Source organism: Streptomyces sp. NPDC029836 (genome assembly GCF_055574495.1).
In genome coordinates this window covers 337,672-395,342 of record NZ_JBVHZI010000006.1, presented here as the reverse complement: position 1 = coordinate 395,342, position 57,671 = coordinate 337,672, and the positions used below count along the sequence as shown (strand labels likewise).

Here is a 57,671-nt window from a genome sequence, read left to right as displayed (position 1 = left end):
CCGAAGGGGGAGTGAGAGTCGCTCATGGGGTTCCTGTCGAATGAGACCGATGAGGTGCTACGTGAGGTGTTAAGGGGAATCCTAGGCGCCAGGGCGGCGTGTCATCGAGTCAATCCGGGTTTGCCCTGGACAATGACACCCCTTTTGAGTGGCAAGGCGACAGATTGCTGGTCACTCGTCCGCCTGAACCTTCATCAGGAGCACACATCGGCAGCACACATCATGAGTGGCAACTACCCCTCTGATGCCTTGCCACCCGAACGAGTGGAACCCGCCGTCGCGCCGGCCTTCACGCCCCCCGCGCCCTGGCCGCCCAACAGGGGCTTTCCGCCACCCGAAGGTGCCTCGAATGATTCCAACGCCTCAAGAACGTCCTGGACACGGGAGATCTCCGCCTGAATGTCCTCGCGCCTGCGCACCAGGACCTCCAACTCCCGCCGGCCCTCGTCGACCAGCCGCTCCGCCTCGGCGCGGGCCTCCGCCAGCGCCGCCTCGGCGGTCCGCACCAGCTCGGCCTTCTTCGTCTCGGCCTCCTTGAGCAACGCCTCGGCCTTGCGCACCGCCGCGATCCGGACCTTCCCGGCCTCGCTGCTCGCGTCCGACACCAGGGCCTTGGCCTTCGTCTCGGCCTCGACGCTCTGCTCGGTGGCCGCCCGCACCAGCTTGTCCACGCGCTCGCCCGCGGACTTCATCTGCTCCGCCGACTCCCGACGGGCCCGCTCGTGCAGTTCCTCGACCTCGGACTCGACCCGGGAACGCAGCTCCTCCGCCCGCTCCCTTATGGCGGCCGCGTCCGTGCGCGCGCCGACCAGCAGCTCGTTGGCGTCCGTACGGGCCTTCTCCACCGTGGAGTTGCCCTCGACGGTCGCCTCCGCCGTGATCCGCTCGGCCTCCTTGCGCGCCGCGTCGACCATCGCGTCGGCCTGCTCCTCGGCCGCCGTGGTGGCGGCCAGGGCCTGCCGGCCCGCGTCGGCGGTGAGCTTGTCCGCCTCCGCCGAGGCCTCCGTGATGAGCCGGTCGACCTGCTCCGCGGCCTCGCTGCGCCGCTTGTTGGCGGCCTCCCGGGCCTCGTCCAGCAACCGCTCGGACTCCTGACGGGCCCGCGTGCGGATGCGCTCCGCCTCGGACGCCGCCTCCGCCTTGACCCGCTCGGCCTCCGACCGGGTACGGGTCGCGTGCTCCTGCGCCGAGGACAGCGACTCCGCCGCCTCCGCGCGCAACCGCTCGGCCTCGTCGCGGGCTTCCCCGATCGTGCGCTCGCTGTCCTTGCGGGTCTGCTCGGTGAGCTTCTCCGACTCCGAGACGGCCTCGGTGATGAGCCGGTCCGCCTGCTCGGCGGCCTCCGTACGCAGCCGGCCGGCCTCCGTACGGGCCTCGTCGAGCGTCTGCTCGGCGTCCCGCTCGGCCGCGGCCAGGGTCTCGTTCGCCGCGACCGTGACGCGGTCGGCCTCCGCCGTGGCCTCGCCGATGATCCGGCCGCCCTCGCTACGAGCCTCGTCCAGGGTGTTCGCCGCCTCGGCGAGCAGCCGCTCCGCCTCCGCCGCGGCCACGCCGACGGTCGCCTCGTTCGCCGCCCGGGTCTCCTCGACCAGCCGGTCGCCCTCGGTGCGCGCGTCGACCAGGATCCGCGTCGAGTCCCGCTCGGCCGCGGCCAGCGCCTGCGCCGCCTGCGCGGTGAGCCGCTCCGCCTTCGCGGTGGCCTCGCGGACGGTCGCCTCGCCGGCCGCCCGGGTCTCCGCCGTGAGGCGCTCGGCCTCGGCCGCCGCCCCCGTGACCAGTCGGTCCGCCTGCTCTGCGGCCTCCGTACGCAGCCGGCCGGCCTCCGTACGGGCCTCGTCCAGGGTGTTCGCCGCCTCGGCGCGGGTCGCGTCCGCCGCGGCCACCGCCTCCGCGGTCAGCCGCTCCGCCTCCGCCGCGGCCTCGCCGACGGTGAGGGCGTTCGCGGCCAGGGTCTCCGCGGTGATCCGCTCGGCCTCCGACGTCGCCGCGGCGACGATCAGGCCGCCCTCGGTGCGCGAGGTCTCCAGGGCCTCCGCGGCCTCGCCGCGGATCCGGTTCGCGTCGTCCCGGGCGTCCGCCCGGGTCCGCGCCGCGTCGCGCTCCGACGCCGCCAGGGCGTCCGTCGCCTCGGTGCGCACCCGCTGCGCGTACTCCGCGGTGTCGGCGCGCAGTTGCTCGGACTCGGCGATCGCGTCGCCGACGGTGCGTTCCGCCAGCGCCTTCGCCGCGTCCGTCTCGATCCGGGCCTGGTCGCGGACGCGGGCCGCGTCCTCGGCCGCGCGCTCGCGCTCGGCGCGGGCGTCGGCGCGGACCCGGTCCGACTCCTCCTCCGCCTCGGTGCGCGTACGCTCCGCCGCGTGCTCGGCGGCGCTGCGCAACCCGGCGATCTCCTCCTCGGCCTGCTCGTGCAGCCCGGCCACGGCGTCGCGCACCTGCTGGGCGGTGGCCTCGGCCGCCGCGACCACCTCGGACGCGCGCCGCTCGGCCTCCTCGGTCAGCCAGACCGCCTCGGCCGTGGCCTCCTCGGAGCGCTTGCGGGCCTGCGCGAGGAGTTCCTCGCTCTGCTCGCGGGCCTGCGCCCGCTCGTTGCCGGCGTCCGTCCGGGCCGCCGACAGGGTCTCCTCGGCCTCCCGGCGCCGCCGGGCGGCCTCCTCCTGGGCGGCCGACAGGGCCTCGGCGGCCTCCGCCGCGACCCGCTCGGCGGCCGCCTTGGCCTCGGCGCGCAGCCGGTCCGCGGTCTCCTGCGCCTCGGTGCGCAGCCGCTCCGCCTCGACCTCGGCCTCGCCGCGCAGCCGTACGGAGACCTGCTCGGCCTCCGCGCGGATCCGCCCGGCGTCGTCCGCCGCGTCGGTGCGCAGCTGGTCGGCCTCCGCCTGGGACTGGGCCTGGAGGGTACGGATCCGCTCCGCCGACTCGGCGCGCAGCCGGTCGTTCTCCTCGGTGGTCTCCTTGCGGACGGCCTCCGCCGCCGCGCGGGCGTCGCGCAGCGTCTGCTCGGCCGTCGTCAGGCGGGACTCGGCGTCCGTGTGGAGCCGCACGAGCTCCGCGTCGGCCTCCTCGCGCTTCGCGGCGAGGGCCTGCTCGGTCTCCTCGCGCCGGGCGCGGGCCGCCGCGTCCGCCTCGGCGGCCACGGCCTGTGCCTGCTCCTCGGCCTCGGCGCGCAGCCGCTCGGCCTCGGCGCGGGTGCGCTCCAGGGTCTCCTCGGCCTGCCGGCGCAGCGTGCCGGCGCGTTCCACGGCCTCCGCGCGGACCCGCTCGCTCTCGGCGGTGGCCCCGCCGCGCAGTTCGTCCGCGTCGGCCTTGGCCTTGCCGAGGAGCTCCTCGGCGGTGCGGGCCGCCTCCTCGATCTGCTGGACGGCCTCGCGGCGGGCCTCGCCGCGGATCCGCTCGCCCTCGGCGACGGCCTCCGCGCGCAGCTGTTCGGCCTCGCCGCGCAGCCGCCGGGCCTCCTCCTGGAGTTCGACCGTACGGGCCCGGTACTCCTCGGTGTCGTCCTTCGCGGCGCCCTTGAGCTCATCGGCCGTGGTCGCCGCCTGAAGGCGCAGCCGGTCCGCCTCGGCCTCCGCCTCGCGGCGGATCCGCTCGGCCTCCTCGGACGCGGCGCGGGTGGTGGCCCGGGCGTCCTCCGAGGCCTTGTTCAGTACGTCCTCCGCGGTGCGCGCGGCCTTCGCCAGCTGCGCCGCGGTGTCCTCGGCGGCGGCCGTCCGGGCCTGCTCGCCCGCCTCGGTGCGCAGCCGCTCCGCCTCGGCGCGGACGTCGGCCAGCGCCTGCTCGGCCTCCGCCTTGAGGGCCTCGGCCTCCTTGGTGGCCTCGCCGACCAGCCGGGCGACCTGCTCCTTGGCGGTCCGGGTGCGCTGCTCGTTGACGGACTCCACCGAGGCGAGCTGCCGGGCGGCGCTCTCCTTGGCGTCCGACAGGAGGGTCTCGGCCTCCGAGCGGGCCGCGCGCAGCGCCCCGTCGGCCTCCTGCACCCGGGCCTCGGCCACCCGGCCGAGGTCCATGGTCTGCTGGCGGGTCTGCTCGGCCTCGGCGGTGGTGGTGCTCCGCAGCCGCTCCGCGTGTTCGGTGGCCTCCTGGGCCTGGGCGGAGGCGGCGGCCAGCAGCCGCTCGGCCTCCTTGCGGGCGCGCAGCAGCGTGGACTCGGCCTCGCCGCGGGCGGTCTCGGTGTCGGCGGCGAGCCGGCGGCGGGCCTCCTCGACGGTCCGGGCGGCCTCGGCACGGGCGGCGTTCAGCGCCTGCTCGGCCTCGGCGCGGGACTCGTCCATGAGCCGGCGGGCCTGGGACTCCGTACGGGCGCGCAGCTGCTCGGCCCAGGCGACGTTCTCGTTGACGTGCGCCTCGACGGTCTGGCGGCGCTCGTTGAGTTCCTGGTCCAGCCGTTGGCGGCGGTTGACGGCCTCGGAGTGCAGCTCGGCCTGCAGGCGCGCCTGGTGCTCGGCGTGCTCCTGGAGGATGCGCTGGGTCTGCGCCCGGGCGTCGCGGAGCTCGCGCTCGGCGTCGGAGCGCATCTGGTCGGCCTGGATCTGGGCATTGCGGAGCAACTGCTCCGCCTGGTAACCCATGTCCGCGCCGTCGTAGGCAGGGCGGGACGCGAGATTGCGGCGTACCTCATGGAGCTTGGCGCGCAGCACCTCGACCTGGTAGCCCAGGTCTTCCGCGTGCTGGACGGCCTTCCCGCGCTCCTTCTTCAGCCGCTCCATCTCGGCCTCGAAGCGCGAGAGGTGGTCGGCCTCGGCCTGGTGGCTCTCCTGGCTTTCGTAGCCCCGCACAGCGCGGTCCCATCCGTCCCCTGGTCGCAAGCTCATTCCCAAATGAGCATCGCTCGCCCGCTGAACGACGCCCCCGGGGGAATGGTGTCAGATACCGGGGCAGGGGTCACAGGCCCCGACCTCGTCTCCGCACCGAACCCCGGCCGAGCCATGGCCACTCTACCGGCCGGGGAATCGGGACATCAGTGCGCTCTCCATGAGGTGCTCGCGTCCGGGCCCCGGGAGGATTCCCGCGGGCGGAGCCGAATGCGAGGTTCGCGGCGTTCGTCCGGGCTCGTGGGGTCAGTGGGAGGCGGTCGGGTCCTCGGGCTTGGAGGTGACGAGTTCGGTCAGGACCCCGTGACAGTCCTTCGGGTGCAGGAAGGTGATCCGGGAGCCCATGGAGCCGATGCGGGGCTCGTCGTACAGGACGCGGACGCCCTTGCCGCGGATGGCCTCGGCGTCGCCGTCGACGTCGGCGGTGCCGAAGGCGATGTGGTGGACGCCCTCGCCGTTCTTGGCGAGCCACTTGCCGACGGCCGAGTCCTCGCGGGTCGGCTCCAGCAGCTGGAGGTACGAGGCGCCGCCGTCGGAGGTCTCGTTGATCTTGAGCATGGCCTCGCGGACGCCCTGTTCCTCGTTCACCTCGGAGTGGAACACCTCGAAGCCGTACGTGGCACGGTAGAACTCGACGGTCTTGTCCAGGTCGAAGCAGGCGATCCCGATGTGGTCGATTCTTGTCAGCATGGGAACACTTCACCGCCGAGGAGGGTGGTCACGCAACGTGCCAGCGATCACACCTGCTGCCCGGTGACTGCGCGGGTACCGCTCAGTACATTCAGGTAAACCCTCGTTCACTCCTCAGCTTCCCTTGTTGAAAGGGGATCCGCCTCATGTCCGGATCGAACAGCACCACTTCCGTGATCGTCGCCGGGGCCCGCACGCCCATGGGGCGCCTGCTCGGCTCGCTGAAGTCCTTCTCGGGAGCCGACCTCGGCGGTTTCGCCATCAAGTCCGCGCTGGAGCGGGCCGGGATCTCCGGCGACCAGGTCCAGTACGTGATCATGGGCCAGGTGCTCCAGGCCGGCGCGGGCCAGATCCCCGCCCGCCAGGCCGCCGTCAAGGCGGGCATTCCGATGAACGTCCCGGCGCTCACCATCAACAAGGTCTGCCTCTCGGGCCTCGACGCCATCGCGCTCGCCGACCAGCTCATCCGCGCCGGTGAGTTCGACGTCGTGGTCGCCGGCGGCCAGGAGTCGATGACCAACGCCCCGCACCTGCTGCCGAAGTCCCGCGAGGGCTTCAAGTACGGCGCCATCGAGATGCTCGACGCGATGGCCTACGACGGCCTCACCGACGCCTTCGAGAACATCGCGATGGGCGAGTCCACCGAGAAGCACAACACCCGCCTGGGCATCGAGCGGGCCCCGCAGGACGAGTTCGCCGCCTCCTCGCACCAGCGGGCCGCCGCCGCGCAGAAGAACGGGATCTTCGAGGCCGAGATCACCCCGGTCGAGATCCCGCAGCGCAAGGGCGACCCGGTGCTGTTCTCCTCCGACGAGGGCATCCGCCCCGAGACCACGGCGGAGTCCCTCGGCAAGCTGCGCCCGGCCTTCGCGAAGGACGGCACCATCACCGCCGGCACCTCCTCGCAGATCAGCGACGGCGCCGCCGCCGTGGTCGTGATGAGCAAGGCGAAGGCGGAGGAGCTCGGCCTGGAGTGGATCGCCGAGATCGGTGCCCACGGCAACGTGGCCGGGCCGGACAACTCGCTCCAGTCGCAGCCCTCGAACGCGATCGCGCACGCCCTGAAGAAGGAGGGCCTGGAGGTCGCCGACCTGGACCTCATCGAGATCAACGAGGCCTTCGCGGCGGTCGCCGTGCAGTCGATGAAGGACCTCGGCGTGACCCCGGAAAAGGTGAACGTCAACGGCGGCGCCATTGCCCTGGGCCACCCGATCGGCATGTCCGGCGCCCGCGTCGTGCTGCACCTGGCCCTGGAGCTCAAGCGCCGCGGCGGCGGCGTCGGCGCGGCCGCGCTGTGCGGTGGCGGCGGCCAGGGCGACGCCCTCGTGATCCGCGTTCCGAAGGCGTAGGTGCCCGTATGACGACGGTGGACGTCCCCACGCTGGTCGCGCAGGCCCGCGAGGGCCGGCCGCGGGCGGTGGCCCGGCTGATCTCACTGGTCGAGGGGGCGTCGCCGCACCTGCGCGAGGTGATGGCCGCCCTGGCCCCGCTGACCGGCGGAGCGTACGTGGTCGGCCTGACCGGTTCGCCCGGCGTCGGCAAGTCGACGTCGACCTCGGCCCTCGTGTCGGCCTACCGCAAGGCCGGCAAGCGGGTCGGGGTGCTCGCCGTGGACCCGTCCTCGCCCTTCTCGGGCGGGGCGCTCCTCGGCGACCGGGTCAGGATGTCGGACCACGCCTCCGACCCCGGCGTGTACATCCGCTCCATGGCCACCCGGGGCCACCTGGGCGGCCTGGCCTGGGCCGCCCCGCAGGCGATCCGGGTGCTCGACGCGGCCGGCTGCGAGGTGATCCTGGTCGAGACGGTCGGGGTCGGGCAGTCGGAGGTGGAGATCGCCTCGCAGGCCGACACCTCGGTGGTGCTGCTGGCGCCCGGGATGGGCGACGGGATCCAGGCCGCGAAGGCCGGGATCCTGGAGATCGGCGACGTGTACGTGGTGAACAAGGCCGATCGGGACGGCGCGGACGCGACGGCCCGGGAGCTCAACCACATGCTGGGCCTGGGCGAGGCCCGCGGCCGGGACGACTGGCGGCCGCCGATCGTCAAGACGGTCGCGGCCCGCGGCCAGGGCATCGACGAGCTGGTCGAGGCGCTGGAGAAGCACCGGGCGTGGATGGACGAGCGCGGGGTGCTGGCCGAGCGTCGGGCCGCCCGCGCCGCCCGTGAGGTCGAGACGATCGCGATCACCGCGCTCCGCGCCCGGCTCGCCGACCTGCACGGCGACGCCCGGCTCGACGCGCTCGCGCGCCGGGTCGCGGAGGGCGAGCTGGACCCGTACGCGGCCGCCGACGCGCTGCTGGACAGCCTGACGGAGGGCTGAACGCCGGTCGGGGCGGGTCGGGGCGCGCGTGGCGCTCCGACCCGCCCCGCCGTTCGCGTACGGGTCGGACGGTCGTACGGGCCCTACGGCCTCGGGTGCGGCCGTCGACGGCCGTCAGTTGTTGTCGTTGTCGTTGTCGCTGCCGTCGTCGTCACCGTCGTCCGAGGACACCGTGACCTTGCCGTCCGTGGCGCTCACGTCGTAGTTCGACGTCTTGCCGTCGGCGGCCTTGACCTCGATGTTCCAGTGTGGGGCGGCGCCGTTCTCGTCATCGTCGTCCCAGTCGACGGACACGACCGTGCCCGGGTGCGCGGCCAGGGCCGCCTTCATCGCCGCGGCGGCGGTGATCTTCGCGCCGACCAGGCGGGCGTTCTCCGCCGCGTTGTCGTCGCGGTCCTTGTTGCGTTCCGTCACCGCGCCGGTCGTGGAGACCTCCAGCTCGGAGTTGGTGACGCCGTCCTTGCCGATCACGTTGACGTGCCAGATGGCGCCGTCCTGGTCGAGGGACTCGACGACACCGGGGAAGTGCTTGAGGGCTGCCGCCGCCGCTCCGCCCGCGTCCACGTCGACCCGCGCGACGGCGGAGGCGGGAGCGGTTCTCGCCGTGTCGGCGACGGTCGCGGCGGCGGCCACCGCCGTACCTCCGGCCAGCAGGACGACGGACACGGCGGCGGAAACGTACAGATTGCGCTTCATGGGCTGGACCTCCTCGGGCCGGCCTGGCGCCCGGGGTCACGCGGCGGACGGCCGGCTGTGAGCGATTACCGCTCATTGTCCGGCCGCCCGTCGAGGACGGCGCGTCGGAGCGGCCGCGGCTCAGATCTTGCCGCGGTTGCTCCGCAGGTGTTCCGCCACCGGTCCCAGGGACTCGCGCAGGGCCGCCAGGTTCGCCGGGGTGAGCAGGTCGATGAAGTGCTCCCGCACGGACGCCACGTGGTGCGGGGCCACCTTGCGCATGGTCTCCATGCCCTCGTCCGTCAGCACCGCGTACAGGCCCCGGCGGTCCGACTCGCAGTTCTCCCGGCGGACCAGCCCGGCCGCCTCCATTCGGGTGATCTGGTGCGAGAGCCGGCTCTTGGACTGGAGGGTCGCGGTGGCGAGGTCGCTCATCCGTAGCCGGTGGTTCTCCGACTCCGAGAGGTTCACGAGGATCTCGTAGTCGTTGTTGGTGAGTCCGAAGGGCTGGAGATCCTTTTCCAGCTGGTGCATCAGTAGTCGGCTGACGTCCAGGTGGGTGCGCCAGGCGCACTGTTCGGCATCGGTAAGCCAGCGGGTGGCCGTATCGGTCTCCATGGTCTCCATGAATGAACTCTACCTAAGAAGTTGAATTACGTACAAAAATGGGAGGATCTGCGGCTGCCCGGAGATCGGCGGAAGATCACAGTCCGAAGCGCCGTTGCAGATCACCCAGCTGTCCCGGCATGCGCGGCACGCCCACGGAACCCGGCGGAGCCTGGCCCGCGCCCGGCACGCCCCGCGCGTCGCCGGCGTGCGCGCCGGCGCCGACCGTGCCGACCGCCTGCTCCGCCATCAGCATCTCCGAGGACTGCAACAGCACCGTTCCGGCTCCCACGAACTCGAACTGGTGCTCCTCGCCCGACGCGCCTCCGATGCCCGTCAGCGAGCGGAGCCCGCCCATCACGCCCGACATGTAGCCGTGGTCGTAGTGGTGGCACGGGGAGGGGCAGTCGGCCCAGCCCACCAGTGCCTGCGGGTCCACACGCAGCGGCGGCTCCATGAACACCACCGGTCCGTTGGACGCCGCCACGAACTTCCCGGTTCCGATCAGCGTCAGGAAACCCGGGACGATCGACTGCTTCAGCGCGAGGGTGGGCTGGTAGGCCAGCAGGTTCCCCGAGCGGATCGTCAGGTTGCCGTTCTCCAGGTCGAACGAGTTCACGTCGAAGGCCCGGTCGGCGAGCAGCATCTTGCCCTGCCCCTCGGCCACCACCCAGTCGCTCGCGTGCAGCGGCGAGTGGAAGCTGGTGCGCAGCAGCCGGTCGAAGCGACCGTGGCCGATGCCGTTGAACTCGATGCTCCCGTAGTACGAGATCATCTTGCCCTTCTGCAGGAACCACTGGCTCCCCTTGAGCTCCACGCAGAAGGTGTACGGGTTCACGTTGTCGTCGGAGGGCAGGGTGTACGGGTCGAAGACGGTGGGCCCGCCCGGCCCACCGGTCACGGGACCAAAGTTCACAGCTTCTCCTCCGAGGCCTGTACGTACACCGCGCCCTGGCCGGACAGCTCCAACTGGAACGCCTCGCCCGAGCCGCGCCCCACCATGTCGCGCCAGCCCAGCGCGGCGGAGAGCTTGTTCCTGACGTCCCCGTGGTGGGCGACGTACGCCTGCGGGTCGACGTGGATCGGGCGGTTGGGGGTGATGGGGAGTTCGATGACCCCGCCGTGGGCCATCACGGCGACCGCGCCGTGGCCCTTGAGGGTGGTGGTGAACAGGCCCTGGCCGCTGACCTGGCCGCGCACCATGCCCATGACGCCGCCCTGCGAGCCCATGAACATGGTGCTCTGCTGGAGCGTGCCGTCGAAGGCCAGGAGGCGGTCGGCCTCCACGTACAGCGTCTCGCCGGACAGGTTGATCACCTGGATGTGGTGGCCGCCGTGGCCGAACATCACGGTGCCGCTGCCCTCCACCTCCATCAGCGGGGTCTGCTCGTTCGCCACCCGGCGTCCGATCATGCCCATCACGCCGCCCTGACCGCCGGTCAGGCTGGGCGTGAAGGAGACCTCGCCGCGGTAGGCGAGCATCGCGCCGCGCTGGCTGTACATCTTCCGGCCCGGGACCACCTGGGCCTCGACCATCTTCGAGTTGATCTCGCGGAACGGCATCAGACGTCGCCCCCGACCGTGTTGCGCTCGCTGGGCTGCACGTAGACCAGGCCCTCGCCCTCGAAGCGGATCTGGAACGCCTCGCCCGAGCCCTCGCCGATCAGGGTGCGGAAGTTCACCCCGGACTGGAAGGACTGCCGGAGGTCGCCGGTGTGCGCCACGTACGCGCCCGGGTCCACCGAGAGCGGGTACTGGGCGCTGACGCGCAGCACCACCGCCGGGCCGTCGGACGTGATCGCCGCCCGGCCGGAGCCCTCGACGGTCGTGGTGAAGAGCCCGTTGCCCGTCGAGGCGCCCCGCAGGCCGGTGAAGGACGTACCGGTGCGCAGGCCGGCGTCGGCGCACAGCAGGTTGCTGGACTCCACCCAGAGCTTCTCGCCGCGCAGCTCGACGAGGTTGATCTCGCTCGCGCGGTCGGCGAAGAAGCAGGTGCCGTGTCCCTGCACCTCCATCACCGTCATCTGTTCGCCGGTCAACCGGCGGGTCACCATGCCGCGGAGGCCTTCGCCACCGCCGGTCATCTTCTTGAAGGCCATCTGGCCGTCGTACGCGACCATGGCGCCGTTCTTCGCTTTCACGGCGTCACCGGTCAGGTCGACGGCGAGCACCTTGCTGCCTTGGAGTCGGAACTGAGCCACGCAAAAGAAGGTATCCGCAGCGGGCGGGGCGGAACAGGGCCCGGTGGCCGATATGCGCCACACTCGGGCCCGGCCGGGACCCGGGGAAAGATCTCCCGGAGCGGCTGAGACACTGGGACGGACCCCCGGCCGTCACCCCCGAAGGTTCCACGTGGACATCAAGACCGCTTCCGCCCTGCACCGACTGCGGCTCATCTCCGTTCCGGAGGCCCTGTCGTTCCCGGCTCTGCTGATCTTCGGCTCGCTGCTGAGTCGGGTCTCGGACATCGACTACCTGATGATGCCGCTCGGCATCCTGCACGGCTTCCTGTTCACGATCTACGCGGTCTTCCTGCTCGACGTCTGGAACAAGGCGAAGTGGCCGGTCAAGAAGGTCGCCCTGTTCTTCCTGCTCGCGGTGCTGCCCTTCGGCGGCCTGTACGGCGACAAGCTGCTCAAGCGCGACGAGGCCGACAGCGTCGTGGCCGCCCGCGTCGCCCGCGAGGCGGCGCAGGCATGATCATCGCGTTCTCGGTGACCCCGTTGGGGGTCGGTGAAGAGGTCGGGGAGTACGTCGCCGACGCGGTCCGCGTCGTACGCGAGTCCGGACTGCCGAACCGCACCGACGCGATGTTCACGACCGTGGAAGGTGACTGGGACGAGGTCATGGACGTGGTGAAGCGCGCGGTGGCCGCCGTCGAGGCGCGGGCGCCCCGGGTGTCCTTCATCCTCAAGGCCGACATCCGGCCCGGGGTCAGTGACGGGATGACCTCCAAGGTGGAGACGGTGGAACGGCACCTCGCGCGGGGCTGACCGTGACCGACGGTCCGGGTACGACGTACGACGAAGTGCCCCCCGGCTCCGGCCGGGGGGCACTCGCGCGTCCGGGGGGCGTCGGCCGCCGGGTCAGTTCCGGGCGCGGCGGGCCAGGCCGAGCGCGTAGTCCGGCCACCAGCGGCCGGCCCGCGGGCCGCCGCGGCAGGCGCCGTCGGAGTCGCCGGGCCGCTTGACCCACAGGTACGCGTCCACCAACGGATGGCCCGTACGGTCGCTCGGCGGCGTGCCCAGGGCCCGGCCGGGCGGGTTGCACCAGGCGTCGTTCCGGTCGCCGGGCAGGGGGCCCGCGCCGTTGCGGCCGGTGTCGAGGACGAAGTGCTTGCCGCCGGTGGCCTTGGAGAGCCGGGCCCCGTACGCGCGGCTCGGGGCCTCGGCCTGGAAGCCGGAGACGTTCAGGGCGAAGCCGTCGGCGCGGGCGAGGCCCGACTTCTTCAGGGGTGCGACGAGGTCCGCCGGGTGCGGGATCCAGGCCGGGTTGCCGGCGTCCAGGTAGACCTTGGTGTTCTTGTTCCGCTTGAGCCGGTCGACGGCCTCGGCGAGCAGCCGGTGCCGCTCGTCGTGGTGTTCGGCGCGGGTGCAGCCGTCGATGAGGTGCGGGACGGCCTCCGGTTCCAGGACGACGAGGGCCTTCGCGTCCCCGAGGGCGTCGGCGATCGCGCCGGTCCAGGCGCGGTAGGCGCGGGCGTCCGCGGCGCCGCCGGTCGCGGTGGGGCCACAGCCGCGGTGCGGGATGTTGTGCGCGACGAGCACCAGGGTCCGCCCCGCCGCCTTCGCGCCGGCGCGGGCCCGGCGGACCTCCGGGACGGGGTTCCCGGTCGGCACCCACAGGGCCAGCGGTCGGTCGGAGATCCGGCGCAGGACCTGGGCGTCACTGTGGCGCCCCCGCGCCTCCCAGTCGGCGACCTGCCGGGCGGCGGCGCTGCGCGGGTCGACCCAGAACGCGGACTCGGCGACCGCGCCGGCCGCCCCGGGTCGCCCCTCGGCGGGCGCGGGTCCGGAGGCGCAGGCGGTGGCGGCCGAGAGGAACAGGGCGAGCCCGAGGGCGGTGACGGGGCGACGTCGTACGGCGACGGACATCCGGCTCCTCGGGGGAACGGGCGACAGGGGGACGGGCGACAGGGGAACGGGCGGTGGGGGGAGCGGGTGCTGGGGGAGCGGATGATGGGGGGAGCTGGTGGTGGAGGGCGCGGGCCGTTCGGGGCCGGGGGTGCGGAGGCCCCGGCGGACGGGGCGCCCCGCTGGACCGGTGGTCCCGGCGGACCGGGACATCGTGACATGACGGACATCCGTCCCCCCGTACGACACCGCGCACCGGATCCGGGCTACGGAGCGGTGCCGCCGGTCAGGGCTATCGCCAGGGGGGTGCGTTCGTACAGGACGTGGTGGCCGTGGCGGGACGGGATCAGCAGGCCCGCCGCCCGGAGGGCCTTGAGGTGTGCCGACACCGTCGAGGGGGCCAGCCCGAGCCGCAGCGCGAGGGCCCGCGTCGAGGCGGGCTCGTGCAGCGCGCACAGCACGTCCGCGCGGCCCCGCCCCAGCAGCCCGGCCAGCGCCTGCGGGGTCGGACCGTCCGAGGCCGTCCACAGTGCGCCGATGCCGCGCGCCGGATAGACCAGGGTCGGCTGCCAGGGCGGGTCGTAGCCACCCACCACGTCCGGCCACACGAACGCGCTCGGCATCAGCAGCAGCCCTTGACCGCCCGCCGCGCGGTCGTGGTGGCCGGGGCGCTCGATGGTCAGGGTGGAACGCCCGCCGTCCCACCGCAGGTCGGGGTGGAGGCCGTCGAACAGGGCCTCCAGCCCGCCCGCCGCCAGCCGCCGGGAGTGGAACAGGATGTCCGCCTCCAGCAGGGTCCGCAGCCGGGGCCAGTGCGGGGCGATGAGGGCCTGCCAGGCCGCCTCCGTCAGATCGGCGAGTTCCCGCACCGCCCGCGCGGGATCGGCGAGCATCCGCCGCCCGATGTCGCTCTCCCGCGCACCCGGGGTACAGGCCAGCGAGCGGCGCAGGTCCTCCCGGGCCACCTCCGGGTCGGCCGCCCGGACCCGGGCCATCTCCTCCTCGAACGTCACCGACGGGCCGAGCGGCGGCGGGCTCAGCACGTCCGGGTGGTGCCCGGCGCGCGGCATCAGCAGCCACAACGGCCGCAGGTCCAGCCCGGCCGCGGCGTCCCGGATCCGGCTCAGCCACGGCAGGTGGTACGCCTGGCGGCCCGGCCGCAGCAGGACCCGTACCGCCTCCTGGGTCTCCCAGCGCGGCGAGATCGCGAACCGGCAGCGCAGCAGGTCCGCCGCCCCGAAGCGGTAGTGGAACCCCATGGACGCACCCTCCGAAAGCCCCCGACGGCCCGACCGGTTGGCGACCGGGCAGTCGAACGTGGCCCCGCCCGCCCGTGGATTCGGCCGGGAACGAATCCCTGGGTCGCAGCGTAGGTTCCGGTCAGGGTGGCCGCCATGACAACCACGTCCCTCGACCCGGACGGGGCCGCGACCCCGGACCCGCCCGCCCCGCCGCCGGGCGCGGGCTACCGGGAGGTCTTCCGGGTCCGGGAGTTCCGTACGGTCTTCGCCGCGCACCTGCTGTCCCTGCTCGGCGTCGTCGTCGCCGAGATCGCCCTCACCGTCCTCGTCTACCGCGCCACCGGCTCACCCCTGATGAGCGCCCTCACCTTCGCCCTCGGGTTCCTGCCGTACGCCCTCGGCGGCACCCTCCTCGCCGGGCTCGCCGACCGGCTGCCCGCCCGCCGCCTGCTCGTCACCTGCGACCTGCTGTGCGCCGCCTGCGCCGCCGCCATGGTCCGGCCGGCGACCCCGGTCGCCGCGCTGCTCGTCCTGCGCTGCGCCATGGCCTTCGTCGCACCGCTCTTCCAGGGCGCCCGCAGCGCCTCCCTCGCCGACATCCTCGGCTCCGGCGAGGCCTTCGTCCTGGGCCGGTCCCTGCTGCGCATGGTCTCCCAGAGCGCCCAACTCGTCGGGTTCGGCCTCGGCGGGCTGCTGCTCACCGTCCTCGCCCCGCGCGGGGCGATAGCCCTGACCGCCGCCGGGTTCCTGGCCTCCGCGCTGCTGTTGCGCCTCGGTACGCGGGCCAGGCCCGCCCGGGCCCCGGCCGCCGGCGCCGCCCCGCCCGGCGGGCTGCGGGTGCTGTTCGGGGACCGCCGACTGCGCGCGCTCACCCTGCTGTTCTGGCTGCCGCCCGCCTTCGTCGTCGTACCGGAGGCGCTGCTGACCCCGTACGCCCACGACATCGGCGCCGGCACCGTCGCCCTCGGCATCCTCATGTGCGCGCTGCCCGTCGGCACCGTCGCGGGCGAGGTCTGGGCGGGCTCCGCGCTCACCGCCCGAACGCGTTCGCGGATCGTGGCGCCGCTGGCCGCCCTAGCCCCGCTGCCGCTCCTCCTCTACGCGGCGCGGCCCGCCTTACCCGTCGTCCTCGGGGCGCTGCTCCTGACCGGGCTGGCCCACGCCTACACCCTCGGCCTCGACCGGATGTTCGTCGACGCCGTTCCCGACGAGGTGCGCGGCCGGGCGATGACCCTGCTCTCCACCGGCATGATGACCTGCCAGGGCGTCGGCATGGCCCTGGCCGGCCTGGCGGCCGAGTTCCTCCCCGTGCACGCCGTCGTCACCGGCGCCGCGCTCCTCGGAACGGCCGTCGTCCTGCTCCTCCTCGGCGCGCTGCGCGCGGCCGGGCGGCCGAGGGGTGAGACGGGGCCGGCCACCAAATGACCGCCCGGTAGGGTCTGGTGGATGCCGAAGCCGCTCAGTCTCCCCTTCGACCCCATCGCCCGAGCCGACGAACTCTGGCAGCAGCGCTGGGGGCCGGTGCCGTCGATGGCCGCGATCACCTCCATCATGCGCGCGCACCAGATCCTGCTCGGCGAGGTCGACGCGGTGGTGAAGCCGTACGGACTGACCTTCGCGCGCTACGAGGCGCTGGTGCTCCTCACCTTCTCCCAGGCCGGCGAGCTGACGATGTCGAAGATCGGCGAGCGCCTGATGGTCCACCCGACCTCGGTGACCAACACCGTGGACCGGCTGGTGACGGCCGGACTGGTGGCCAAGCGCCCCAACCCGCACGACGGGCGCGGCACGCTCGCCTCCATCACGGAGAAGGGCCGCGAGGTCGTCGAGGCGGCGACGAAGGACCTGATGGAGATCGAGTTCGGGCTCGGCGCCTACGACGCGGAGGAGTGCGCGGAGATCTTCGCGCTGCTCCGCCCGCTGCGGGTGGCCGCCGCCGACTTCGACGAGGCATAGGCGGTCGCGAGAGCGGCCGGGGCACGGTCGGAGGCACGGCCGGGACCCGCTCCCGATCGTCGCGCCCGGAGCCGGGGCCCGCGTCAAGATCGAGCAAAACGGACGGTTAGGCTCGTCGGCATGAAACGAAGCGTGCTGACCCGCTACCGCGTCATGGCCTACGTGACCGCGGTCATGCTCCTGATCCTCTGCGCCTGCATGGTGGCCAAGTACGGCTTCGACACCGGTGCCGACCTGACCTTCGCGGTCTCCCAGGCACACGGCGTGCTCTTCATGATCTACCTGGTCTTCGCCTTCGACCTGGGCTCCAAGGCCCGGTGGCCCTTCGGCAAGCTGCTCTGGGTGCTGGTCAGCGGCACGATCCCGCTGGTCGCCTTCCTCGTCGAGCGCAAGGTCCGCGCCGAGGTCGAGCCGCTGCTCGTGGACGCGCCCGCCACCGCGAAGGCCTAGCGAAGGCCCGGCCCGCGGCCCGCTGCGGGCTCGAAGGAATCCGACCCCCGGGGACTCCCCGGGGGTTTCCCATCGACATTTACTAGGACGTCCTAGTAAATTCATGGGTATGGACGCTGACGTCATCGAGGAGGGCCGCCGTCGCTGGCAGGCCCGGTACGACAAGGCCCGCAAGCGCGAGGCCGATTTCACGACGCTCTCCGGAGACGACGTCGACCCCGTCTACGGGCCCCGTCCCGGCGACGCGTACGAGGGGTTCGAGCGGATCGGCTGGCCGGGGGAGTACCCCTTCACCCGCGGGCTGCACGCCACCGGCTACCGCGGCCGGACCTGGACCATCCGCCAGTTCGCCGGGTTCGGCAACGCCGAGCAGACCAACGAGCGCTACAAGATGATCCTGGCCGCCGGTGGCGGCGGGCTCTCCGTCGCCTTCGACATGCCCACCCTCATGGGCCGCGACTCGGACGACCCCCGGGCGCTGGGCGAGGTCGGGCACTGCGGCGTCGCCATCGACTCCGCCGCCGACATGGAGGTCCTGTTCAAGGACATCCCGCTCGGCGACGTCACCACCTCCATGACCATCAGCGGGCCGGCCGTCCCGGCCTTCTGCATGTACCTGGTCGCCGCCGAGCGCCAGGGCGTGGACCCGGCGGTGCTCAACGGCACGCTCCAGACGGACATCTTCAAGGAGTACATCGCCCAGAAGGAGTGGCTCTTCGAACCCGAGCCGCACCTGCGCCTCATCGGCGACCTCATGGAGTACTGCGCGAACGGCATCCCGGCCTACAAGCCGCTGTCCGTCTCCGGCTACCACATCCGCGAGGCCGGCGCGACGGCCGCCCAGGAGCTCGCGTACACCCTGGCCGACGGCTTCGGGTACGTGGAACTCGGCCTCTCCCGGGGCCTGGACGTCGACCACTTCGCCTCCGGCCTGTCCTTCTTCTTCGACGCGCACCTCGACTTCTTCGAGGAGATCGCCAAGTTCCGCGCGGCCCGCCGGATCTGGGCCCGTTGGATGAAGGAGGTCTACGGGGCCAAGTCCGACAAGACCATGTGGCTGCGCTTCCACACCCAGACGGCCGGGGTCTCCCTCACCGCGCAGCAGCCGTACAACAACGTCGTGCGCACCGCCGTCGAAGCCCTCGCGGCCGTGCTCGGCGGCACCAACTCCCTGCACACCAACGCCCTCGACGAGACCCTCGCGCTGCCGAGCGAGCAGGCCGCCGAGATCGCCCTGCGCACGCAGCAGGTGCTGATGGAGGAGACCGGCGTCGCCAACGTGGCCGACCCGCTGGGCGGTTCCTGGTACGTCGAGCAGCTCACCGACCGCATCGAGGCGGACGCCGAGAAGATCTTCGAGCAGATCAAGGAGCGCGGTCTGCGCGCCCACCCGAACGGGCAGCACCCCATCGGGCCGATCACCTCGGGCATCCTGCGCGGCATCGAGGACGGCTGGTTCACCGGGGAGATCGCCGAATCGGCCTTCCAGTACCAGCGGTCCCTGGAGAAGGGCGACAAGCGGGTCGTCGGCGTCAACGTGCACCACGGATCGGTCACCGGTGACCTGGAGATCCTCCGGGTCAGCCACGAGGTGGAGACCGTCCAGGTGCGCGAGTTGGCCGAGCGCAAGGCCGGCCGCGACGACGCCAAGGTGACGGCCTCGCTGGCCGCCATGCTGGACGCCGCCCGCGACGGCTCGAACATGATCCCGGCCATGCTGGACGCGGTGCGCGCGGAGGCGACGATGGGCGAGATCTGCAACGTCCTGCGCGACGAGTGGGGCACCTACACCGAGCCCCCCGGCTTCTGACCCCGCCGCGACCGGCCCCTGCGGGCCGCGCGCCACGGCCGGTCGCGGCGCCCTCACCGGGCGACGCGGCCGGCGTCCGCGTTTCCGTGCCCGTAGGTCGGCGCCGACTCAGGTCCGGTCCGCGCCCTGGAGGCCGTGCATCAGCAGGGTGGTGAAGGAGGTCACCCAGACCTCGTCGACCGGTTCGGCGCTGACCAGGGCCCGGTGCACCACCGTGCCCGCGATCACGTCGAAGATCAGGTCCGTGGTGCGGCCCGCGACGGACTCGTCCTCCTCGTGGGGGAGTTCCCCGCGGGCCTGCGCCCGTTCGCGGCCCAGTACGACGAGACGTTTCTGCCGGTCCACGATCGCCGAGCGGATCCGGTCGCGCAGGGCCTCGTCCCGGGTGGATTCGGCCACGACCGCCATCAGCGCGGTACGGGCCTCGGGGCGGCGAAGCAGCTGCGCGAACTGGAGCACCACGTGCTCGATGTCGGCTTCGAGCGAACCGCGGTCGGGGAGTTCCAGCGCGTCGAAGAGTTCCGCGACCGCGTCCACGACCAGCTCGTTCTTCCCGGCCCAGCGCCGGTACAGGGTGGTCTTGGCGACGCCGGCGCGGGCCGAGACGTCGCCCATCGTCAGCTTCGACCACCCCAGGTCCACCAGCGCGTCCCGCGTCGCCGCGAGGATCGCGGCGTCCGCAGCGGCACTGCGGGGCCGGCCGGTGCGGCCGTGCGGGGAGCTGGAGCCGGGGCAGGGGTTGCGCATGGCCGAGACCATACCCGCCGGTAGGGGAACCGTCGGGGGCCGTTTCGGTGTGGTTCAGATCACTGGGCGTCGGGGGCTCCGGCGAGTTACGCTACGGCTCGTAGCGTAAGAGCGACAACCACGCGAAGAGCTACTGGTGTCGGGTGGGGACCCGGCGCCGCCCAGCAGATCGGTACGACGGTTCGACACGGCCGCCGGTGACGGCGGCCGTGCGCGACGGCGCGTACCGAAGTCCAACGGCATTTCACGGACGATCTTTCGGGATCTTTTTCGTCGGCGCGCGCACTCGGGGGAGGATGTACGCATGCAGCCCAGAAACATGTCCATGAGCGGCGTCGTCGACCTCGCCGCGGTGAAGGCCGCCGGCGAGGCCAAGGCGAAGGCCGAGCAGGCCCGCGCGGACGCGGCCCGACAGGGCGGCGGCGCGGGCAGTGCCCCCGGAGGCGCCGTACCGCCGTCCGCCCTCGTCTTCGACGTCACCGAGGCCGGCTTCGAGAGCGACGTCATCCAGCTGTCCAACGAGGTCCCGGTCGTCCTCGACTTCTGGGCCGAGTGGTGCGAGCCGTGCAAGCAGCTCAGCCCGCTCCTGGAGCGACTGACCGTCGAGGCGAACGGCCGCGTCGTACTGGCCAAGGTCGACGTCGAGGCCAACCAGACGCTGATGCAGCAGTTCGGCATCCAGGGCATCCCGGCCGTCTTCGCCGTGGTCGCCGGCCAGGTGCTGCCGCTGTTCCAGGGCCTCGCCCCCGAGCAGCAGATCCGCGAGACCCTGGCCCAGCTGGTCCAGGTCGCCGAGGAGCGCTTCGGCCTCGTCGGCCTCCAGGTCGACCCCGGCGCCGATGGCGCCCCGGTGGAGGCCGAGGACTTCGTGCCGGCCGGTCCGTACGACGCGCTGCTGGAGGCGGCGGTCGGCGCGCTGGACGCCGGTGACTTCCCCGGCGCGGTGCGCGCGTACCAGGACGTGCTCGCACAGGACCCGACCAACAGCGAGGCGAAGCTCGGCCTGGCCCAGGCCGCGCTGCTGACCCGGGTGGGGGAGATGGACCCGCAGGCGGTGCGCGCCGCGGCGGCCCAGAACCCCAAGGACCCGGCCGCGCAGATGGACGCCGCCGACCTGGACCTGGCGGGCGGCCACGTGGACGACGCCTTCGGCCGTCTCGTGGACACCGTCAGGGTCACGTTCGGTGACGACCGGGACGCCGTCCGCGTCCGGCTCCTGGAGCTGTTCGAGGTCATCGGGGCGGACGACCCCCGGGTGTCGGCGGCCCGTACGGCGCTCGCGCGGGTGCTCTTCTAGAGCCCGTCCGGGCCAGGCCGGAGGAGGCCCGAGGGCGCCCGGAGGCCGACGGCGATTTGTTGACACGTCGATGAACAGCGGCCGCGTTTTGCCAAAACTTGGTAATCGCGGCCGCTGTTACTCGTAGTAAGTCGAACCCCGTGAACTGTCCGGTTGGTTCGCTCTTCCACCGATCTGTCGTGGCCCTGGGTGACACCCTGCGTGCCCGCCCGGCAGCGCCGGGCCTCACTCCGGTTATCCACCCGTTACCCGCCAGTAACGAACCCCCTTGTGCCCCGGCCGGGAATGCACCACGATCGGCGACGCTCGGTCCTTCCCGCAGCGCCGCTCACCCGGAGCCGCGGTGGAGGGTCCCCACCGAGCCGACCGGTGACGGTGTCACCGGCCGTGGACAGGGGGGTCCCTGCACCAGCAGGGCCTGTCCTCCAGGTTGCGCGAACGCGTGGCCCAGTGGTTGTCGCTCGGGGGTGAACGCCGGTGGATCGGACGCGGCCGCGCCGCGGCTCGGCCGCCGGCGCTTCTTCCCGAGGACGTAGCACTTCTCCCATCCCAGGACGGGTACGGCCCGGACCGGAGATGTACGTCCGAGAAGGAGGAACAAAATGAATTCTCAGGTTCGTGGCGGGACCAGATGGAAGCGCTTCGCGCTCGTCATGGTGCCGAGCATCGCGGCCACGGCCGCGGTCGGTGTGGGTCTGGCGCAGGGCGCCCTCGCGGCGTCCTTCAGCGTCTCCGGCCAGGACTTCAAGGTCTCGGCCGACAAGCTCGACGGTGACAACCTCATCCAGTACGGCGGCATCGCCGAGGGGCACGATCTCAAGGGCAACCCGCAGAAGCACCCGGTCACCATCTCGGGCTTCAGTCACGCCGAGATCACCAACATGTGCCAGTCCCTGGTCACCCCGACGCCGCTGGGTGCCATCACCCTGCAGCTGAGGACCGGCCACAAGGGCACGCCGGCCGTCGCCGAGAACATCTACCTGGATGTCGCGGAGCTCGACACGGACGCCGAGTTCAAGAACCTTGACATCGGTGTCGCGGTCGGAGACCCGAGCCACAAGACGAAGCCGCAGGCCGGTACGGTCACCAGCCCGTACGCGTTCTCCCAGCGTGCGGACAAGGCCGTCCTGTCGAACGTCCGGCAGAAGGCGTGGGCGACCACGGCGGGCACCTTCAAGCTGCCCGACCTGAAGCTGCGTCTGCTCGGCGGCGACCAGCCGTGCTACCAGGACGAGAAGTAACCGGTCCCGGTGCGTGACCGCGGGGGCGGACGGCGGCAGCCGTCGCCGCCCGCCCCGGCGGGCTCCACATAGTTCTCCGTACCACCGTTTCCAGGGAGCTGTTGTCCATGAACCCCCAGGCCCCGGTTCGCGCCGCAGACGACGCTTGGCTCACCGTGGTGTACCACCAATTCCGCGCCTGGAGAGGCCGCCGTCCCTTCTGGGCTGGCCTGTTCACGCTCCTCGGCGGTGTACCGATCGCCTACTTCCCTTACGCGGACCTGCGGTTGGGCAACGTCACCCTCGCGATGGCCACGACGGGCGGGGCCGGCGCGCTCATCATCGGGGTCCTGCTGATCACGCTCGGGCTGGCCCTCTGGTTCCAGCAGACCATCCGCGTGTTCGCGGGTGTCGCCGCGATCCTGCTGGCCCTGGTGTCGATCCCGGTGTCCAACCTCGGCGGCTTCTTCATGGGCTTCCTCTCCTCCATGATCGGCGGCGCCCTCGCCCTGTCGTGGGCTCCCGGCGAACCGGTGGACGAGGAGGCGGAGGCGCAAGCCGAGGCCGAGGCCGAGGCGGCGGCGGCCAAGACGGAGGTGCCGGCGGGCAACCCGTACGGCGTCCCGGCTCCCCGCGACACGGAAACGGCGCACCTGACCGAGACGACTGCCCACGCCGATGGCGGGAGGAACAGTGCGGGGTGACGAGACGCAGCGGGGCGTGGCCCCAGGCGCAGAGTCCCGTGAGAGAAAGGGCCCGCGGCACGCGGCGCCCAGGAAGTCGCTGCTGAACAAGCTCCAGATACCCGTCGGCAAGACGATGGCGCTGGCGGCGATGCCGACGGCCGTGTTCGTAGGGATGGGCATGGCGCCGAAGATGGCGCTGGCCGACGAGAAGGACATCCCCTTCGCGCCCGGCCCGTGCGTGACGCGTTCCGACGAGCCCGCGGAGTCGGCCTCGCCGTCGCCGAGCGGTTCCCCGTCGACGACGCCGTCACCGAGTACGTCGCCCAGCGCCGGCCCCTCGCCGAGCACGACCGGCGCACCGAAGCCGGGGGCGACCCCCTCGGCGACGAAGCCGCCCTCCGCCGTCAAGCCCTCCGGGGCCGCGACGACCGGGAAGCAGACCCCCACGACGGCGCCCTCCACGAGCACGGCCCCGTCCCCCTCGGCGTCGAAGACGCCCGACCCGCTGGACCCGCTGGGTGTCGGGGATGCCGTCAAGGGCCTCTTCGACGAGCTAGGCAAGCCCCTCCAGGACGCGAAGAAGCCGGCCACCCCGACGCCCGCGCCCACTCCGAGCGGTGCGCAGACCCCGGACCCGGCCGCGGACGCGATCCGCGACGCGGCGAACAAGGCCGGCGTACCGGTCAAGGAACTGCCGCAGGACGTCAAGGACTCCGCGAAGTCCCCCAAGGACGAGACGGGCAGGACGCCCGCCAAGGACCCGAAGGACGACAAGGACCCGAAGGACGCCGAGGCCGACAAGGACAAGGACGCCAAGGACAAGGCCGACAAGGACAAGGACGCCAAGGACGAGGACGCCGACGACGAGGCGACGAAGGACCCGGACGGGAAGGAACCCTTCCCCTGCCCGACCTACGACGCCAAGGCGCTGGCCGACGCGAAGCTGGAGCCGGGCGTCCCGCTCCTGCCCGACGAGCCCTGGTACCTCGACAGCTCGCTGCTGACCCTCTACGGCCTCGACTACGAGGGCATCGTCGAGGTGAAGACCGCGGGCGGCAAGACCAAGAAGGTCCTGAAGTTCACGGCGGACTCGCTCGACATCAAGGACCTGTACCAAACGGTCGGGACGGGCGCGAACACCGCCCAGCTGAAGTCCCGCCCGGGTTCCACGTCCACGATCCGCGGCGGCAAGGTGACGATGTACACCGAGAGCCTCAAGGGGAACCTGTTCGGACTCATCCCGATCGAGTTCACCCCGAACAGCCCGCCGCCGTTGAACGTCCCCTTCGCGTTCTTCACGAACGTCAAGGTCGTCCAGGCCGGCCAGTTCGGCGGCAACCTCACCGTCCCGGGCCTCAAGAACTACATCGGCCCGAAGTAACAGCAGCAACCCGCACGCGCACCGAGGGCGGCACCCCGATGATCCGGGGTGCCGCCCTCGCTCTGTGCGGCAGAGTCGTTCCGGCGGCGGAGCCGCCGGGTCAGTCGCGGGCGGAGCCGCCGACGTGGTGGACGCGCACCATGTTGGTGGTGCCCGGGACACCGGGGGGCGAGCCGGCCGTGATGACCATGGTGTCGCCCTCGTTGTAGCGGGCCAGCTTGTGCAGCTCCCCGTCGACGAGGTCGACCATCGCGTCCGTGTTGTCCACGTGCGGGACGACGTAGGACTCGACGCCCCAGCTCAGCGTGAGCTGGTTGCGGGTGTTGACGTCCGTGGTGAAGGCCAGGATCGGCTGGGTCGCGCGGTAGCGCGAGAGCCGGCGGGCCGTGTCCCCGGACTGGGTGAAGGCGATGAGCGCCTTGCCGTCGAGGAAGTCCGCGATCTCGCAGGCCGCGCGGGCGACGGAGCCGCCCTGGGTACGGGGCTTCTTGCCCGGGACCAGCGGCTGGAGGCCCTTGGACAGGAGCTCCTCCTCGGCCGCCGTGACGATCTTGGACATCGTCTTGACGGTCTCGATCGGGTAGGCGCCGACCGAGGACTCCGCGGACAGCATGACCGCGTCCGCGCCGTCGAGGATCGCGTTGGCGACGTCGGACGCCTCGGCGCGCGTCGGGCGCGAGTTGGTGATCATCGACTCCATCATCTGGGTCGCGACGATCACCGGCTTGGCGTTGCGGCGGCACATCTCGATGAGCCGCTTCTGGACCATCGGGACCTTTTCGAGCGGGTACTCGACGGCCAGGTCGCCGCGGGCCACCATGACCGCGTCGAAGGCGTCCACCACGGCGGCCATGTTCTCGACGGCCTGCGGCTTCTCGACCTTGGCGATGACGGGGACCCGGCGGCCCTCCTCGTCCATGACCTTGTGGACGTCCTTGATGTCGCCGGCGTCCCGGACGAAGGACAGGGCGACCATGTCGCAGCCCATCCGCAGGGCGAACCGCAGGTCGTCGACGTCCTTCTCCGACAGGGCGGGGACGTTCACGGCGGCACCCGGCAGGTTGATGCCCTTGTGGTCCGAGATGACACCGCCCTCGATGACGATGGTCTTGACCCGCGGGCCCTCGACCCCCGTCACGCGGAGCTCGACGTTGCCGTCGTTGATCAGGACCTGGTCGCCCTTGGACACGTCGCCCGGGAGACCCTTGTAGGTGGTGCCACAGATGGACTTGTCACCGGGGACGTCCTCGATGGTGATGGTGAACTCGTCACCGCGCACCAGCTCGACGGGACCCTCGGCGAAGGTCTCCAGGCGGATCTTCGGACCCTGGAGGTCGGCGAGGACGCCGACCGCCCGGCCGGTGTCCTCGGAGACCTTCCGGACGCGGTCGTACCGCTCCTGGTGCTCTGCCTGGGATCCGTGGCTGAAGTTGAATCGGGCCACGTTCATACCTGCCTCGATGAGCGCTTTCAGCTGCTCATACGAGTCGACGGCGGGGCCCAGCGTGCAGACGATTTTGGAACGGCGCATGAAGCGGATCCTATCCGTTTGTTTCGTAGCGGAATATTCCGTCTGGTGGAAAGTCCAAGTGACTAGTGGGTAACCAGCGCGTGCGCCTGGGTGGCGATCTCCAGTTCCTCATCGGTGGGGACCACGGCCACCGCCACCCTGGCGTACTCGGCCGACACCAGTCGGGGCTCGGAGGACCTCGCCGCGTTGGCCTCCGGGTCCAGCGCCAGGCCCAGCTCCTCCAGCCCCCGCACCGCTGCTGCCCGGATTCCGGCCGCGTTCTCGCCGACGCCCGCGGTGAACACCACCGCGTCCACCCGACCCAGCACCGCCGTGTAGGCACCGATGTACTTCTTCAGCCGGTGCACGTACGCGTCCAGGGCCAGCCGGGCCGCGGTGTCGCCCCCGTCGGCCCGCCGCTGCACCTCGCGCATGTCGTTGTCGCCGCACAGACCCAGCAGACCGCTCTTCTTGTTGAGCAGCGAGTCGATCTCGTCGATGGACAGGCCGCCCACCCGCGCCAGGTGGAAGATCACCGCCGGGTCCAGGTCGCCCGAGCGGGTCCCCATGACCAGGCCCTCCAGCGGCGTCAGCCCCATGGACGTCTCCACGCACACGCCGCCCCGCACGGCCGAGGCGGAGGCGCCGTTGCCCAGGTGCAGCACGATCACGTTCACGTCCTCCACCGGCTTGCCCAGCAGCCGGGCGGCGGCCCGGGAGACGTAGGAGTGGGAGGTGCCGTGGAAGCCGTACCGCCGGATGGCGTACCGGTCGGCCGTGGCCGCGTCGATCGCGTACCGGGCCACGTGCTCCGGCATCGTCGCGTGGAAGGCGGTGTCGAACACCGCGACCTGCGGGAGGTCGGGACGCAGCTCGCGCGCCACCTCGATGCCGGTGACGTTCGCCGGGTTGTGCAGCGGGGCCAGCGGGATCAGGCTGCGGATCTCCGCGAGCACCTCGTCGTCGATGACCGTCGGCTCGGTGAAGCGGGTCCCGCCGTGCACCACCCGGTGGCCCACGGCCGCCAGTTCGGGGGAGTCCAGCCCCATGCCGTCGGCGGCCAGTTCCGCCGCGACCGCCTTCAACGCGGCCCCGTGGTCGGCGATCGGGCCGGACCGCTCGCGCTTGCCGGCCGCGGCACCCGGCCCGGTCAGCGGTTCGTGGGTGAGCCGCGAGGTCTCCTCGCCGATGCGCTCCACCAGGCCGGCGGCCAGCCGGGACCGGTCCGCCATGTCGAGGAGCTGGTACTTCACCGACGAGGAGCCGGAGTTGAGGACGAGTACGCGCGATGCGGTCACGATGAAGGTCTTTCCTGGTCGCGTTCGGTGGGGGATGCGGGCGGGCCGGTCGGGGTCAGGCCCCGGGGGCCGGGGCGGCCGGAACCTCCGGGCTCCGCGTTCCCTGGTTCTGGGCCTGGATCGCGGTGATCGCCACGGTGGTGACGATGTCCTGCACCAGCGCGCCGCGCGACAGGTCGTTGACCGGCTTGCGCAGACCCTGGAGCACCGGGCCGACCGCCACGGCGCCCGCCGAACGCTGCACGGCCTTGTAGGTGTTGTTGCCCGTGTTGAGATCGGGGAAGATCAGCACGGTCGCCCGTCCGGCCACGTCGGACTCGGGCAGCTTGGTCGCGGCGACCGAGGGCTCCACGGCGGCGTCGTACTGGATCGGCCCCTCGATCAGCAGGTCGGGCCGCTGCGACCGGACGATCTCGGTGGCCTTGCGGACCTTGTCCACGTCGGCCCCGGAACCCGAGGTGCCGGTGGAGTACGAGAGCATCGCGATCCGCGGCTCGACGCCGAACGCGGCGGCCGTGGCCGAGGCCTGCACGGCGATGTCCGCGAGCTGCTCGGCGTCGGGGTCCGGATTGACCGCGCAGTCCCCGTAGACGAGGACCTTGTCGGCCAGGCACATGAAGAACACCGAGGAGACGATCGCCGCGTCGGGCTTCGTCTTGATGATCTCGAAGGCGGGGCGGATGGTGGCGGCGGTGGAGTGCACCGAGCCGGAGACCATGCCGTCGGCGAGCCCCTCCTGGACCATCAGGGTGCCGAAGTAATTGACGTCCGTGACCACGTCGTTGGCCAGCTCGACGGTCATCCCCTTGTGGGCGCGGGCCTTCGCGTAGTACTCGGCGAAGCGTTCGCGCAGCGGTGAGGTCGCCGGGTCGATCAGCTGCGCGCCGGAGATGTCGATGCCCAGGTCGGCCGCCTTCTTCAGGATGGCCGGCTCCTCGCCCAGCAGGGTCAGGTCGCAGACCCCGCGGCGCAGCACCACGTCGGCGGCGCGCAGCACCCGCTCCTCGGTGCCCTCGGGCAGCACCACCCGGCGCCGCTCGGCGCGCGCCCGCTCCAGCAGCTCGTGCTCGAACATCATCGGGGTGACGCGCTCGGAGCGGGCCACCGACAGCAGCCCGCGCAGCTCGGCGGTGTCGACGTGCCGCTCGAAGAGGCCGAGGGCGGTCTCCAGCTTGCGCGGGGTCGCCGAGTTCAGGCGGCTCTGCAGGGAGAACAGCTCGGCGGCGGTCGGGAAGCTGTTGCCGGCCACCGAGACGACGGGCGTACCGGGCGCCAGCTTCGAGGCCAGCGTCAGGATGTCCTGTCCGGGCCGCTCGTTCAGGGTCAGCAGGACGCCGGCGATCGGCGGGGTGCCGGAGGTGTGCGCGGCGAGCGCGCCGATGACGAGGTCGGAGCGGTCCCCGGGGGTGACCACGAGGCAGCCGGGCGTCAGGGCGTTCAGGAAGTTCGGCAGCATCGCGCCGCCGAAGACGAAGTCGACGGCGTCGCGCGCCAGCCCCGCCTCGTCGCCCAGGAGCACCTCGCCGCCGAGCGCGCGGGTGATCTGCGCGACGGTCGGGGCGGACAGCGACTTGTCGTCCGGCAGCACGTAGCAGGGGACGGGGAGCCGGGCGGCCAGCCGTTCGGCTATGACGTCGCGGTCCTCGGGGGCCACCCGGTTCACGACCATCGCCACGACGTGGCAGCCCAGGCTCTCGTAGGCGCGGTACGCGTTGCGGGTCTCGGCGCGCACGGCCTCGGCGGGGTGCTTGGTGCCGCCCACGACGGGGACGACGACCGCGCCGAGCTCGTTGGCGAGGCGGGCGTTCAGCGCCAGCTCGTCGGGGAGGTTGGTGTCGGCGTAGTCGGTGCCGAGGACCAGCATGACCTCGTAGTCGCGGGCCACCCGGTGGAAGCGGTCGACCAGCCGGGAGACCAGCTCGTCGGTACCCTTCTCGGCCAGGATGGCGGAGGCCTCCTGGTACTCCATGCCGTAGGCGGTGGCCGCGTCCTGCTCGATCCGGTAGCGGGCCTTGAGCAGGTCGAAGAGCCGGTCCGGGGCATCGTGGAGCAGGGGGCGGTACACGCCCACCCGGCCCGTCTGCCGGGTCAGGAGCTCCATGATCCCCAGCTCGACGACCTGCCGGCCGTCCCCCCGCTCGATACCGGTCACGTACACGCTGCGCGTCACGCGTGCTCTCCGTCCGTGGTCTGTGATGGTCGTGGCGCCCCACCGTGCGGCGGGCCGATCCGTGCGTCGTTCATCCCGAATGCGTAGGGCTCGACCCCTTGACAATACCTCCGCCAATGGATAGGGCGCCCGCCGGAACAAAGGCCCTGTGGGAGGGTCGAAAGGCCCGGTGGGCGGAGTGGCGCGCAGCGCGCGGCCCCCCGGGCACGTGGAACAATCGGACAGGCGGCATCAATACGCCCTTCATATGTACGGCTGTCCGCCCGCACGCGTACGGCCAGGTACGACCAGGAGCAGGAGACACAGCACGATGCGTATCGGAGTTCTCACCGCAGGCGGCGACTGCCCGGGCCTGAACGCTGTCATCCGGTCGGTCGTACACCGCGCCGTCGTCGGTCACGGGGACGAGGTCATCGGCTTCGAGGACGGCTTCAAGGGCCTGCTCGACGGTCACTACCGCCCCCTCGACATCAACGCCGTCAGCGGCATCCTCGCCCGCGGCGGCACGATCCTCGGCTCGGCCCGAATGGAGCGCGCCCGCCTCCACGAAGCCGCCGAGAACGCGGCCGAGTTGGCCAGGCGGTACGAGATCGACGCGCTCATCCCGATCGGCGGCGAGGGCACCCTGACCGCCGCCCGCATGCTGTCCGACGCGGGAATGCCCGTCGTCGGCGTACCCAAGACCATCGACAACGACATCTCCTCCACGGACCGCACCTTCGGTTTCGACACCGCCGTCATGGTGGCCACCGAGGCCATCGACCGGCTGAAGACCACCGCCGAATCGCACCAGCGGGTGATGGTCGTCGAGGTCATGGGCCGGCACGCCGGTTGGATCGCCCTGGAATCCGGCATGGCCGGCGGCGCCCACGGCATCTGTCTGCCGGAGCGCCCCTTCGAGGTGGACGCCCTGGTCAAGATGGTGGAGGAACGCTTCGCCCGCGGCAAGAAGTTCGCGGTCGTCTGCGTGGCGGAGGGCGCGCACCCGGCCGAGGGCTCCATGCCGTACGAGAAGGGCGCCATCGACCAGTACGGGCACGAGCGCTTCGCCGGCATCGGCAACCGCCTCGCCGTCGAGCTGGAGCACCGGCTCGGCAAGGAGGCCCGTCCGGTCATCCTCGGTCACGTCCAGCGCGGCGGCACCCCCACCGCCTACGACCGGGTCCTCGCGACCCGCTTCGGCTGGCACGCGGTGGAGGCCGTCCACCGCGGCGAGTTCGGCAACATGACCGCGCTGCGCGGCACCGACATCGTGATGGCCCCGCTGGCCCACGCCGTCACCGAGCTGAAGACCGTCCCCGAGGCCCGGATGTACGAGGCCGAGTCGGTCTTCTGACCGGAACGCCCGGCCGGGACCCGCGGCCCCACCTCACCCGCCGAACGGTCCCGGTGCGCCTCCTCCGCGAAGCGCCCGGGGCCGTTCGCCGTGCCGGGCCGAGGGGTGGCGGTGTGTCCTATCCCGCACCGCCGACCAGGGCCCAGAACCGGTCGGTGATCTCCGCGAGGAACTCCCGGCCCGAGGTTCCGGCCCCGGCGCCCTCGGCGCCGCCCCAGCTCAGGGTGGACACCATCCGGGCCTGGTAGTCGCCGTGCAGGAGCTCCAGTGCCCGTTCCAGGTTGGCCTTGGGCACCGGGAGGAGCTTGGCGAGCGGTTTCACGTACGCCTGCCAGCGGGTGGTCACCGCGCTGCGGAGCAGGTCGGTGAGCTCGTCGTGCTTGCCGGTCGCGGTGATGAACTGGGCAAGCGTCAGGCCGAGCACCGAGGCCAGGGCGGCGGACTGCCGCTCGTTGCCCTTCCAGCGCCCGGTGTCCTCCATCTTCTGGTACGCGTTCGCTTCGATCCCGACCCGGCGGGCCAGGTCGTCGGGGTCGAAGCCGCGGGCGACGCGGTGTTCCCGCAGGGTGACCGGCTCGGCGAGCAACTCCGCCGGGGAACACCAGAGCACGCCGGCGAGGGCCGTGAGCTCGGTCGAGCTCGGCGATTGTTCGCCGCGCTCCCAGGCCATGACGGTCTCGGGCGCGACGAGCAGTCCGTACTGGGCTCGCAGGCCGTAGGCGACATGACCGGGAGCCATGCCCAGGGCCGCACGCAGACGACGCGCGGCGGGGGCATTGAAAGGTGGGCTGGAGTGCACAGGGCACACGGTAGAAGTGGCCAAGGCTTGGCGACTACCAACCGTTCAAACAAGCTCATAACTCGTAGGAAAGTCCTATGAAGATAAGGGCTTTGGGCCGGTTTCCCTGCGACTGTCCGGTAATCGGATCAGTCGAAGATCCATTTATAGCGTACGGATTTGGCCACTCCATTTCAGCTGCCCGGCCACACCCGTGAAGTGATCCCCGTCACAGGCGCTGAACCCGCCGCCCGGCCCGTACGTGATCCGTACCGGGGGGCCCTCGCATACGGGGGTGGCGAGGGCCCCCTCCCGACGGGCTCCTTGCCTTGACGTCGGCGTCAAGGTCTACGGTCGCGGCATGCGAATCGGCGAACTGGCCCGACGGGCCGGCACCAGCACACGGACGCTGCGCTACTACGAGAGCCGCGGCCTCCTCGACGCGCGGCGCGCCGACAACGGCTACCGCAGCTACGACGAGGACGACCTGCGCCTGCTGCGCCAGATCCGGACGCTCCAGGACGTCGGCTTCGAGCTGGAGGAGACCCGGCCGTTCGTCGACTGCCTGCGGGCCGGCCATCCGGCCGGTGACTCCTGCCCGGCCTCCCTCGCCGTCTACCGCCGCAAGCTCGCGGAACTCGACGCGCTGATCGGCCGGCTGGCCGACGTACGGGAGCAGGTGGCCCACCAACTGGCCACCGCCGAGGAGAGCGCCGGCCCGACGGCCGCGCCGCGCTGCGAGATGACGGGCTGACCGGAACCCGGACCGGGGCCAGGACCAGTGCCGGAACCCGAACCCGAACCGGAATCCGGCCCCGGCCCCGGCCCCGGCCCCGGACGTCCCGCCCCCACCGACCACCACGCCACGAGAGGGAACGCCATGCCCCACACCGAGGGAACCGACCGCAGGTCCGCCGTCATCGAGGTGACCGACGCCGACTTCGAGGCCGAGGTGCTGCGGGAACGCGAGCGCACCGTACTGGTGGAGTTCACCGCCGCCTGGTGCGGACCCTGCCGTCAGCTCGCCCCCGTCCTGGCGGCGATCGCCGAGGAGGAGGCCGACCGCCTCAAGGTCGTCGTGATCGACGCGGACAGCAACCCCGGCACCGTCACGCGGTACGGGGTGCTGTCCATGCCGACCCTGCTCGTCCTGCGCGACGGCGAGCCCCTCCGCCGGATGGTCGGGGCCCGCCCCAAGCGCAAGCTGCTCCAGGAGCTCCAAGAGGTGCGCGAACTCCGGGAGCGGCCCGCTACGGCTTGAGCCAGATCGTCGCCATCGGCGGGAGCGTCAGCCGCAGGCTGGCCGCCCGCCCCTGGGTCGGCACCGGCTCGGGCCGCAGCGGCGCGGCGTGGTGGACGTCGCTCCCGCCGTAGACCTGGCGGTCGGTGTTGAGGACCTCCCGCCACGCGGGCACCTCCTCCGGCACCCCGATCCGGTACGCGTGCCGGACCACCGGGGAGAAGTTGGAGACGCACAGCAGCTGCGAGCCGTCCTGCGCGAACCGCAGGAACGCCAGCACGTTGTCGTCGGCCGCGTCCCCCGCCACCCAGGCGAAGCCCTCCGGAACGGTGTCCCGCTCCCACAGCGCCGGCGTCGCCCCGTAGGTGTGGTTCAGGTCCCGGACGAGGTCGCGCACGCCCCGGTGGTCACCGGCCGCCGAGTAGGAGGAGTCCAGCAGCCACCAGTCCGGCCCGTGCGCCTCCGACCACTCCGAGCCCTGCGCGAACTCCTGCCCCATGAAGAGCAGTTGCTTGCCCGGGTGGGCCCACATGAACCCCAGGTACGCCCGGTGCGTGGCCCGCTGCTGCCACCAGTCGCCGGGCATCTTCGACACCAGCGCCCGCTTGCCGTGCACCACCTCGTCGTGCGAGATCGGCAGCACGTAGTTCTCGCTGAACGCGTACACCATCCCGAACGTCATGTCGTTGTGGTGGTACTTGCGGTGCACCGGCTCCTTCGACACGTACCGCAGGGTGTCGTGCATCCAGCCCATGTTCCACTTCAGACCGAAGCCGAGCCCGCCCGAGTCCGTCGGCCGGGTCACCCCGTCCCACGCCGTGGACTCCTCCGCGATCGTCATCACGCCCGGGCAGCGCCGGTAGACCGTCGCGTTCATCTCCTGGAGGAAGGCCACCGCGTCCAGGTTCTCCCGGCCGCCGTGCTCGTTCGGCGACCACTCGCCGTCCTCGCGCGAGTAGTCCAGGTACAGCATCGAGGCCACCGCGTCCACGCGCAGGCCGTCGATGTGGAACTCCTGGCACCAGTACACGGCGTTGGCGACGAGGAAGTTGCGGACCTCCTTGCGGCCGTAGTCGAACTCCAACGTCCCCCAGTCCGGGTGCGCGGCCCGGCGCGGGTCACCGTGCTCGTACAGCGGCCGGCCGTCGAACTCGGCGAGCGCCCACTCGTCGCGCGGGAAGTGCGCCGGCACCCAGTCCACGATCACCCCGATGCCCGCCCGGTGCAGCGAGTCCACCAGGAACCGGAAGTCGTCCGGGGTGCCCATCCGCGAGGTCGGCGCGTAGAAACCGGTGACCTGGTAACCCCAGGAACCGCCGAAGGGGTGCTCGGCGACCGGCATCAGCTCCACGTGGGTGAAGCCCAGCTCCTTGACGTACGCCGGGAGTTGCTCGGCGAGCTGCCGGTAGCCGAGGCCGGGTCGCCAGGACGCCAGGTGCAACTCGTAGACGGAGAACGGGGCCTGGTGCGGCGGCCGCTCGCCGCGCGTCCGCATCCAGTCGGCGTCCTGCCAGGCGTACCGGGAGGCGGTCACCACCGAGGCGGTCGCCGGCGGGACCTCCGCGTACCGGGCCATCGGGTCCGCCCGGACGGTGTGGCTGCCGTCCGGGCGCGTGATGTCGTACTTGTACAGGGTCCCCTCGCCCACCCCCGGCAGGAAGAGCTCCCACACCCCGGACGAGCCGAGCGAGCGCATCGGGAAGGCGACCGAGTCCCAGTACGAGAAGTCGCCCGTGACCCGGACGCCCTGCGCGTTCGGCGCCCACACGGTGAACCGGGTGCCCGCCACGCCCTGGTGCTCCATGGGCTCCGAGCCGAGCGCCGTCCACAGCTCCTCGTGCCGGCCCTCGCCGATCAGGTGCAGGTCCAGTTCGCCGAGGGCGGGCAGGAACCGGTACGGGTCGTGCAGCTCCACCTCGTCACCGTCGTACGTCACCAGCAGTCGGTAGTCCGGCACGTCGGTCAGCGGCAGCAGCCCCGAGAACAGCCCGTCCCCGTCGTCGAAGAGCTCGGCCCGCAGCCCCTTCGCCACGACCGTCACGGACTTCGCGTACGGACGCAGCACCCGGAAGGCGACCCCGCCCCGCTGGGCGCGCGCCCCCAGCACCCCGTGCGGGTCGTGGTGGCGGCCCTCCAGCAGCCGGAAGCGTTCCTCCGCGGCGAGCGGGGGCGCGGGCCGCACGCCGCCGTGCTGCGGGTCGGCCCGCCGGGCCCGCGGGGTACGGGGCTTCTTCCCGGTCTCGGGGGCGGTTTCGTCGCGGACGGTCGGTGACGGCTGTCGTGCGGCGCTCACGCGAGCGGCCTCCTCGGGGGCTTCGGATGCGGATGCGGGGAAACGGAACCGGGGGCGGGCGGGGTCGGCGGCACGCGGTGGGCGGGCCGCTGCGGTTCCGACAGGCGGCGGATCGCCGCCATCGGGACGTGCAGCCAGTCGGGTCGGTGACGGGACTCGTAGCGGGCCTCGTACACCGCCTTGTCGGTCTCGTACGCGCGCAGCAGGACGGGGTCCTCGCGCGGGTCCCGGCCGGTGGTGCGGGCGTAGCCCTCGCAGAACGCGGCCCGGCAGGCGTCCGCCCAGGCGGGGGCGAACGGCCGGTGCGAGCGGGCGGCGTAGTCGAAGGAACGCAGTATCCCGGCGATGTCGCGGACGGCCGGTTCCGGTCGGCGCCGGTCGGCGAGCGAGCGGGCCGGTTCGCCCTCGAAGTCGATCAGCGCCCAGCTGCCGTCGACGGTGCGCAGGGTCTGACCCAGGTGCAGGTCGCCGTGGATGCGCTGGGCTCGGACCCCGGTCCCCCGGGACGCGGCCAGGGCGTCGAAGGCGCCGCGCAGGCCGGCCTCGTAGGGCTGGAGCGCGGGCACCTCGCGCGCGGTGGCGGCGAGCCGGGCGGTCATCCCGGCGGCGAGCCGGGCGGTCTGCTCGGGCCCCAGCGCGATGGTGGGCAGGGCGGAGGCGAGGGCGCTGTGCACCTCGGCGGTGGCCCGACCCAGCGCGTGCGCCTCCGCGGTGAAGTCGGCGCCGGCGGCCAGCCGGCGCAGGGCCAGCTGCCAGCCGTCGTCGGAACCGCGCAGGTACGGCTGGAGCACGCCGAGGGTCAGCGGCTCGGGCCCGGGCAGCACGGCCTCGTACCAGGCGACGGGCGCGGGTACCCGCGAGCAGCCGGCGTCGGCCAGTGCCCGGGGCAGTTCCAGGTCCGGGTTGACGCCGGGTCCGACGCGGCGGAACACCTTGAGGATGAACGAATCTCCGTAGATGAGGGAGGAGTTGGTCTGCTCCCCCGAGAGCGGCCGGGGTGGGAGCCCGGCCGGGACCGGGGCCTGGGGGTCCCGGTCGAAACGGAGCGGGCCGAGGGTGCCGGGGGAGCGCAGTCGCTCCAGCAGCATGGCGGCGAGCCGGGGATCGCCCAGCGCCTCGTAGACCGCCCTGCCCGCGTACGGGCCGTCCTCGGCGGTCCCGATCAGTGCGGGCGCGAGGGCGGGCGGGAGCGGGGACGGGCGGATGCCCAGCAGCAGCTGGTAGCAGTCCCCGTCCACGTCGAGGAGCAGGTGGAGCAGGCCGGGAGTGGATCCCGGCGGCAGCAGTTCGGCCGCCGAAACGGCCCTCAACCTGCTGATGGTGCGGCCCTTGCCCGCGAACCAGCGCTGTGCGGGCAACCAGGCCCTCAGCATGGGTTCCAGCGGGCCGATCCCGGCGGCCCGGTCGGCCGTCAGCCGGCTCCGGGCGGATGCAGCCTCCGACATGGCGTCGCGTCCTTTCCCCGGGCCGTCACAGAATGCGCAGAGTGTCCCGGATGTGCGGCAGTTGCTTCTCCGGTATGTGCGAGTGTCGGGTCAGGATGATCCGTACAGGGGCGGGCGATTGACCCAAAGGAGTGCCCGCCCCCCTGCTCGGTCCGTCAGTCGGAGCGCTGGTCGCTCCGCAGGCGGAACCAGTAGAAGCCGTGTCCCGCCAGGGTCAGCAGGTACGGCCATTGGCCGATCGGCGGGAAGCGCACGTCACCCGTGAGCTCCACCGGGACCCGCCCGTTGAACGACCTCAGGTCCAGCTCGGTGGGCTGCGCGAAGCGCGAGAAGTTGTGCACGCACAGCACCAGGTCGTCGTCGAGCTCGCGGAGGAACGCGAGGACGGCCGGGTTGGACGAGGGCAGTTCCGTGTACGAACCGAGGCCGAAGGCGGGGTTCGCCTTGCGGATCTCGATCAGTCGCCGGGTCCAGTGCAGCAGCGACGAGGGCGATGCCATGGCCGCCTCGACGTTGGTGACCTGGTACCCGTAGACCGGGTCCATGATGACCGGCAGGTTCAGCCTGCCCGGATCGCACGAGGAGAAACCGGCGTTGCGGTCCGGGGTCCACTGCATCGGGGTGCGGACGCCGTCGCGGTCGCCGAGCCAGATGTTGTCGCCCATGCCGATCTCGTCGCCGTAGTAGAGGATCGGCGAGCCGGGCAGGGACAGCAGCAGGGCGGTGAACAGCTCGATCTGGTTGCGGTCGTTGTCCAGGAGCGGGGCGAGCCGGCGCCGGATGCCGATGTTGGCCCGCATCCGCGGGTCCTTGGCGTACTCGGCGTACATGTAGTCGCGTTCTTCGTCCGTCACCATTTCGAGGGTCAGCTCGTCGTGGTTGCGCAGGAAGATGCCCCACTGGCAGCTCTCCGGGATCGCCGGGGTCTTCGCCAGGATCTCCGAGACGGGGTAGCGGGACTCTCTTCGTACGGCCATGAAGATGCGCGGCATGACGGGGAAGTGGAACGCCATGTGGCACTCGTCCCCGCCCTTCGCGTAGTCGCCGAAGTAGTCGACGACGTCCTCGGGCCACTGGTTGGCCTCGGCGAGCAGCACCGTGTCCGGGTAGTGCGCGTCGATCTCCGCCCGGACCCGCTTGAGCAGGGTGTGGGTGCGCGGGAGGTTCTCGCAGTTGGTGCCCTCCTCGGCGTACAGGTAGGGCACGGCGTCGAGGCGGAAGCCGTCGATGCCGAGGTCCAGCCAGAAGCGCAGGGCGGACACGATCTCCTCGACGACGGCCGGGTTCTCGTAGTTGAGGTCCGGCTGGTGCGAGAAGAAGCGGTGCCAGTAGTACTGCTTGCGTACGGGGTCGTACGTCCAGTTCGAGGACTCGGTGTCGACGAAGATGATGCGGGCGTCCTGGTACTGCTTGTCGTTGTCGGCCCACATGTAGTAGTCGCCGTACGGCCCGTCGGGGTCATTGCGGGACTGCTGGAACCACTCGTGCTGGTCGCTCGTGTGGTTCATGACGAAGTCGATGATCACCCGCATGCCGCGGGTGTGCGCGGCGTCCACGAACTCCACGAAGTCGGCGAGGTCGCCGAACTCGGGCAGCACGGAGGTGTAGTCGGAGACGTCGTAGCCCCCGTCGCGCAGGGGTGAGGCGAAGAACGGCGGCAACCAGAGGCAGTCGACGCCGAGCCACTGGAGGTAGTCCAGCTTGGCGGTGAGCCCCTTGAGGTCACCGACGCCGTCGCCGTTGCTGTCGTGGAAGGAGCGGACGAGGACCTCGTAGAAGACCGCCCGCTTGAACCAGTCGGGGTCGCGGTCCTTGGCGGGGGTGTCCTCGAAGGTGTCATGGACGGGATCGTTGATCATCATGTGGTGGGTGACCCTCCGGTGGGCGGGGACGGTCGCAGCGCGGCCAGTACGTGTGCGGGCGTGCGGCCCGGCTCCAGGCGTACGTAGTTCGCCCTGCCCCAGTGATAGGTATCGCCGGTGAGCTCGTCGCGCACCGCGAGGGACCCGTGCCAGTCGAGGCCGAGTACCGGCATGTCCAACGAGACCGTCGCCTCCTGGGTGTGGTGCGGATCGAGGTTGACGACCACCAGTACGGAATTGGCGCCCGCGTGCTTCGAATAGGCGATCACCTGTTCGTTGTCGGTCGAGTGGAAGTGGATGTCCCGCAATTGCTGAAGGGCGGGATTGAGCCGGCGCACCCGGTTCAGGGTGGTGATGAGCGGGGCGATGGTGCGGCCCTCGCGTTCGGCGGCGGCCCAGTCGCGTGGCCGGAACTCGTACTTCTCGGAGTCCAGGTACTCCTCGCTGCCCGGCTTCGCCGGGGCGTTCTCGCACAGCTCGTAGCCCGCGTAGACCCCCCAGGTGGGGGAGAGGGTGGCGGCCAGGACCGCGCGGACCTCGAACGCGGGGCGGCCGCCGTGCTGGAGGTACTCGTGCAGGATGTCGGGCGTGTTGACGAAGAAGTTCGGCCGCATGACCGAGGCCGAACGGTCGTCCGCCAGCTCGCTCACGTACTCCGTCAGCTCGGACTTCGTGTTGCGCCAGGTGAAGTACGTGTACGACTGCTGGAACCCGACGGCCGCCAGGGCCCGCATCATGGCCGGGCGGGTGAAGGCCTCGGCCAGGAAGATCACGTCCGGGTCGGACTTGTTGATGTCCGCGATCACCTTCTGCCAGAAGACCACCGGCTTGGTGTGCGGGTTGTCGACGCGGAAGATCCGTACGCCGTGGTCCATCCAGTACCGCAGGATCCGGCAGGTCTCCGCGACGATGCCGGCCATGTCGGCGTCGAAGTGGACCGGGTAGATGTCCTGGTACTTCTTCGGCGGGTTCTCGGCGTACGCGATCGTCCCGTCGGCCCGGTGCCGGAACCACTCGGGGTGCTTCTCCACCCACGGGTGGTCGGGGGAGCACTGGAGCGCGAAGTCCAGCGCGATCTCCAGCTCCAGTTCGCGGGCCCGGGCCACGAAGGCGTCGAAGTCCTCGATGGTGCCGAGCTCGGGGTGGACCGCGTCGTGCCCGCCCTCCGTGGAGCCGATGGCCCACGGTACGCCCGGGTCCCAACTGCCCGCCGACAGCGTGTTGTTGGGGCCCTTGCGGTAGGTGGAGCCGATGGGGTGGATGGGCGGCAGGTACACCACGTCGAAGCCCATGTCCGCGATCGCGGGCAGCCGCTCGGCGGCGGTCCGGAAGGTACCGCTGACCGGGGCCGAGCCGGGCTCCAGCACCGCTCCCTCGGAGCGGGGAAACATCTCGTACCAGGAACCGAAGAGGGCGCGCTTGCGCTCGACCAGCAGCGGCAGTGCCTTGGCGGCGCTGACCAGCTCGCGGTACGGGCGCTTGGCGAAGGCGGCGTCCACCTCGGGCGCGAGCGCGACCGCGTACCGCTCGGCGACGGTCCGGTCCTCGTCGCGCATGATCGCGGCGGCGTCGCGCACCGCGGCGCGGCCGTCCCGCTTGGGAATCTTGGCGGCGGCCCGCTCGTAGAGCTCCGCGCCTTCCAGCAGGACGAGACCGGTATCGATGTCCGCCGGGATCTTGATCGCGGCGTGTGACCGCCACGTGGCGACCGGATCGCTCCACGCCTCGACGGTGTACGTCCACCTCCCCTCGGTCTCGGCGGAGATCCGGGCCCCCCACCGGTCGGTGCCGGGGGCGAGTTCGCGCATCGGGATCGGCGGGCGCAGGCGCCCGCTCGGATCGCGCAGTACTACGTGTGCGGCCACGGCGTCGTGGCCCTCGCGGAACACGGTGGCGGAGATCTCGAAGACTTCGTCCGCGACCGCCTTGGCGGGTCTGGCGCCGCAGTCGACGGCAGGGCGGACGTCCAGCACGGGAATGCGACCGATCATGATGGGATCACCTGGGGGCAGTTCGCAGGGCTCGGTGACAACAGGCCAGCCGGTATCACGGCTGGTAGTGCACGCTCTGTTCGCTCTGTTTCTAGCCGCTCGGAAGACGGCTGGGCTGCGGGCATGGCCGCTCCTGTCCGCGTTCACTCGGGTGGCGGGGAAAGGGGTGGGCGGGTGCGCCGTGCGTGTACCGCGCGTACCCGCAGAGCCCTGCCCCACGCACGCCCCGTCCAATCCGAGCCGTTGGTTAACTACTCGTACGTAGTGGCACGTGGCGCACAAAGGACCGGATCGCCGGGTGCCGACGCTCCGTCAAGTCGGTGAGGAAAAAGCGATGTACAGCGACGAGGTCTCCGTCCCACCCGTCCCGGCAGCCCCGGGAGTACCGCCATCGAGGGGTGCGGAAGGGGCGCCGCAACCGGTGTTCGCGCTGCCGTGCGGCATGGTCCTGCGCCCCTGGCGGGCCACGGACGCGCAGGTCCTGGCCTCGGCGCACGAGGATCCGGACATCCGGCATTGGAACCGGACCGAGCCGATGACGCCGGCCGGCGCCGTCGAACGGATCGAGCGCTGGGCGCGACGCTGGGAGGCGGGCGAGGGCGCCGCCTGGGCGGTGGCGCACCCCGACGGGGACGGGACCGCGGGCGCCGCAGTGGGACTCGTCGGTTTGGCCGACATCGATCGGTCCGGCGCGAGCGCGGAGTTCCTCTACTGGCTGCTGCCCGCCGGCCGCGGCCGGGGCGCGGTCGGACAGGCCGTGACGGTCGTATCCCGATGGGCGTTCGAGGAGTGCCGTCTGCACCGGCTGCGGATCTGTCACTCCGTGGCGAACCCCGCCTCCTGCGCCGTCGCGGTCAACGCCGGCTTCCCGCTGGAGGGCACCCTGCGCGGCGCCCTGCTGCACGCCGACGGATGGCACGACGAGCACCTCCACGCCCGCCTGGCCACCGACGCCTGACGGACCGCCCGACGGACCGCCCCACCGGCCGCCCCACGGGCCGTCCGACGAGCCGTCCGACGAGCCGTCCGACGAGCCGTCCGACGGGCCGTACGACCGGATCCCGACCAGGGCGCGCGGTCGGGCGGACGGGAGGATTCCGCCGGCGTGCGCCCACCCGGTGCCCGCCCGGCCCGCAGGGCGCGACAATGCCTGGCATGGGTCCGATGGAGCAGCAGGAATATCCCCTCGTACGGCGCCTGCGCGCGCCCGACCCCCGGCTGCGCGAGGCCGCCGCCCGGGAGGCCGCCGACACCCTGTGGGGGCCCGAAGCGGAACGGGTCCTGGCCGCCGCGCTGGTCAGCGCGGCCCGCGAGGAGGAGGACCCCGGCGCGCTGGCGGCGCAGCTGGCCGCGCTGCCCACGGTGGAGACCGGCCTCGACGACACCGACCTCGGTCGGCTCGCCGTCATGCCCTCCCCGCCCCCGGTGCTGGCCAGGCTGCTCGCCCGGGCGGGCCGGCTCCAGGTGTCCGGCCCCGTGGAACCCGTCGGCGCCGGCACCCGGGCCGTCGTGCGCTGCCTGCGCGGCATACCCTGCACCGGCCTCGGCCTGCGCACCCCGCTCGGGGCCCGGGTGGTGCTGGAGCGCATCGAGACCTACGGCCGGGCCGCCGACCGACTGGGCACCGGCGCCTCGGCGCGGGTGCTGCTCTCGGGCCCCGGCGCGCGGGAGCTGGGGGAGTGGGACCGCCTCGAAGCCGACCCGCGCGCCCGGGAGTACGTACGCCTGCTGCGGGCCCCCGATCCGCGGGTGCGGGAACTGGCCGCCGCCGGGGCCGCGGACTGGCCCGACTCCTGGGACCCCGAGACCGGCGCCCTGCTGTGCGCCGCCCTGGCCCGCGCCGCCGCGCACGAACCGGACCCCTCCGCGCTGGAGACCGAACTGGGGGCCCTGCTGCAACTCGTCCGCTTCCTGCCACCGTCGGCCCGCGCCGCCCTGCGCGCACTGGACCGCGCGAGCGTGCCCCCGACCCTCCGCCCCTGCCTGGACGCCCTGCTGACCGCCGCCGGCCCCGCGCACGGATGACGCCCCGCAGGGGCGGGATGGTCCGGGGCGGGGTTCGCCGCTAGCCTTCCGGGGGCGATGCGCGGGTGCACAGCGTGGTGCGGCCGCTCCGATCCGTCATCCCCTGCGAAGGTGGAACACGTGAAGGCTATCCGTCGATTCACCGTGCGCCCCGTCCTCCCCGAACCCCTCGTGCCGCTCGCCGAACTCGCGCGCAACCTGCGCTGGTCCTGGCACACGGAAACCCGAGAACTCTTCCAATCCGTCGATCCCGAAGGCTGGCAGGCCGCCGGCGGCGACCCCGTCCGGCTGCTCGGCGCCGTGCCCGCGGCCCGACTCGCGGAACTCGCCGCCGACCGGCGGTTCCTGCGCCGGCTCGCCGTCGCCGTCGCCGACCTCGATGACTACCTCCACGGCGGCAGGTGGTACCAGAGCCAGGAGAACGTCGCCGACCTGCCCGCCGGGATCGCCTACTTCTCCCCCGAGTTCGGCATCACCGCCGCCCTCCCCCAATACTCCGGTGGCCTCGGCATCCTCGCCGGCGACCACCTCAAGGCCGCCAGTGACCTCGGCGTGCCCCTCATCGGCGTCGGACTCCTCTACCGCCACGGCTACTTCCGCCAGTCCCTGTCCCGTGACGGCTGGCAGCAGGAGCACTATCCGGTCCTGGACCCCAACGAACTGCCCGTCTCGCTGCTGCGCGAGGACGACGGCGCCCCCGCCCGGGTCTCGCTCACCCTGCCCGGCGGCCGATCCCTGCACGCCCACGTCTGGCAGGCCCGCGTCGGCCGTGTCCCGCTGCTCCTCCTGGACTCCGACGTCGAGGACAACGACGCCGTCGCCCGCGAGGTGACCGACCGCCTCTACGGCGGCGGCAGCGACCACCGGCTCCTCCAGGAGATGCTGCTGGGGATCGGCGGCGTGCGCGCGGTGCGCACGTACTGCCGGATCACCGGGCACCCCGACCCCGAGGTCTTCCACACCAACGAGGGACACGCCGGTTTCCTCGGGCTCGAACGCATAAGGGAACTGGAAGGGGAGCGCGGCCTCGGCTTCGACGCCGCCGTCGAAGCCGTGCGCGCCGGGACGGTGTTCACCACCCACACCCCCGTCCCGGCCGGCATCGACCGCTTCGAGCGGGCCCTGGTCGCCCGGCACTTCGGCGAGGCCGCCGAACTGGCCGGCGTACCCGTCGACCGGATCCTGGAACTCGGCGCGGAGTCGTACCCCGGCGGCGACCCCGGGGTGTTCAACATGGCCGTCATGGGACTGCGCCTCGCGCAGCGGGCCAACGGTGTCTCCACCCTCCACGGGGCCGTCAGTCGGGGCATGTTCGCCGGGCTCTGGCCGGGCTTCGACCCCGTCGACGTACCCATCGCGTCCGTGACCAACGGGGTGCACGCCCCCACCTGGGTCGCCCCCGAGGTCATGCGGCTCGGCGCCCGCCAGATCGGGTCCGGGCGCACCGAGGACGCCCTCGCCGTCGGCGGCTCCGCCCGCTGGGACGCCGTCGCTCAGATCGCCGACCAGGACGTGTGGGACGTGCGCCGGGTGCTGCGCGAGCAACTGGTCCAGGAGGTACGGGACCGCCTGCGCGCCTCCTGGAAGCAGCGCGGGGCCGCGGACGCGGAACTGGGCTGGGTGGACTCCGTCCTCGACCCGGACGTGCTGACCATCGGCTTCGCCCGGCGCGTGCCCTCGTACAAGCGGCTCACGCTGATGCTGCGCGACCCCGAGCGGCTGCGCCGACTGCTGCTGGACCCGGACCGGCCCGTGCAGATCGTCGTCGCGGGCAAGGCGCACCCGGCCGACGACGGCGGCAAGCGGCTCGTGCAGGAGCTGGTGCGGTTCTCCGACGACCCGCGGGTGCGCCACCGCATCGTCTTCCTGCCCGACTACGGCATGGCGATGGCGCAGAAGCTGTACCCGGGCTGCGACGTCTGGCTGAACAACCCGCTGCGTCCGCTGGAGGCCTGCGGGACCAGCGGGATGAAGGCGGCGCTCAACGGCTGCCTGAACCTCTCCGTCCTGGACGGCTGGTGGGACGAGTGGTTCGAGCCCGACTTCGGCTGGGCCATCCCGACCGCCGACGGCCTCGGCACGGACGAGGACCGGCGCGACGACCTGGAGGCCGGCGCCCTCTACGAGCTGATCGAGAACCGGGTCGCGCCCCGGTTCTACGACCGGACCGGGCGCACGGGGCTGCCCGTGCGGTGGATCGAGATGGTCCGGCGCACCCTGGTGTCCCTGGGACCGAAGGTGCTCGCGGGGCGGATGGTCCGCGAGTACGTGGAACGGCTCTACACGCCCGCCGCCCGCTCCCACCGCGCCCTGACCGCCGACGCCGCGCGGGACCTGGCCTGGTGGAAGGGCCGGGTCCGGGCGGTCTGGTCGCGGGTGGCCGTCGAGCACGTGGAGGCCGTCGCCGCGGCGCCCGTCGGGGGCACCGCCGAACTGGGGGCCACCCTCACGCTGCGGGTGCGGGTGGCGCTCGACTCGCTCACGCCCGAGGACGTGGAGGTGCAGGCCGTCGCGGGCCGGGTCGACGCGCAGGACGTCATCCGGGACGGCCGGAGCTTCCCGCTCAAGCCCGCCGCCGGGCCCGACCTGGAGGGGCGGTGGGTGTACGAGGGCCCGCTCGCCCTCGACCGTACGGGACCGTTCGGCTACACCGTCCGGGTGCTGCCCTCGCACCCGTTGCTGGCCACCCCGGCCGAACTCGGGTTGGTCGCGGCCCCGGTCGACACCGAGGCTCCGGGCGGCGTCCTGCTGCGCTGAACCCCGGGCCGGCGGGCGCCGTGGCGCCCTGTGCGGACCGTCCACCGCCCCGCCCCGCAGCCGCGGGGCGGGGCGGTGGGCCGTACGGACGCGGGTGGCTCGGGGGGCCGCCCCGGGAGGGTGAACCATCGAACACGTTGTGCATGCAGAAACGTTTCTTCAGAGCGGGTCGCTCCTACGTTGGCCGCGGATGCCGACAGGACAGGCATCCGTGGACCCACGAGAAACGGATCCCCCATGCGTCTACGCACCACAGCCACCGTGCTGCTCGCGAGCCTCGCGCTCGTGCTGCCCACCGCCGGCCAGTCGATGGCCGGCGACCGGCACGACCGCGACTCGCTCGGCGAGCTGTACTACCGGTACGCCGATGAGGAGGGCGACGTACACAGCCGGTCGATCGAACCGGCCGACAACGACACCTGCTACCAGCTGCCGGGCACGCGCAACCACCCGGCCTTCAAGGTGGTGAACGACACCGGGTCCCTCGCGCTGGTCTTCGGGGACCGCAACTGCGGCGGTGAGCCGCAGGAGGTGCTGGAGCCGGGCGACGAGGCACGGAACCTGAACGTCCGCTCCGTGTACTTCAAGCCGACCGACGGGCACGGCCACCACGGCGGCCGCCACGACGGCGACGACGGCCGCGGCGACGACCGCGGCGACCACTGGGACGGGGACGACCGGTACTGATCGGCCCTCCGCACCACCGACCGACCGCGGGTCGCACCGCGCGCCACACCGGCAGGAGGGCCCGGCACCCCCAGGGGTGCCGGGCCCGCGCACGTCCACCCGCCGGATGCCCCGGGCCCTAGGTCGCCGGCCGCGCCCCGGGCTCCAGCCATCGGACCACGTCCGCCGCCGTATAAGGGGAGGCGTCGGGGGAGAGCCGGGGCAGGAACGACAGGTCCTTGCCGATCGTCACCAACGGGGGCTCGGTCCGCCCGCCCGGCCGGCGCTGCGCGAGGCCGATGGTGGCCAGCAGGCCGTTGCACAGGCACTGCTTGCCCTCGGCGTCCGCGGGATCCCCGCCCTTGCGGACGTACGCGGCCACCGGCTCGGCCGCGCACCGGTACACCAGCCCGCGCCGCCCCCGTACCGGGGTGCGCAGGAACCCCAGGTCGCAGACCCGGCGCCGGGCGGCGGCCACCTCCGGTTCGGACACGGTGCCCGGCAGCCGCGCCACCTTGAACGGGAACGCGGTGGGGGAGGCCCCCGGATCGTTGCGGACCGTCAGGGTGCCGGCGTGCGCCCGGCCCAGGAGTTCCTCGCGCAGGTGCCGGGCCATCCCCGACTCCTCGCACAGCGCGAAGGCGCTGCCGATCTGCACCCCGGCGGCGCCGGCCGCCCGGGCCGCGGCCACCGCCTCCGGGGAGGCCTGGCCGCCCGCGAGCCAGAACGGCAGCCCGAGCCCGGCCATCCGCGCGAGGTCGGGGTGGTCCCGCGGTCCGTAGACGGGTTCGCCCGCCGCGTCCAGGGTCATCGGCCCGCGCGGCGGGGCGCTGTGGCCGCCGGCCCGGCTGGTCTCGATGACGAAGCCATCGGGGCGGGTGGCCTCGTCCCGGGCCAGGTAGGCGGCGAGCACCGGCAGCGAGACGATGGCCAGCACCTCCGGGCGGCGCAGCGGGCCGGGCAGGTGCCCGGCGAGCAGCGCCCGCGGGTCGAAGAGCTGCTCCAGCGGCTCCTCCTGACCCACGACGGAGACCCGGGTCACGCAGGGTTCGCAGCGCGCCAACCGGGTGGCGAGGGTCGGGATCTGACCGGGGACTCCCGCGCCCACGAGCACGTGGTCGACGCCTGCCAGGATCGCGCCGAACATCGCGGGGGCGGTGGCCAGCTGGATCTTCTCCAGGTAGTTGATGCCGATGACACCCTCGTGTCCCTCCTTGGCGAGCCAGACCTCGACGAAGTTGCCGAGGACGGTGAGGACCTCCGCCGGGGCCCCGCCGGCCGCGCGCAGGCGCGGGGTGGTCCGCATCGGGGTGCGGTCGTCGGGCAGGCCCTCCTCACGGAACCAGCAGTCGAGGGCGATCTGCGCGAGCTCGGGCAACGGGAAGGCGGCCAGGGCGCGGCGGGCGTGACCGCCCGGGTCGCCGGTCTGCAGGACGCGGGCCAGTACGACGTCCAGCGCGGTGCCGGACACCACGCCCAACTGCCCGGTCACGGACACCGCACGGGCGAGCCGCCAGCCGGAGACGCCGACGCCCATGCCGCCCTGGATCAGCCAGGGGCGCTGCGCGGGGGGAGCGTTCGTGGGGCTCTGGGGCATGGCGCACGTCCTCGGATCACTCGAACCTACGGTTCCGTAGGTTCGTCGGACTCCACCATCCCCCCGCCCCCGGGCCCGCCGGCAGCGGGCGAAGGTCCCGCTCCCGGGGGCAGCAGGTCCCGGTCCCGGGGGCCGGCGGACCCGTCACCCCGGGTCGTGCGCGGACCCGGTGGCCCGCCGTCGGGCGGCCGTCCGGGGGCCGGCGAACTCGGGCCGGCCGTGAAGGCGCTGCCGCCGCTGGTCGAGGAGCGGCCGGCGGCGCCGGGCCGGGGAGCGCCGGGCGGACGCGGCCGCCGCCGTCCGGCGCGTCACGGGCCGCCCGGCGGACACGGCCCCGGTGATCGCCCGTCAACCCGTCGGCCGAGGCACCCCGCCGACGCCGTCGCCCGGACGTGGAACAGGGCCGCCCGGGGAGGTCTGCTCCCGGGCGGCCCCGTGATCTTGCGGTTCAGCCGTGGTTCACCTCAGGACCCGGTGGGTCAGAAGGTGAGTTTCCAGCTGTCGATCTTGCCGACGTCGGCGGACGCGAGGTCCGCGACACGGAGCTTCCAGACACCCTGGGCCACCTCGGAGGAGGCGTTCACGGTGAACTGCTGGACGATGTTGTCCGCGCTGCCGCCGGTGCGGTTGCGCAGGTTGTAGACGGAACCGTCGGGGGCGACCAGGTCGACCTTCAGGTCACCGACGTAGGTGTGGAGGATGTTGACGTCCACCTTGAGGGCGCTGGAGGCGTTCCCCGTACGGTTCACCGTGATCGGCGACTCGACCGTGGAGTTGTCCGCGATCGCGTAGTCGGTCGTGTTCTCGAACACGCTCGGCTGCGTGGTGCCGACGGTCCAGGTGAAGGCCGCCGTACCGGTCTTGGCCTGCGAGTCGGTCACCGTGACGGTCACGTTGGACGTGCCCGCCGTGGAGGCCGTGCCCGAGATCAGGCCGGTGGAGGAGTTGATCGACAGACCGGCCGGCAGGCCGGACGCCGCGTAGCTCAGCGCACCCGGGTTCGTGCTGTTCGCCTGGATCTGCAGGCTCACCGCGCTGCCCGTGACGGTGTTCTGGTTGCCGGGGTTGGTGACCGTCACGCCGTTGGCGATGCGGGCACCGACGGCGATGCCGGCCCAGGCGTTGGCCACGTTGTTGTACGTGGTCGAGCCCTGGCCGTACAGGTCGGCGGCGGCCTGGAGGGTGGCGGTGCGGGCGGCGGCGTAGTTCGTGTTCGACTTGAAGTAGCCGACCGTCAGCGCGCGGAACCAGATCTTCGAGGCGGCGTCACGGCCGATCGCGGTGACGGGCAGGCCGTCGGCGGTCGGGGAGTCGTAGCTGACGCCGTTGACGACCTTGGCGCCCGAACCCTCGGAGGCCAGGTAGTACCAGTGGTTGGCCGGACCCGAGGAGTAGTGGACGTCGATGCCGCCCAGACCCGAGTACCAGGAGTCCTTGGACGAGCCGTCCTTGCTCGGCTTGTCCATGTAACGCAGCGGGGTGCCGTTGCCGCGGATGTCGATCTTCTCGCCGACCAGGTAGTCGCCGACGTCCTGCGGGTTGTTGGCGTAGAACTCGACGGCCGCCGCGAAGATGTCGGAGGTCGCCTCGTTCAGGCCGCCGGGCTCACCGCTGTAGGTCATGTTGCCGGTGACCGAGGTGAGGCCGTGCGTCATCTCGTGCGCCGCGACGTCGGTGGAGGTGAGCGGCTTGGCGTTGCCGTCACCGTCGCCGTACGTCATGCAGAAGCAGGAGTCGTCCCAGAACGCGTTCACGTAGTTGTTGCCGTAGTGGACCCGGCTGTACGGCGAGATGCCGTCGTTGCGCAGGCCGTTGCGGCCGTGGACGTTCTTGTAGTAGTCCCACGTCACCTGGGCGCCGTAGTGCGCGTCGGCGGCCGCGGTCTCCAGGTTGGAGGCGGCGCCGTTGCCCCAGACGTCGTCCGGACCCGAGAAGAGGGTGCCGGTGCCCGACGAGCCGCGGTTGAGGTTGTACGTCTTGTGGTTGCCGCGGGCGGCGTCGGTCAGCGTCCAGTTGCTGCCCGACTGCGAGGACCCGAGCGTCACCTGACCGCTGTACATGGTGTTGCCGGTGCCGGTCTCGACGGCCTGCCACTCGGTGATCTTGGCGCCGGTCCTGGCGTTGGTCACCACGTGCAGTTCGTTCGGGGTGCCGTCGTGCTGGAGGCCGCCGACGACGGTCTCGAACGCGAGGACCGGGGCGCCCTCGGCCGCCCAGATCACCTTGCGGGCGTTCTTGGAGGCCTTGGCCTCCTTCGAGCCCTCGGCGTTGGCGGCGGAGACGGCCTGGCTCTCGGCGGCGGCCGGCGTGACCGAGGCGGTGGTGTCCGCGACCTTGATCTCGTGGTTGGTCGCCTTGGTGACGCCCTTGGTGACACCGCCCTTGGCATGGACGGTGAGGTCACCACCGAGCACGGGCAGACCGTCGTAGGTCCGCTCGTACGAGGTGTGCGTGGTGCCGTCCGCGTCCTTGACGACGTCGCGGACGACCAGCTTCTCGCCGGAGCCGAGGCCCAGGGCCTTGGCCGCCTGCACGGTGGTGGAGTTGGCCTCGGCAAGGAGCGTCGCACGCTCCGAAGCGCTGAGTTTGAGGTTGGCCGCGCCCGGGTTGGGCTGGGCTGCCGCACTGGCCTGCGACGCGGTGGCGTCGGCGGTGGCACTGCCGGCCTGTATGCCTACGGCGAGCAGTGCTGCCGCGGCGACGAGCGCTCCGGCCGCGGTGGCACGCCTCTGGGGGGTGGGACTCAACGCAGACTCCTTCTGCAAGGGGGGTTCCGGACGGCTGGGTAGGGCCTCCGGGCAGATCAGGGCTGGTGCGATGAACGGTCGAAGAGTGCCATCTGTGGGCCGTGATGTCAGGGCCGCGTCAAAAGGTTGGCTGGAAACGGTCCGTTGTCCGAAGATACGTATCCGGTATCCGAACCATTCACCTTCGCGTGCGAAAGGGGTGTCCCATATGCGGAGTGGTTGATACCGGTTTCTAACACTTGGGCAACGAGCGCTCGCGTTAACGCAAACGGCATTTACCGTACGGGTGTTTGTCGTACTGTTTGCCGGTGCGACAGTCGCTCGTTGCCAGGGGAAGCCGCGGGCACGCGCCATCGTCATAGACCACGTGCCAGGGGGGCCCATGAGGCATGTCCATTTTCCTGCGCAAAGGGTGGCCAGAGCAGTCTCCGAGTCGGAGGGGCCGGCGAAAGCCCCGGCGCGGCGGCTCGGTGACAAGGCCCGCTGGTACCTGCCCGCAGCCGTCACGGCCGACTTCGTCGGCGCCGCCGTGCCCGTCGGCCTCGTGTTCGAGGCCGCGCAGCAGGCCCGGCCCGTCTATTGCGCCGTCGGCGCGGCCCTGGCGTGGACCGGCGTGCAGGCGCTGAGGCGCCGTTACACCTCGCGCGTGCTCGGAGAATCCCGCGGCGTCCTGCCCGTCCTCCATGACTGGCTGATTCTCATCGGGGTCCTGGCCGTCGCACGCGTGGTGACGGGCGAGAGCACCCCCCGACTGGCGGCCCTCGGGGCGCTGCTGCCGGCGCTGCTCATCACCGTCGCCTGCCACAAGCTCACCTACCGCCACCTCTCGGCGGCCCGCCGCGAGGCGCACGCCGTCAGCCGGGTCCTGGTCGTCGGGGAGCCCGAGGCGGCCGAGCACGTCATCGCCCACCTCGCCGCGCGCACCGACCACCCGTACGTCGTCGTCGGCGTGGTTCCCGTCGGCGCCGGGGCCCTGACCAGCGGAACGCCCATCGCCGCACGGCTCGACGACGGGATGCCCGAGGCGTCGAACGCCGACTCCGTCGCCGTCCTCGGCGCCGTCCGCAGCCACCAGGCCGACCTCGTGCTCGTCGCGCCCGGCGTGCGGATCGGGGGGGAGCGGCTGCGCCGCGTGGCGTGGGCCCTGCACGACGAGGGCCTCGAACTCGCGGTGTTCCCGGGACTGGTCGAGATATCCGTCAAGCGGCTGGAAACCCTGTCCGCCGGCGGACTCGCCGTGCTGCGCATCGCGCCACCCGTGCGCCGCGGCGTGCAACCCCTGCTCAAGTCGGCGCTGGACCGCATCGGCGCCGGGGTCGGCCTGATCCTGCTGTCGCCGATGTTCCTCGGCGTCGTGCTGGCGATCCGGCTGGGCTCGCGCGGCCCCGCCTTCTACAGCCAGCACCGCATCGGCCGCGACGGCGAGCCCTTCGTCATGTGGAAGTTCCGCACGATGGTGGTGGACGCCGACCAGCTGAAGGCGAAGCTCTCCGGGGCCAACGAGAACGACGGCCTGATGTTCAAGATGCGCCGCGACCCCCGGGTGACCCGGGTGGGTCGGGTGCTGCGCCGCACCTCCATGGACGAACTGCCCCAGCTGCTGAACGTGCTGACCGGCAGCATGTCACTGGTGGGCCCGCGCCCGCCGCTGCCCGAGGAGGTGGCGGAGTACGACGAGGTCGAGCTGCGCAGGCTCTCGGTGAGGCCCGGGATGACCGGGCTGTGGCAGATCAGCGGACGCTCCGACCTGTCCTGGGACGAAACGATTCAGCTGGATCTCCAGTACGTCGACAACTGGTCCTTCACCAGCGATGTCGACGTGATGGGCCGTACCCTCCGCGCCGTCGTCGACGGTCGCGGAGCGTACTGAGGGCCGCGGTGGAGTCAGCTCTGGTCGAGCCACCAGCGGTAGGTGGCGGCGATGCCGTCCCGCAGCGGGATGCCGGGCTTCCAGCCCAGCGAGGTGAGGCGGCCGACGTCCAGCAGCTTGCGCGGCGTTCCGTCGGGCTTCGAGGTGTCCCAGGCGAGCGTGCCCCGGAAGCCGGTCACCTCGGCGACCGTCTCGGCGAGGGCCTTGATCGTCAGGTCCTCGCCGCAGCCGATGTTGACGGGCTCGTCGCCGTCGTAGCGCTCCAACAGCACCGCGCAGGCCGCCGCGAGGTCGTCGACGTGGAGGAACTCGCGGCGCGGGGTGCCCGATCCCCACAGCGTGACCTCCTCGCGCCCCTCGGCCGCGGCCTCGTGGAAGCGGCGGATCAGCGCGGGCAGGACGTGCGAGGTCTCCAGGTCGAAGTTGTCGCCCGGACCGTAGAGGTTCGTCGGCATGGCCGAGATGTACGAGGCCCCGTACTGCTTGCGGTACGACTGGACCTGCACGATGCCGGCGATCTTGGCCAGGGCGTACGCCTCGTTCGTGGGCTCCAGCGGACCGGTCAGCAGCGCGTCCTCGCTGATCGGCTGCGGGGCCAGCTTCGGGTAGATGCAGGACGACCCGAGGAACAGCAGGCGTCCGACGCCGGCCGCGTGCGACCCGGCGATGACGCTGAGCTGGATCTTGAGGTTGTCCTCCAGGAACTGCACCGGGTAGGTGCTGTTGGCCATGATGCCGCCGACCTTGGCGGCGGCCAGCACGACCGCGTCCGGGCGTACGTCCCTGAGGTGGGCCTCGGTCGCCGCGGCGTCGCGCAGGTCGAGGTCGGCCCGGCCCCGGGTGAGCACCTCGTGGCCGTCGGCGGTCAGCCGACGCACGACCGCGGAACCGACGAGGCCGCGGTGGCCGGCGACGAAGACGCGGGCGTGCGGGGGCAGGAGCGGCAGCGAACTTGTCATACCGCCGATGATGCCAGTCCGCCGCCGCGCGTCCGCCCGCGGTCCGCAACCGGCAGCGCGGCGGCGGACGCGCGGGCCCGTACGCGGCCCCCCTCCACGGGGGCGGCGCCCGCCGCACCGGCCGGGGGCGGAATCCGCCGCAAAGCCCGCCGCAACGGACGTGTACGGTACCCATCCGGCCCCGGGCCGCGGCCCGAACGCTCGGTGCGCCCCCTGCCGGGGCTCGACCCGCGCACATCCCGAGGCACCGCCTCACCACGACGAACAGCAACCACCACCAGGGGGACCCCATGGGCAAGACCGCGCTGATCACCGGCGTCACCGGGCAGGACGGCTCGTACCTCGCAGAGCTGCTGCTCTCCAAGGGCTACACGGTGCACGGGCTCGTGCGGCGCTCGTCCAGCTTCAACACGGAGCGGATCGACCACGTCTACCAGGACCCGCAGACCGCCAACCGGTCCTTCGTCCTGCACCACGCCGACCTGTCCGACGGCGTCGCCCTGGTGAACCTGCTGCGCGACATACGCCCCGACGAGGTCTACAACCTCGGCGCGCAGTCCCACGTCCGCGTCTCCTTCGACGCCCCCCTGTACACCGGTGACGTGACCGGGCTCGGCGCGCTGCGCCTGCTGGAGGCCATCCGGGCCAGCGGCGTGGACACCCGGATCTACCAGGCCTCGTCCTCGGAGATGTTCGGCGCGACCCCGCCGCCGCAGAACGAGGGGACCCCGTTCCACCCGCGCAGCCCGTACGGCGCCGCGAAGGTCTTCGCTTACTGGACCACCGTGAACTACCGCGAGGCGTACGACATGTTCGCGGTCAACGGGATCCTCTTCAACCACGAGTCCCCGCGCCGCGGCGAGACCTTCGTGACCCGCAAGATCACCCGCGCCGTCGCCCGCATCAAGGCCGGTCTCCAGGACCACCTCTACCTGGGCAACCTCGACGCCGTCCGCGACTGGGGCTACGCCCCCGAGTACGTCGACGCGATGTGGCGGATGCTCCAGGAGGACGAGCCGACCGACTACGTGGTGGCCACCGGAGTCGCCGCCACCGTCCGCGAGTTCGTCGAGTCCTCCTTCACGCACGCCGGCCTCGACTGGAACGAGCACGTGCGCTACGACTCCAAGTACGAGCGCCCCAGCGAGGTCGACGCCCTCATCGGCGACGCCTCCAAGGCGCGGGAGATCCTCGGCTGGAAGCCGTCGGTCCTGGTGCCCGAATTGGCCCGGATCATGGTGGACGCCGATATCCGTCAGGTCGAGGACCAGCTGGCGGGCGCGACGGTCCGCATCGACCGCTGAGGGCTTATATTGCCCCTACGATTTGCCGTGTCCCGGTCATTGCCGCGCCATTTCGCGGCCTGACCGGGGCAAACCTGCCGTATGTCCGAAGTGCACCCTCCTCGTGAACCTTGTTGATTCCAAGTTGGTATGCAATGGGTCAAGTGAGGTGACCGGGCCCTCGCGTGAGCCCTAGTCTGCGCCAGTACATATGGCTGTTCGGATAATTTCAGCCATCAAACCGGGCTTTTGCCCTGGGGGGCTCATGCGTAGATCCAGAGGGCTGACTGCTGCCCTCGTCCTGTCACTGGCCGGCGCCGGCGCCGGCATCGGCCTGGTGCTGATGCCCGAGGCGTCGGCCATCACGCCGCCGGTGGCATTCACGGCCGACGAACTGCCCACCTGGCAGCCGAACGGCATCGTCTTTGCGATGGACCAGGCGAACGGAACCGTTTTCGCCGGCGGCACCTTCTCGGCGGTCAGCCCGCCGGTGGGAGCCGGTAGCGGCACCGAGCAGGAAGCTGTGAACTTCGTGGCGCTGGACGCCGCCACGGGCAACCCGACCTCCTGCAAGCTGGCCTTCACGGTCGGCGAGGGCACCGCCACCGTGCGGGCCCTGGTCGTCTCGAAGGACAAGAAGACCCTGTACGCGGGCGGCTACTTCGGCGCCGTCAACGGCACCCCGGTCTCCAGCGTCGCGGCGATCGACATCGAGACCTGCACCCCCAAGGCATCGTTCCACCCGAGCTTCCCCGCCACCGTGCGCGCGCTCGCCGTCACGGACGACACGCTGTACGCGGGCGGCGACTTCAACACCGTCGAGGGCCAGACCCGCGAGCGGTTCGCCGCGGTCGACGCCTCCTCCGGTGCGCTGAAGCCCTTCGTCGCCAACGCCGACGAGCCGGGCCGCGCCATCGAGATCAGCAACGACGGCAAGAACGTCCTGCTCGGCGGCGACTTCTTCTCGGTCAACAACGCGAACTCGCACGCGCTGGCCGTCGTCAACGCCACCACGGGCGCGGTCACCAAGACGTACGGCAACATCCCGTCCAACTCGGTCGTCAAGGACATCTCGGCCGACGAGACGGGCTACTACACGGGCAACGAGGGTTCCGGCGGTGGCGTCTTCGACGGCCGCATCGGTCTGAACCTCGACTTCAGCGAGAAGTGGCGCGACCGCTGCCTCGGCGCGACCCAGTACGTCCTGCCGTACGACGGAGTCCTCTACAGCTCCTCGCACGCACACGACTGCTCCACCGAGCTGGAGTTCCCCGACGGCAAGCGGAACTTCCTGCTGGCCCAGCGGACCAACCACGAAGGCGTCGCCCCCGCGCCGGTGGACGGCTTCGTCCGCGGCCCGCGCAAGCTCGGCTGGCACCCCAACGCCAACGACGGCATCGGCGAGGGCATCGGCCCGCGCGTCATGTCCGTCGCGCAGAAGGGCGACGTCAAGTACATGTGGGTCGGCGGTGAGTTCACGCTCATCAACGGCGAGCCGCAGCAGGGCCTGACCCGCTTCGCCTCCACCGGCGACGTCGGCGCGCCGACCACCCCGGTCGCCAGCGCCGCCAGCGTCAAGCCCGGTGAGGCCCAGGTCCGCTGGCGCACCAGCTACGACCAGGACGACAGCAAGCTGACCTACCGGATCTACCGGAACGGCTCGGGCACCCCGATCGCCACGGTCAACGCCGACTCCCTGGAGTTCGAGCGCCCGCAGGCCTCCTGGAACGACACGACGGTCAAGGCCGGCCAGGCCTACACCTACCGCGTCACCGCCACCGACGCCGCCGGCAACACCAGCGCCCTGTCGGCGAACGTCTCCGTGACGATCCCGACCTCGGTCCAGGCGTACCCGGACAAGGTCCGCAGCGACGGCGCCCAGCTGTACTGGCGCTACGACGACACCGTCAGCCCGTACGTCGCCGACTCCTCCAACGGTGGCAACACCAGCGGCATCCAGGTGAACGCCCCGACGCTGCGCCAGAGCCCCGGCGCCGTCTCCGGCTCCAGCACGGCGATGGGCTTCAACGGCACCAGCCAGCAGGTGTACAGCGACCACCGCCAGTCGGTCGGCTCCACCTACACCATCGAGACGTGGTTCAAGACGAACACCACGCGCGGTGGCAAGCTGATCGGTTTCGGCAACGACACGACCAGCAGCAGCGGCTCGTACGACAAGCACCTCTACATGACCAACACCGGACGTCTGATCTTCGGCGTCTACAACGGGTCGACCCGCACCATCTCCACCGGTCTGTTCGACTCGTACAACGACAACAAGTGGCACCACGTCGTCGGTACGCAGGGCCCCGGCGGCATGACCCTGTACGTCGACGGTCAGAACAAGGGCACGAACAGCGCCACGAACTTCACCCCGTACGCCGGTTACTGGCACGTCGGCGGTGACAACCTCGGAAGCTGGCCGACCCGCCCGACGAGCAACTACTTCGCCGGACAGATCGACGAGACGGCCGTCTACCCGACGGTGCTCACCCAGGCACAGGTCAAGAGCCACTACGACCTGGCCAAGGCGCCCACCGACACGGTCTCCAAGGTCGTCGCGGCCGAGGACACCTACATCAACCAGGGCGCCCCGAACGCCGCCTACGGCACGTCCACCTCGCTCGCGGTGCGCGGCACCTCGGCGTACGAGACGTACCTGCGCTTCACCCTCCCGGCCGCACCGTCCGGGCAGGTCCTGAAGGCCGCCTCGCTCCAGTTCAAGACCAGCTCGCAGGCGGGTGCCGGCACCGCCGACACCGTGTCCGTGGTCCCGGTCACCGGCACCTGGAGCGGCGCGGGCACGACGTTCAACACCAAGCCCACCCTCGGCACCACCCCGCTCGGCAGCATCGCGGGCGTGCCGGACGGCTCGGCCATCCAGAGCGTCGAACTGGACACCGCCGCGGTCTCCGCGGTGCTCGGCACCAGCTCCAGCCTGGGCCTGACGAGCACGGGCACCGACCCGATGTGGCTCTGGTCCTCGGAGTCGACGGCCGCGGACGCCGCCCCGCAGCTGATCCTCACCTTCGGCCCGAAGTAACCGCCGAGCGCGTACGGGGCCCGGTCACCACCGGGCCCCGTACGCCTCTCCACCCCGAGTACCCAGTGAGTACGGGAGCCACCTGATGTACCGACGCTCCGCAGCGGCTGCTGTTCTGCTGGCCGCCGCCCTGACGCTGACCGCCTGCTCCTCGGGCGACGGCAAGGCCGACGCCGAGGCGGCGGTCAAGCCGAAGCCGCCGGCCGCCTCCCCGGTCCCCGACCCGGCCGACGCCTCACCGACGCCCTCCGCGCCGGCCGCGTCGGTGGCGCCCGACGCCAAGCCGACGGGCCCGGTCGTGCCGGACCCGAAGCTCACCCCGAAGACGGGCAGCTTCAAGGACAACGAGAAGAAGTACCTCAGCGGCCGGGTCCCCGCGAAGATGGACCCGGCGGCCGTCCTGCAGACCGGTGAGGAGTCCTGCCAGCGCGTGGAGCGCACCGCGAAGCGGGACAAGGACGCGGCGACCGGGGCCATCATCTCCGGTGAGATCACCGGGGCGAAGGACGCGATCACGCACCTGTGCCCGGAGCAGAAGCCGATCCTGGCCGCCGCGGAGAAGGGCTTCGGCGACGGATCCCGCAACGCGCCCGCGGCGGGCACCTACCGGGCGCTGACCCAGAACGTCGCCTGCACCTGGGAGGCGAAGGGCAAGGACGGCTCGATCCTGGCCTCCGGCCCCGAGACCCCGCCCAAGGCGGGCGACAGGATCACGGCCACGATCCCCGGCGGCACCGCCACGTTCAACTCCACGGGCTGCTACGCCTGGATCCCCGCCTAGTGCTGTGACCGGAAGGGTCCACCGGTCGCGGCGCCCGGCACGGCACCTCGCCGCTTTGTCGGA

The 57,671-nt window shown here is 72.0% G+C and carries 45 protein-coding genes (1 of these 45 running past the window's edge); 23 read left to right on the top strand and 22 right to left on the bottom strand.

What is annotated here, in order from left to right; genetic code table 11:
* The 3 genes from ACZ4XJ_RS20450 to mce all read right to left on the bottom strand — a co-directional run.
* A protein-coding gene (locus ACZ4XJ_RS20450) for a coiled-coil domain-containing protein (protein ID WP_362876931.1) crosses the window boundary here: on the bottom strand, window positions 1-26 show its 5' end (the start). 913 nt of this gene lie to the left of the window's left edge; the window shows 26 of its 939 coding nt (coding positions 1-26); its start codon is at window positions 24-26; its stop codon lies off the left edge, out of view.
* Window positions 27-233: 207 nt separating this feature from the next.
* Window positions 234-4,769, bottom strand: a complete 4,536-nt coding sequence (scy, locus tag ACZ4XJ_RS20445) for a polarized growth protein Scy (RefSeq protein ID WP_468496937.1) — start codon at window positions 4,767-4,769, stop codon at window positions 234-236.
* Between the two features lie 282 nt (window positions 4,770-5,051).
* Entirely contained in the window at window positions 5,052-5,495 is a 444-nt protein-coding gene (gene mce / locus ACZ4XJ_RS20440) for a methylmalonyl-CoA epimerase (RefSeq protein ID WP_319192680.1), read from the bottom strand.
* A gap of 146 nt (window positions 5,496-5,641) precedes the next feature.
* Between mce and ACZ4XJ_RS20435 the strand changes: the two genes are divergently transcribed.
* Window positions 5,642-6,844: an acetyl-CoA C-acetyltransferase gene (locus ACZ4XJ_RS20435; RefSeq protein ID WP_362876929.1), complete on the top strand. Its 1,203-nt coding sequence runs from the start codon at window positions 5,642-5,644 to the stop codon at window positions 6,842-6,844.
* Between the two features lie 8 nt (window positions 6,845-6,852).
* A complete protein-coding gene (meaB, locus tag ACZ4XJ_RS20430) occupies window positions 6,853-7,815 on the top strand; it encodes a methylmalonyl Co-A mutase-associated GTPase MeaB (protein ID WP_362876928.1) in 963 nt (320 codons plus the stop codon).
* A 114-nt stretch (window positions 7,816-7,929) separates the two neighbouring features.
* Here the strand turns inward: meaB and ACZ4XJ_RS20425 are convergent, their stop codons facing one another.
* From ACZ4XJ_RS20425 to ACZ4XJ_RS20405, 5 genes are all read right to left on the bottom strand, one after another.
* Complete coding sequence (locus ACZ4XJ_RS20425; RefSeq protein WP_468496936.1) at window positions 7,930-8,511, bottom strand: PepSY domain-containing protein; 582 nt, start codon at window positions 8,509-8,511, stop codon at window positions 7,930-7,932.
* Between the two features lie 120 nt (window positions 8,512-8,631).
* A complete protein-coding gene (locus tag ACZ4XJ_RS20420; RefSeq protein WP_362877007.1) occupies window positions 8,632-9,108 on the bottom strand; it encodes a MarR family winged helix-turn-helix transcriptional regulator in 477 nt (158 codons plus the stop codon).
* A gap of 85 nt (window positions 9,109-9,193) precedes the next feature.
* The gene (locus ACZ4XJ_RS20415; protein WP_362877006.1) at window positions 9,194-9,997 is read right to left on the bottom strand and encodes an AIM24 family protein; all 804 of its coding nucleotides are present in this window, start codon (window positions 9,995-9,997) and stop codon (window positions 9,194-9,196) included.
* Between the two features lie 11 nt (window positions 9,998-10,008).
* Window positions 10,009-10,659, bottom strand: coding sequence for an AIM24 family protein (locus tag ACZ4XJ_RS20410; protein WP_468496935.1), 651 nt, complete (start codon window positions 10,657-10,659; stop codon window positions 10,009-10,011).
* Complete coding sequence (locus tag ACZ4XJ_RS20405) at window positions 10,659-11,297, bottom strand: AIM24 family protein (RefSeq protein WP_362876926.1); 639 nt, start codon at window positions 11,295-11,297, stop codon at window positions 10,659-10,661. The genes ACZ4XJ_RS20410 and ACZ4XJ_RS20405 overlap by 1 nt, the downstream gene beginning before the upstream one ends.
* Window positions 11,298-11,448: 151 nt before the next feature.
* Here ACZ4XJ_RS20405 and ACZ4XJ_RS20400 point away from each other — a divergent pair, with 151 nt between their 5' ends.
* Window positions 11,449-11,796 (top strand): DUF3817 domain-containing protein, encoded by a 348-nt coding sequence (locus ACZ4XJ_RS20400; RefSeq protein WP_362876925.1) that lies wholly within the window; start codon window positions 11,449-11,451, stop codon window positions 11,794-11,796.
* Window positions 11,793-12,089, top strand: a complete 297-nt coding sequence (locus ACZ4XJ_RS20395) for an MTH1187 family thiamine-binding protein (RefSeq protein ID WP_362876924.1) — start codon at window positions 11,793-11,795, stop codon at window positions 12,087-12,089. Before ACZ4XJ_RS20400 ends, ACZ4XJ_RS20395 begins: the two co-directional genes overlap by 4 nt.
* Before the next feature lie 93 nt (window positions 12,090-12,182).
* Here the strand turns inward: ACZ4XJ_RS20395 and ACZ4XJ_RS20390 are convergent, their stop codons facing one another.
* Both ACZ4XJ_RS20390 and ACZ4XJ_RS20385 read right to left on the bottom strand, forming a co-directional pair.
* Window positions 12,183-13,190 (bottom strand): glycoside hydrolase family 6 protein, encoded by a 1,008-nt coding sequence (locus ACZ4XJ_RS20390; protein ID WP_468496934.1) that lies wholly within the window; start codon window positions 13,188-13,190, stop codon window positions 12,183-12,185.
* A 245-nt stretch (window positions 13,191-13,435) separates the two neighbouring features.
* Entirely contained in the window at window positions 13,436-14,428 is a 993-nt protein-coding gene (locus ACZ4XJ_RS20385) for an ArsR/SmtB family transcription factor (protein ID WP_468496933.1), read from the bottom strand.
* Window positions 14,429-14,563: 135 nt separating this feature from the next.
* Here ACZ4XJ_RS20385 and ACZ4XJ_RS20380 point away from each other — a divergent pair, with 135 nt between their 5' ends.
* From ACZ4XJ_RS20380 to ACZ4XJ_RS20365, 4 genes are all read left to right on the top strand, one after another.
* Window positions 14,564-15,835: an MFS transporter gene (locus tag ACZ4XJ_RS20380; protein ID WP_468496932.1), complete on the top strand. Its 1,272-nt coding sequence runs from the start codon at window positions 14,564-14,566 to the stop codon at window positions 15,833-15,835.
* Window positions 15,836-15,856: 21 nt separating this feature from the next.
* Window positions 15,857-16,366, top strand: a complete 510-nt coding sequence (locus ACZ4XJ_RS20375; RefSeq protein WP_362876920.1) for a MarR family winged helix-turn-helix transcriptional regulator — start codon at window positions 15,857-15,859, stop codon at window positions 16,364-16,366.
* A 120-nt stretch (window positions 16,367-16,486) separates the two neighbouring features.
* The gene (locus ACZ4XJ_RS20370) at window positions 16,487-16,816 is read left to right on the top strand and encodes a DUF3817 domain-containing protein (RefSeq protein WP_468496931.1); all 330 of its coding nucleotides are present in this window, start codon (window positions 16,487-16,489) and stop codon (window positions 16,814-16,816) included.
* Between the two features lie 109 nt (window positions 16,817-16,925).
* Window positions 16,926-18,626: an acyl-CoA mutase large subunit family protein gene (locus tag ACZ4XJ_RS20365; protein ID WP_362876918.1), complete on the top strand. Its 1,701-nt coding sequence runs from the start codon at window positions 16,926-16,928 to the stop codon at window positions 18,624-18,626.
* A 108-nt stretch (window positions 18,627-18,734) separates the two neighbouring features.
* Here ACZ4XJ_RS20365 and ACZ4XJ_RS20360 read toward each other — a convergent pair whose 3' ends face one another.
* Window positions 18,735-19,373, bottom strand: a complete 639-nt coding sequence (locus ACZ4XJ_RS20360; protein WP_383986849.1) for a TetR/AcrR family transcriptional regulator — start codon at window positions 19,371-19,373, stop codon at window positions 18,735-18,737.
* Window positions 19,374-19,677: 304 nt separating this feature from the next.
* On the opposite strand from ACZ4XJ_RS20360, the gene ACZ4XJ_RS20355 reads away from it, so the two are divergent.
* The 4 genes from ACZ4XJ_RS20355 to ACZ4XJ_RS20340 all read left to right on the top strand — a co-directional run bounded on the left by ACZ4XJ_RS20355 (window position 19,678) and on the right by ACZ4XJ_RS20340 (window position 23,957).
* Entirely contained in the window at window positions 19,678-20,670 is a 993-nt protein-coding gene (locus tag ACZ4XJ_RS20355) for a tetratricopeptide repeat protein (protein ID WP_362876916.1), read from the top strand.
* 602 nt (window positions 20,671-21,272) lie between these two features.
* The gene (locus ACZ4XJ_RS20350; protein ID WP_362876915.1) at window positions 21,273-21,911 is read left to right on the top strand and encodes a DUF6230 family protein; all 639 of its coding nucleotides are present in this window, start codon (window positions 21,273-21,275) and stop codon (window positions 21,909-21,911) included.
* Window positions 21,912-22,018: 107 nt separating this feature from the next.
* Window positions 22,019-22,594 (top strand): DUF6114 domain-containing protein, encoded by a 576-nt coding sequence (locus ACZ4XJ_RS20345; RefSeq protein WP_362876914.1) that lies wholly within the window; start codon window positions 22,019-22,021, stop codon window positions 22,592-22,594.
* Window positions 22,584-23,957, top strand: coding sequence for a hypothetical protein (locus ACZ4XJ_RS20340; RefSeq protein ID WP_468496930.1), 1,374 nt, complete (start codon window positions 22,584-22,586; stop codon window positions 23,955-23,957). Before ACZ4XJ_RS20345 ends, ACZ4XJ_RS20340 begins: the two co-directional genes overlap by 11 nt.
* A gap of 100 nt (window positions 23,958-24,057) precedes the next feature.
* Here ACZ4XJ_RS20340 and pyk read toward each other — a convergent pair whose 3' ends face one another.
* From pyk to pta, 3 genes are all read right to left on the bottom strand, one after another.
* On the bottom strand, window positions 24,058-25,488 hold the full coding sequence (pyk, locus tag ACZ4XJ_RS20335; RefSeq protein ID WP_468496929.1) for a pyruvate kinase: 1,431 nt from the start codon (window positions 25,486-25,488) through the stop codon (window positions 24,058-24,060).
* 62 nt (window positions 25,489-25,550) lie between these two features.
* Window positions 25,551-26,765: an acetate kinase gene (locus tag ACZ4XJ_RS20330; protein ID WP_468496928.1), complete on the bottom strand. Its 1,215-nt coding sequence runs from the start codon at window positions 26,763-26,765 to the stop codon at window positions 25,551-25,553.
* A 55-nt stretch (window positions 26,766-26,820) separates the two neighbouring features.
* On the bottom strand, window positions 26,821-28,935 hold the full coding sequence (pta, locus tag ACZ4XJ_RS20325) for a phosphate acetyltransferase (RefSeq protein WP_468496927.1): 2,115 nt from the start codon (window positions 28,933-28,935) through the stop codon (window positions 26,821-26,823).
* 310 nt (window positions 28,936-29,245) lie between these two features.
* Here pta and ACZ4XJ_RS20320 point away from each other — a divergent pair, with 310 nt between their 5' ends.
* Window positions 29,246-30,271 carry an ATP-dependent 6-phosphofructokinase gene (locus ACZ4XJ_RS20320; protein ID WP_362876909.1) on the top strand — a complete coding sequence of 342 codons (1,026 nt, stop codon included), beginning with the start codon at window positions 29,246-29,248 and terminating at the stop codon, window positions 30,269-30,271.
* 118 nt (window positions 30,272-30,389) lie between these two features.
* Here the strand turns inward: ACZ4XJ_RS20320 and ACZ4XJ_RS20315 are convergent, their stop codons facing one another.
* A complete protein-coding gene (locus tag ACZ4XJ_RS20315; RefSeq protein WP_362876908.1) occupies window positions 30,390-31,010 on the bottom strand; it encodes a helix-turn-helix domain-containing protein in 621 nt (206 codons plus the stop codon).
* A gap of 400 nt (window positions 31,011-31,410) precedes the next feature.
* Between ACZ4XJ_RS20315 and ACZ4XJ_RS20310 the strand changes: the two genes are divergently transcribed.
* A complete protein-coding gene (locus ACZ4XJ_RS20310) occupies window positions 31,411-31,803 on the top strand; it encodes a MerR family transcriptional regulator (protein ID WP_362876907.1) in 393 nt (130 codons plus the stop codon).
* 126 nt (window positions 31,804-31,929) lie between these two features.
* A complete protein-coding gene (locus ACZ4XJ_RS20305; RefSeq protein WP_468496926.1) occupies window positions 31,930-32,310 on the top strand; it encodes a thioredoxin family protein in 381 nt (126 codons plus the stop codon).
* Here the strand turns inward: ACZ4XJ_RS20305 and glgB are convergent.
* The 4 genes from glgB to ACZ4XJ_RS20285 form a co-directional block, all read right to left on the bottom strand.
* Window positions 32,300-34,582, bottom strand: coding sequence for a 1,4-alpha-glucan branching enzyme (gene glgB, locus ACZ4XJ_RS20300; RefSeq protein WP_362876905.1), 2,283 nt, complete (start codon window positions 34,580-34,582; stop codon window positions 32,300-32,302). The genes ACZ4XJ_RS20305 and glgB overlap by 11 nt on opposite strands.
* Complete coding sequence (locus tag ACZ4XJ_RS20295; protein WP_362876904.1) at window positions 34,579-36,027, bottom strand: maltokinase N-terminal cap-like domain-containing protein; 1,449 nt, start codon at window positions 36,025-36,027, stop codon at window positions 34,579-34,581. The genes glgB and ACZ4XJ_RS20295 overlap by 4 nt, the downstream gene beginning before the upstream one ends.
* Window positions 36,028-36,182: 155 nt before the next feature.
* Window positions 36,183-37,889, bottom strand: coding sequence for a maltose alpha-D-glucosyltransferase (treS, locus tag ACZ4XJ_RS20290; RefSeq protein ID WP_468496925.1), 1,707 nt, complete (start codon window positions 37,887-37,889; stop codon window positions 36,183-36,185).
* The gene (locus tag ACZ4XJ_RS20285; protein ID WP_362876902.1) at window positions 37,886-39,880 is read right to left on the bottom strand and encodes an alpha-1,4-glucan--maltose-1-phosphate maltosyltransferase; all 1,995 of its coding nucleotides are present in this window, start codon (window positions 39,878-39,880) and stop codon (window positions 37,886-37,888) included. The genes treS and ACZ4XJ_RS20285 overlap by 4 nt, the downstream gene beginning before the upstream one ends.
* Window positions 39,881-40,301: 421 nt before the next feature.
* Between ACZ4XJ_RS20285 and ACZ4XJ_RS20280 the strand changes: the two genes are divergently transcribed.
* From ACZ4XJ_RS20280 to ACZ4XJ_RS20265, 4 genes are all read left to right on the top strand, one after another.
* Window positions 40,302-40,838, top strand: a complete 537-nt coding sequence (locus ACZ4XJ_RS20280; RefSeq protein ID WP_362876901.1) for a GNAT family N-acetyltransferase — start codon at window positions 40,302-40,304, stop codon at window positions 40,836-40,838.
* Between the two features lie 197 nt (window positions 40,839-41,035).
* Complete coding sequence (locus ACZ4XJ_RS20275; RefSeq protein WP_362876900.1) at window positions 41,036-41,905, top strand: hypothetical protein; 870 nt, start codon at window positions 41,036-41,038, stop codon at window positions 41,903-41,905.
* 120 nt (window positions 41,906-42,025) lie between these two features.
* On the top strand, window positions 42,026-44,662 hold the full coding sequence (gene glgP, locus ACZ4XJ_RS20270; RefSeq protein WP_362876899.1) for an alpha-glucan family phosphorylase: 2,637 nt from the start codon (window positions 42,026-42,028) through the stop codon (window positions 44,660-44,662).
* A 237-nt stretch (window positions 44,663-44,899) separates the two neighbouring features.
* Window positions 44,900-45,349, top strand: a complete 450-nt coding sequence (locus ACZ4XJ_RS20265) for a hypothetical protein (RefSeq protein ID WP_362876898.1) — start codon at window positions 44,900-44,902, stop codon at window positions 45,347-45,349.
* Between the two features lie 118 nt (window positions 45,350-45,467).
* Here ACZ4XJ_RS20265 and ACZ4XJ_RS20260 read toward each other — a convergent pair whose 3' ends face one another.
* Entirely contained in the window at window positions 45,468-46,925 is a 1,458-nt protein-coding gene (locus tag ACZ4XJ_RS20260; protein ID WP_468496924.1) for a nitronate monooxygenase, read from the bottom strand.
* 479 nt (window positions 46,926-47,404) lie between these two features.
* On the bottom strand, window positions 47,405-49,672 hold the full coding sequence (locus tag ACZ4XJ_RS20255) for a M4 family metallopeptidase (RefSeq protein WP_362876896.1): 2,268 nt from the start codon (window positions 49,670-49,672) through the stop codon (window positions 47,405-47,407).
* A gap of 382 nt (window positions 49,673-50,054) precedes the next feature.
* Between ACZ4XJ_RS20255 and ACZ4XJ_RS20250 the strand changes: the two genes are divergently transcribed.
* Window positions 50,055-51,542, top strand: a complete 1,488-nt coding sequence (locus ACZ4XJ_RS20250) for a sugar transferase (RefSeq protein ID WP_362876895.1) — start codon at window positions 50,055-50,057, stop codon at window positions 51,540-51,542.
* A 14-nt stretch (window positions 51,543-51,556) separates the two neighbouring features.
* Here the strand turns inward: ACZ4XJ_RS20250 and ACZ4XJ_RS20245 are convergent, their stop codons facing one another.
* The gene (locus ACZ4XJ_RS20245; protein ID WP_362876894.1) at window positions 51,557-52,501 is read right to left on the bottom strand and encodes a GDP-L-fucose synthase family protein; all 945 of its coding nucleotides are present in this window, start codon (window positions 52,499-52,501) and stop codon (window positions 51,557-51,559) included.
* A gap of 290 nt (window positions 52,502-52,791) precedes the next feature.
* On the opposite strand from ACZ4XJ_RS20245, the gene gmd reads away from it, so the two are divergent.
* From gmd to ACZ4XJ_RS20230, 3 genes are all read left to right on the top strand, one after another.
* Window positions 52,792-53,805, top strand: a complete 1,014-nt coding sequence (gene gmd, locus ACZ4XJ_RS20240; protein WP_362876893.1) for a GDP-mannose 4,6-dehydratase — start codon at window positions 52,792-52,794, stop codon at window positions 53,803-53,805.
* A gap of 244 nt (window positions 53,806-54,049) precedes the next feature.
* The gene (locus ACZ4XJ_RS20235; protein WP_468496923.1) at window positions 54,050-56,827 is read left to right on the top strand and encodes a CBM96 family carbohydrate-binding protein; all 2,778 of its coding nucleotides are present in this window, start codon (window positions 54,050-54,052) and stop codon (window positions 56,825-56,827) included.
* 85 nt (window positions 56,828-56,912) lie between these two features.
* Window positions 56,913-57,608, top strand: a complete 696-nt coding sequence (locus ACZ4XJ_RS20230) for a hypothetical protein (RefSeq protein ID WP_362876891.1) — start codon at window positions 56,913-56,915, stop codon at window positions 57,606-57,608.
* The last annotated feature ends 63 nt before the right edge of the window (window positions 57,609-57,671 follow it).

Bases quoted from the DNA above. Each gene is read 5' to 3' on its own strand.
- mce (WP_319192680.1), bottom strand. From the start codon at position 5,495: ATGCTGACAAGAATCGACCACATCGGGATCGCCTGCTTCGACCTGGAC.
- ACZ4XJ_RS20435 (WP_362876929.1), top strand. From the start codon at position 5,642: ATGTCCGGATCGAACAGCACCACTTCCGTGATCGTCGCCGGGGCCCGC.
- meaB (WP_362876928.1), top strand. From the start codon at position 6,853: ATGACGACGGTGGACGTCCCCACGCTGGTCGCGCAGGCCCGCGAGGGC.
- ACZ4XJ_RS20425 (WP_468496936.1), bottom strand. From the start codon at position 8,511: ATGAAGCGCAATCTGTACGTTTCCGCCGCCGTGTCCGTCGTCCTGCTG.
- ACZ4XJ_RS20420 (WP_362877007.1), bottom strand. From the start codon at position 9,108: ATGGAGACCGATACGGCCACCCGCTGGCTTACCGATGCCGAACAGTGC.
- ACZ4XJ_RS20410 (WP_468496935.1), bottom strand. From the start codon at position 10,659: ATGCCGTTCCGCGAGATCAACTCGAAGATGGTCGAGGCCCAGGTGGTC.
- ACZ4XJ_RS20395 (WP_362876924.1), top strand. From the start codon at position 11,793: ATGATCATCGCGTTCTCGGTGACCCCGTTGGGGGTCGGTGAAGAGGTC.
- ACZ4XJ_RS20390 (WP_468496934.1), bottom strand. From the start codon at position 13,190: ATGTCCGTCGCCGTACGACGTCGCCCCGTCACCGCCCTCGGGCTCGCC.
- ACZ4XJ_RS20385 (WP_468496933.1), bottom strand. From the start codon at position 14,428: ATGGGGTTCCACTACCGCTTCGGGGCGGCGGACCTGCTGCGCTGCCGG.
- ACZ4XJ_RS20380 (WP_468496932.1), top strand. From the start codon at position 14,564: ATGACAACCACGTCCCTCGACCCGGACGGGGCCGCGACCCCGGACCCG.
- ACZ4XJ_RS20375 (WP_362876920.1), top strand. From the start codon at position 15,857: ATGCCGAAGCCGCTCAGTCTCCCCTTCGACCCCATCGCCCGAGCCGAC.
- ACZ4XJ_RS20370 (WP_468496931.1), top strand. From the start codon at position 16,487: ATGAAACGAAGCGTGCTGACCCGCTACCGCGTCATGGCCTACGTGACC.
- ACZ4XJ_RS20365 (WP_362876918.1), top strand. From the start codon at position 16,926: ATGGACGCTGACGTCATCGAGGAGGGCCGCCGTCGCTGGCAGGCCCGG.
- ACZ4XJ_RS20360 (WP_383986849.1), bottom strand. From the start codon at position 19,373: ATGCGCAACCCCTGCCCCGGCTCCAGCTCCCCGCACGGCCGCACCGGC.
- ACZ4XJ_RS20355 (WP_362876916.1), top strand. From the start codon at position 19,678: ATGCAGCCCAGAAACATGTCCATGAGCGGCGTCGTCGACCTCGCCGCG.
- ACZ4XJ_RS20350 (WP_362876915.1), top strand. From the start codon at position 21,273: ATGAATTCTCAGGTTCGTGGCGGGACCAGATGGAAGCGCTTCGCGCTC.
- ACZ4XJ_RS20345 (WP_362876914.1), top strand. From the start codon at position 22,019: ATGAACCCCCAGGCCCCGGTTCGCGCCGCAGACGACGCTTGGCTCACC.
- pyk (WP_468496929.1), bottom strand. From the start codon at position 25,488: ATGCGCCGTTCCAAAATCGTCTGCACGCTGGGCCCCGCCGTCGACTCG.
- ACZ4XJ_RS20320 (WP_362876909.1), top strand. From the start codon at position 29,246: ATGCGTATCGGAGTTCTCACCGCAGGCGGCGACTGCCCGGGCCTGAAC.
- ACZ4XJ_RS20315 (WP_362876908.1), bottom strand. From the start codon at position 31,010: ATGGCTCCCGGTCATGTCGCCTACGGCCTGCGAGCCCAGTACGGACTG.
- ACZ4XJ_RS20310 (WP_362876907.1), top strand. From the start codon at position 31,411: ATGCGAATCGGCGAACTGGCCCGACGGGCCGGCACCAGCACACGGACG.
- ACZ4XJ_RS20305 (WP_468496926.1), top strand. From the start codon at position 31,930: ATGCCCCACACCGAGGGAACCGACCGCAGGTCCGCCGTCATCGAGGTG.
- ACZ4XJ_RS20295 (WP_362876904.1), bottom strand. From the start codon at position 36,027: ATGTCGGAGGCTGCATCCGCCCGGAGCCGGCTGACGGCCGACCGGGCC.
- treS (WP_468496925.1), bottom strand. From the start codon at position 37,889: ATGATGATCAACGATCCCGTCCATGACACCTTCGAGGACACCCCCGCC.
- ACZ4XJ_RS20285 (WP_362876902.1), bottom strand. From the start codon at position 39,880: ATGATCGGTCGCATTCCCGTGCTGGACGTCCGCCCTGCCGTCGACTGC.
- ACZ4XJ_RS20275 (WP_362876900.1), top strand. From the start codon at position 41,036: ATGGGTCCGATGGAGCAGCAGGAATATCCCCTCGTACGGCGCCTGCGC.
- ACZ4XJ_RS20265 (WP_362876898.1), top strand. From the start codon at position 44,900: ATGCGTCTACGCACCACAGCCACCGTGCTGCTCGCGAGCCTCGCGCTC.
- ACZ4XJ_RS20260 (WP_468496924.1), bottom strand. From the start codon at position 46,925: ATGCCCCAGAGCCCCACGAACGCTCCCCCCGCGCAGCGCCCCTGGCTG.
- ACZ4XJ_RS20250 (WP_362876895.1), top strand. From the start codon at position 50,055: ATGAGGCATGTCCATTTTCCTGCGCAAAGGGTGGCCAGAGCAGTCTCC.
- ACZ4XJ_RS20245 (WP_362876894.1), bottom strand. From the start codon at position 52,501: ATGACAAGTTCGCTGCCGCTCCTGCCCCCGCACGCCCGCGTCTTCGTC.
- gmd (WP_362876893.1), top strand. From the start codon at position 52,792: ATGGGCAAGACCGCGCTGATCACCGGCGTCACCGGGCAGGACGGCTCG.
- ACZ4XJ_RS20235 (WP_468496923.1), top strand. From the start codon at position 54,050: ATGCGTAGATCCAGAGGGCTGACTGCTGCCCTCGTCCTGTCACTGGCC.
- ACZ4XJ_RS20230 (WP_362876891.1), top strand. From the start codon at position 56,913: ATGTACCGACGCTCCGCAGCGGCTGCTGTTCTGCTGGCCGCCGCCCTG.